At 43.4% G+C, this 57,671-nt stretch carries 54 protein-coding genes (2 of these 54 running past the window's edge); 27 read left to right on the top strand and 27 right to left on the bottom strand.

Going from position 1 to position 57,671, the window contains the following annotated elements; all coding sequences use genetic code 11:
* Positions 1–168, bottom strand: the 5' end (the start) of a protein-coding gene (locus tag HG263_RS07040) for an FAD-dependent L-amino acid oxidase (RefSeq protein ID WP_171625361.1). The gene continues 1,800 nt to the left of window position 1, outside the view; 168 of the gene's 1,968 nt are visible here — the first part of the coding sequence; it begins with the start codon at positions 166–168; the stop codon falls past the left edge of the window.
* A 900-nt stretch (positions 169–1,068) separates the two neighbouring features.
* Between HG263_RS07040 and HG263_RS07035 the strand changes: the two genes are divergently transcribed.
* The 19 genes from HG263_RS07035 to HG263_RS22290 all read left to right on the top strand — a co-directional run bounded on the left by HG263_RS07035 (position 1,069) and on the right by HG263_RS22290 (position 27,353).
* Positions 1,069–1,638: a Pvc16 family protein gene (locus tag HG263_RS07035; RefSeq protein ID WP_171625360.1), complete on the top strand. Its 570-nt coding sequence runs from the start codon at positions 1,069–1,071 to the stop codon at positions 1,636–1,638.
* Entirely contained in the window at positions 1,638–2,477 is an 840-nt protein-coding gene (locus HG263_RS07030; protein ID WP_171625359.1) for a hypothetical protein, read from the top strand. The genes HG263_RS07035 and HG263_RS07030 overlap by 1 nt, the downstream gene beginning before the upstream one ends.
* Before the next feature lie 235 nt (positions 2,478–2,712).
* Positions 2,713–4,290: a phage tail sheath family protein gene (locus HG263_RS07025; protein WP_171625358.1), complete on the top strand. Its 1,578-nt coding sequence runs from the start codon at positions 2,713–2,715 to the stop codon at positions 4,288–4,290.
* A gap of 60 nt (positions 4,291–4,350) precedes the next feature.
* Positions 4,351–4,815: a phage tail protein gene (locus HG263_RS07020; protein WP_070986053.1), complete on the top strand. Its 465-nt coding sequence runs from the start codon at positions 4,351–4,353 to the stop codon at positions 4,813–4,815.
* A complete protein-coding gene (locus HG263_RS07015) occupies positions 4,805–5,281 on the top strand; it encodes a phage tail protein (RefSeq protein ID WP_171625357.1) in 477 nt (158 codons plus the stop codon). The genes HG263_RS07020 and HG263_RS07015 overlap by 11 nt, the downstream gene beginning before the upstream one ends.
* 38 nt (positions 5,282–5,319) lie before the next feature.
* Positions 5,320–5,490: a DUF5908 family protein gene (locus tag HG263_RS07010; protein WP_171625356.1), complete on the top strand. Its 171-nt coding sequence runs from the start codon at positions 5,320–5,322 to the stop codon at positions 5,488–5,490.
* Between the two features lie 28 nt (positions 5,491–5,518).
* Positions 5,519–6,196 carry a CIS tube protein gene (locus tag HG263_RS07005; protein ID WP_216628383.1) on the top strand — a complete coding sequence of 226 codons (678 nt, stop codon included), beginning with the start codon at positions 5,519–5,521 and terminating at the stop codon, positions 6,194–6,196.
* Complete coding sequence (vgrG, locus tag HG263_RS07000) at positions 6,193–7,977, top strand: type VI secretion system tip protein VgrG (protein ID WP_171625355.1); 1,785 nt, start codon at positions 6,193–6,195, stop codon at positions 7,975–7,977. The genes HG263_RS07005 and vgrG overlap by 4 nt, the downstream gene beginning before the upstream one ends.
* A 12-nt stretch (positions 7,978–7,989) precedes the next feature.
* The gene (locus HG263_RS06995; RefSeq protein WP_171625354.1) at positions 7,990–8,289 is read left to right on the top strand and encodes a PAAR domain-containing protein; all 300 of its coding nucleotides are present in this window, start codon (positions 7,990–7,992) and stop codon (positions 8,287–8,289) included.
* A gap of 3 nt (positions 8,290–8,292) precedes the next feature.
* Positions 8,293–8,742: a GPW/gp25 family protein gene (locus HG263_RS06990; protein WP_171625353.1), complete on the top strand. Its 450-nt coding sequence runs from the start codon at positions 8,293–8,295 to the stop codon at positions 8,740–8,742.
* Positions 8,735–12,781: a baseplate J/gp47 family protein gene (locus tag HG263_RS22665; protein ID WP_171625352.1), complete on the top strand. Its 4,047-nt coding sequence runs from the start codon at positions 8,735–8,737 to the stop codon at positions 12,779–12,781. Before HG263_RS06990 ends, HG263_RS22665 begins: the two co-directional genes overlap by 8 nt.
* Positions 12,778–15,696, top strand: a complete 2,919-nt coding sequence (locus tag HG263_RS06980; RefSeq protein ID WP_171625351.1) for a baseplate wedge protein — start codon at positions 12,778–12,780, stop codon at positions 15,694–15,696. The genes HG263_RS22665 and HG263_RS06980 overlap by 4 nt, the downstream gene beginning before the upstream one ends.
* Complete coding sequence (locus tag HG263_RS06975) at positions 15,683–20,662, top strand: contractile injection system tape measure protein (protein ID WP_171625350.1); 4,980 nt, start codon at positions 15,683–15,685, stop codon at positions 20,660–20,662. Before HG263_RS06980 ends, HG263_RS06975 begins: the two co-directional genes overlap by 14 nt.
* A gap of 65 nt (positions 20,663–20,727) precedes the next feature.
* A complete protein-coding gene (locus HG263_RS06970) occupies positions 20,728–22,599 on the top strand; it encodes a hypothetical protein (RefSeq protein WP_171625349.1) in 1,872 nt (623 codons plus the stop codon).
* An 11-nt stretch (positions 22,600–22,610) separates the two neighbouring features.
* Positions 22,611–23,423 (top strand): hypothetical protein, encoded by an 813-nt coding sequence (locus HG263_RS06965; protein ID WP_171625348.1) that lies wholly within the window; start codon positions 22,611–22,613, stop codon positions 23,421–23,423.
* A 73-nt stretch (positions 23,424–23,496) separates the two neighbouring features.
* A complete protein-coding gene (locus tag HG263_RS06960) occupies positions 23,497–24,357 on the top strand; it encodes a hypothetical protein (protein WP_171625347.1) in 861 nt (286 codons plus the stop codon).
* Positions 24,358–24,367: 10 nt separating this feature from the next.
* Entirely contained in the window at positions 24,368–25,741 is a 1,374-nt protein-coding gene (locus HG263_RS06955) for an ATP-binding protein (RefSeq protein ID WP_171625346.1), read from the top strand.
* Complete coding sequence (locus HG263_RS06950) at positions 25,741–26,016, top strand: hypothetical protein (RefSeq protein WP_171625345.1); 276 nt, start codon at positions 25,741–25,743, stop codon at positions 26,014–26,016. The genes HG263_RS06955 and HG263_RS06950 overlap by 1 nt, the downstream gene beginning before the upstream one ends.
* A 26-nt stretch (positions 26,017–26,042) precedes the next feature.
* On the top strand, positions 26,043–27,353 hold the full coding sequence (locus HG263_RS22290) for an eCIS core domain-containing protein (protein ID WP_246239896.1): 1,311 nt from the start codon (positions 26,043–26,045) through the stop codon (positions 27,351–27,353).
* A gap of 323 nt (positions 27,354–27,676) precedes the next feature.
* Here the strand turns inward: HG263_RS22290 and HG263_RS06940 are convergent, their stop codons facing one another.
* From HG263_RS06940 to HG263_RS06845, 20 genes are all read right to left on the bottom strand, one after another.
* On the bottom strand, positions 27,677–28,369 hold the full coding sequence (locus tag HG263_RS06940; RefSeq protein ID WP_171625344.1) for a DUF4376 domain-containing protein: 693 nt from the start codon (positions 28,367–28,369) through the stop codon (positions 27,677–27,679).
* Positions 28,370–28,378: 9 nt separating this feature from the next.
* On the bottom strand, positions 28,379–31,093 hold the full coding sequence (locus tag HG263_RS06935) for a hypothetical protein (protein ID WP_171625343.1): 2,715 nt from the start codon (positions 31,091–31,093) through the stop codon (positions 28,379–28,381).
* A gap of 12 nt (positions 31,094–31,105) precedes the next feature.
* The gene (locus HG263_RS06930) at positions 31,106–32,473 is read right to left on the bottom strand and encodes a hypothetical protein (RefSeq protein WP_171625342.1); all 1,368 of its coding nucleotides are present in this window, start codon (positions 32,471–32,473) and stop codon (positions 31,106–31,108) included.
* A 2-nt stretch (positions 32,474–32,475) separates the two neighbouring features.
* Positions 32,476–36,705 (bottom strand): phage tail protein, encoded by a 4,230-nt coding sequence (locus HG263_RS06925; RefSeq protein ID WP_171625341.1) that lies wholly within the window; start codon positions 36,703–36,705, stop codon positions 32,476–32,478.
* Complete coding sequence (locus tag HG263_RS06920) at positions 36,698–37,099, bottom strand: DUF6950 family protein (RefSeq protein ID WP_171625340.1); 402 nt, start codon at positions 37,097–37,099, stop codon at positions 36,698–36,700. The genes HG263_RS06925 and HG263_RS06920 overlap by 8 nt, the downstream gene beginning before the upstream one ends.
* Positions 37,080–37,667 (bottom strand): hypothetical protein, encoded by a 588-nt coding sequence (locus HG263_RS06915; protein WP_171625339.1) that lies wholly within the window; start codon positions 37,665–37,667, stop codon positions 37,080–37,082. The genes HG263_RS06920 and HG263_RS06915 overlap by 20 nt, the downstream gene beginning before the upstream one ends.
* Positions 37,667–38,272, bottom strand: a complete 606-nt coding sequence (locus HG263_RS06910; RefSeq protein ID WP_171625338.1) for a hypothetical protein — start codon at positions 38,270–38,272, stop codon at positions 37,667–37,669. Before HG263_RS06910 ends, HG263_RS06915 begins: the two co-directional genes overlap by 1 nt.
* A 77-nt stretch (positions 38,273–38,349) precedes the next feature.
* Positions 38,350–39,318 (bottom strand): hypothetical protein, encoded by a 969-nt coding sequence (locus HG263_RS06905; protein ID WP_171625337.1) that lies wholly within the window; start codon positions 39,316–39,318, stop codon positions 38,350–38,352.
* Between the two features lie 16 nt (positions 39,319–39,334).
* The gene (locus tag HG263_RS06900; protein ID WP_171625336.1) at positions 39,335–42,274 is read right to left on the bottom strand and encodes a tape measure protein; all 2,940 of its coding nucleotides are present in this window, start codon (positions 42,272–42,274) and stop codon (positions 39,335–39,337) included.
* Complete coding sequence (locus HG263_RS06895) at positions 42,228–42,572, bottom strand: DUF1799 domain-containing protein (RefSeq protein ID WP_171625335.1); 345 nt, start codon at positions 42,570–42,572, stop codon at positions 42,228–42,230. Before HG263_RS06895 ends, HG263_RS06900 begins: the two co-directional genes overlap by 47 nt.
* A gap of 20 nt (positions 42,573–42,592) precedes the next feature.
* Positions 42,593–42,919 carry a hypothetical protein gene (locus HG263_RS06890; protein ID WP_171625334.1) on the bottom strand — a complete coding sequence of 109 codons (327 nt, stop codon included), beginning with the start codon at positions 42,917–42,919 and terminating at the stop codon, positions 42,593–42,595.
* Between the two features lie 9 nt (positions 42,920–42,928).
* A complete protein-coding gene (locus tag HG263_RS06885; RefSeq protein ID WP_246239895.1) occupies positions 42,929–43,096 on the bottom strand; it encodes a hypothetical protein in 168 nt (55 codons plus the stop codon).
* A 28-nt stretch (positions 43,097–43,124) separates the two neighbouring features.
* Positions 43,125–44,021: a hypothetical protein gene (locus HG263_RS06880; protein WP_216628382.1), complete on the bottom strand. Its 897-nt coding sequence runs from the start codon at positions 44,019–44,021 to the stop codon at positions 43,125–43,127.
* A gap of 2 nt (positions 44,022–44,023) precedes the next feature.
* Positions 44,024–44,179: a hypothetical protein gene (locus tag HG263_RS06875; protein WP_171625332.1), complete on the bottom strand. Its 156-nt coding sequence runs from the start codon at positions 44,177–44,179 to the stop codon at positions 44,024–44,026.
* Positions 44,176–44,613 carry a phage tail terminator protein gene (locus HG263_RS06870; RefSeq protein ID WP_171625331.1) on the bottom strand — a complete coding sequence of 146 codons (438 nt, stop codon included), beginning with the start codon at positions 44,611–44,613 and terminating at the stop codon, positions 44,176–44,178. The genes HG263_RS06875 and HG263_RS06870 overlap by 4 nt, the downstream gene beginning before the upstream one ends.
* A 14-nt stretch (positions 44,614–44,627) precedes the next feature.
* Complete coding sequence (locus HG263_RS06865) at positions 44,628–45,071, bottom strand: phage virion morphogenesis protein (protein WP_171625330.1); 444 nt, start codon at positions 45,069–45,071, stop codon at positions 44,628–44,630.
* On the bottom strand, positions 45,071–45,535 hold the full coding sequence (locus HG263_RS06860) for a phage protein Gp36 family protein (RefSeq protein WP_171625329.1): 465 nt from the start codon (positions 45,533–45,535) through the stop codon (positions 45,071–45,073). The genes HG263_RS06865 and HG263_RS06860 overlap by 1 nt, the downstream gene beginning before the upstream one ends.
* 63 nt (positions 45,536–45,598) lie before the next feature.
* Positions 45,599–46,537, bottom strand: a complete 939-nt coding sequence (locus HG263_RS06855; protein WP_171625328.1) for a capsid protein — start codon at positions 46,535–46,537, stop codon at positions 45,599–45,601.
* Positions 46,538–46,548: 11 nt separating this feature from the next.
* The gene (locus HG263_RS06850; protein ID WP_171625327.1) at positions 46,549–46,929 is read right to left on the bottom strand and encodes a hypothetical protein; all 381 of its coding nucleotides are present in this window, start codon (positions 46,927–46,929) and stop codon (positions 46,549–46,551) included.
* A complete protein-coding gene (locus tag HG263_RS06845; protein ID WP_171625326.1) occupies positions 46,929–48,077 on the bottom strand; it encodes a hypothetical protein in 1,149 nt (382 codons plus the stop codon). Before HG263_RS06845 ends, HG263_RS06850 begins: the two co-directional genes overlap by 1 nt.
* A gap of 151 nt (positions 48,078–48,228) precedes the next feature.
* On the opposite strand from HG263_RS06845, the gene HG263_RS22165 reads away from it, so the two are divergent.
* The 4 genes from HG263_RS22165 (at position 48,229) to HG263_RS06825 (ending at position 50,150) form a co-directional block, all read left to right on the top strand.
* On the top strand, positions 48,229–48,657 hold the full coding sequence (locus HG263_RS22165; RefSeq protein WP_216628381.1) for a hypothetical protein: 429 nt from the start codon (positions 48,229–48,231) through the stop codon (positions 48,655–48,657).
* Complete coding sequence (locus tag HG263_RS22160) at positions 48,650–49,120, top strand: hypothetical protein (protein WP_216628380.1); 471 nt, start codon at positions 48,650–48,652, stop codon at positions 49,118–49,120. The genes HG263_RS22165 and HG263_RS22160 overlap by 8 nt, the downstream gene beginning before the upstream one ends.
* Positions 49,121–49,311: 191 nt before the next feature.
* Complete coding sequence (locus HG263_RS06830) at positions 49,312–49,674, top strand: helix-turn-helix domain-containing protein (protein ID WP_171625325.1); 363 nt, start codon at positions 49,312–49,314, stop codon at positions 49,672–49,674.
* A 5-nt stretch (positions 49,675–49,679) separates the two neighbouring features.
* Positions 49,680–50,150: an ImmA/IrrE family metallo-endopeptidase gene (locus tag HG263_RS06825; protein ID WP_171625324.1), complete on the top strand. Its 471-nt coding sequence runs from the start codon at positions 49,680–49,682 to the stop codon at positions 50,148–50,150.
* Between the two features lie 722 nt (positions 50,151–50,872).
* Here HG263_RS06825 and HG263_RS06820 read toward each other — a convergent pair.
* Complete coding sequence (locus HG263_RS06820; RefSeq protein ID WP_171625323.1) at positions 50,873–51,124, bottom strand: hypothetical protein; 252 nt, start codon at positions 51,122–51,124, stop codon at positions 50,873–50,875.
* A gap of 102 nt (positions 51,125–51,226) precedes the next feature.
* On the opposite strand from HG263_RS06820, the gene HG263_RS06815 reads away from it, so the two are divergent.
* Entirely contained in the window at positions 51,227–51,646 is a 420-nt protein-coding gene (locus tag HG263_RS06815; protein ID WP_171625322.1) for a hypothetical protein, read from the top strand.
* Positions 51,647–51,657: 11 nt separating this feature from the next.
* On the opposite strand, the gene HG263_RS06810 is transcribed toward HG263_RS06815, so the two are convergent.
* The 5 genes from HG263_RS06810 to HG263_RS06790 form a co-directional block, all read right to left on the bottom strand.
* Complete coding sequence (locus tag HG263_RS06810; protein ID WP_171625321.1) at positions 51,658–51,822, bottom strand: hypothetical protein; 165 nt, start codon at positions 51,820–51,822, stop codon at positions 51,658–51,660.
* 36 nt (positions 51,823–51,858) lie between these two features.
* Positions 51,859–52,248: a hypothetical protein gene (locus HG263_RS06805; protein ID WP_171625320.1), complete on the bottom strand. Its 390-nt coding sequence runs from the start codon at positions 52,246–52,248 to the stop codon at positions 51,859–51,861.
* A gap of 34 nt (positions 52,249–52,282) precedes the next feature.
* Complete coding sequence (locus tag HG263_RS06800; RefSeq protein ID WP_171625319.1) at positions 52,283–54,829, bottom strand: sensor histidine kinase; 2,547 nt, start codon at positions 54,827–54,829, stop codon at positions 52,283–52,285.
* A 158-nt stretch (positions 54,830–54,987) separates the two neighbouring features.
* Positions 54,988–55,494: a hypothetical protein gene (locus HG263_RS06795; RefSeq protein WP_171625318.1), complete on the bottom strand. Its 507-nt coding sequence runs from the start codon at positions 55,492–55,494 to the stop codon at positions 54,988–54,990.
* A 19-nt stretch (positions 55,495–55,513) separates the two neighbouring features.
* The gene (locus tag HG263_RS06790) at positions 55,514–56,014 is read right to left on the bottom strand and encodes a helix-turn-helix domain-containing protein (protein ID WP_171625317.1); all 501 of its coding nucleotides are present in this window, start codon (positions 56,012–56,014) and stop codon (positions 55,514–55,516) included.
* Between the two features lie 149 nt (positions 56,015–56,163).
* On the opposite strand from HG263_RS06790, the gene HG263_RS06785 reads away from it, so the two are divergent.
* The 3 genes in view from HG263_RS06785 to HG263_RS06775 are tightly spaced (at most 57 nt apart) and all read left to right on the top strand, a layout consistent with a single transcriptional unit that may run on beyond the window.
* Entirely contained in the window at positions 56,164–56,484 is a 321-nt protein-coding gene (locus HG263_RS06785) for a helix-turn-helix domain-containing protein (protein WP_171625316.1), read from the top strand.
* Between the two features lie 36 nt (positions 56,485–56,520).
* Entirely contained in the window at positions 56,521–56,943 is a 423-nt protein-coding gene (locus HG263_RS06780) for a hypothetical protein (RefSeq protein ID WP_171625315.1), read from the top strand.
* A gap of 57 nt (positions 56,944–57,000) precedes the next feature.
* On the top strand, positions 57,001–57,671 hold the 5' portion of the coding sequence (locus tag HG263_RS06775; protein WP_171625314.1) for a hypothetical protein. The gene runs 235 nt beyond the window's last position; the window shows 671 of its 906 coding nt (coding positions 1–671); its start codon is at positions 57,001–57,003; its stop codon lies beyond the right edge, outside the window.

Raw genomic sequence — 57,671 nt, 5'->3', positions numbered from 1 at the left:
GCCCGTTCTATCAGAGCGCTCCAAAATGACGAAATTGTTTTCGTCTGTCTCATTTTGCAATCTCCATGCGCTATACAGGCCAGACATGCCCGCACCAACGATCGCAATATCGACTGAATCTGGGATAGTTTTATACTCTATTTCACTGCCAAGTTTACAATGTGTCATTGTTAGTTCCTTGATTTATTTTGTGTTAAATAGCTACGCAATGTAAAAATGGCTCGGCAAAATATAGCCCAACCAAATGCACTAATCGCGCAGTTACACAGTCCAATCTTTAGTTTTTAAGGGTTTAATATTAGGCAAGTACTGCAAACTTACTCCATTTAGTAATCATGCCGTTACGCCTTTCCCTGTAGACCTAAATAAATGTAGCAGACATGTAAATAAATGTATGTTACAGACGATTACAAATCTAATTTATTACCTTTTCGCTATAAAATAGTGTGTCAAGAATTGGGTAATATGAAAACGTCATCAGAGGGAGTTTAAACAACAGTTCATTGGATAAATTGTAGCGTTTCGAAGACAGCAGAACCTTTAAGGTCGCAGATAAATTGACGTAAAAAAATAAATTTGAGGCGAACGACTAGAGCCTGTAGAAACTTCACAAAGAAGATTACGTTTAAAAGATTAAGTCGCTCTGGTTTAAGTTTGCTGTAGCGCTAATATGTAAAGTTTAGGGGTAGCCGCAATGTCTATTTTGCGTCGCTAAAGCGAAAAATATAAACTGCACTGAAGCTATTTAATCTATTTCAAAATGCCAATAAAACTTGAATTACAGTGATATCTACAGCCGCTACGGTTTTTACAACAAAATTACACCTAGTTAAAATTTACTATTTTTTCAACCACTGCTCAATCACCATATATAAGTACCATTTTTATCATATCCAAAATTCTTACAGACCAATAATATCAATGCGTTACATAACACAAAGATTCATACTGTAATTCAGTGTAATTGCTATCCGTTCTAACTGGATTACACTAAGTTAACTTTTTGTGTGATTTTTGCTAACCCGCAAAGGAATAATTGTTTTTTGTAGATAACAGGACTAATACATAGTGATTGATACAGCATTACGCTTTGTAGAACAGCAACTTAATCAGACTTTGAGAACAAAATTTGCGCTTGATGGCGACATTGTCATCATGAACCATTTGGTTGAGTCAAATGGTACACCACCACTTGCGAATCAAAACAAACTTGTTATTACGCTGATCAATTTAGAACATGAAACTAATAAGCAGTTTTACGGTGGTCAACGAACGGTACAAACAACTCAAATTCAACAACTGCAGCCCACTACGCGTTTTAATTTGGACATATTACTGACCGCACACTTTGATTCATATAATGAAGCACTGAAATTTTTAAGTGCATCAGTGGCCTTCTTTCAAGCCTATCCGACATTGACTAAAAAAGACTTCCCTAATATGCCGTCGGACTTAGTTCAGCTGCAGTTTGAAATAGAAAACTCGCCTTATACGCAAACCCATAACTTATGGAGTGCATTGGGAGCGAAATATCAACCATCGATTATATACAAAATACGCCATGTGGCGGTGCAGTCACTGCAAGTAACCGGCAATGTTAGTGCAATAACCAGTGTTGATAGTGAGGCATCGGTTTAATGTTTACTTTGTTTAGCTTACTTCTTGAGCATGGCTACTTCGCTGATAAGCAGTGGCGTAATGCACAATTGCAGGCAACATCTACTACCCAATTTTGGTTAAATCAGTATCAAATGTCGTTGCACAAAGATGGTACGACTTGGCGCTTATACGCCCACCAAATCGCCCCAAAAACTGACTTTTTACGTTACTTAAAGCACAGTAAAAGCATCCAGACATTGGAGTTCTGGCTAGTACAACCTTTAAGTGAGTTTGTAACCTTTACTGACTTGCCGATGGATTGGAAAGGATGTCTGCAGTTCAATAGCGCTAATAGTGAACCAAAGTCCACAGCCAAAGGAGTGAACTTGTTGCCAATTAATACCTTGGTTCAAGCTCAAGAGAATGGGTTAGTGGAACATGCTATTGCAAAGGTTATTTTTAATATCAATGATTTGATGACTAATGAAGACTATCAAATTGCTTTGTCAGCGCGTGCAACACAGTGGGTATATCACCTCATACAACGTGGTCAGACCCGTTTGCATCACCCTCAATTAGTTGATAAGCAGAATGAAGTTTCGTTTTCAACGCCAAGTGTATACAAGACTCAAGAAGGCGAAACAGCCTGGTTAAGTGATAGTGGGGAGTTTAATTTACCCCTTCAGCAAGTACCGCAGCCCCGCTTTGAGCTCGTTGATACTCAACAATTAGATAGCACTGGGGCGCACAATATCAGCCGGACCGTGATTAGCGCGCTACCAGCCCCAAGATGCGATCAGCTTCATTTCGGTACACAAGAAGATCTCAAAGAGGTGTCATCAAGCTGTATACAGTCACATATGTATGTTTATTTCTAGGTTACTTAGCCATTGAGTAGCGCTAGCGTCAGACCCGAAATGTCTGATTTGGGTTGACCCACATAACCGGGTTTGCTTAGAAAATGGCATGTGAAATACCGTAAAACAACCAGTCGATACAGTGGCAAGCAACACTTTACTGTAACGACACAAAAGGGTTTTCACTTCACTTGATAGGTCATAGGTCGAAGGAAAACGAAATTTAGTCAAACAGGAACAAAAGGCAAACGATGTTATGGTAACTTCCAACATTAAAACACCCGGCGTGTACATTGATGAAGTCAATGCCTTCCCTAACTCAGTGGTCCCCGTAGCAACGGCGGTACCTGCGTTTATTGGTTATACACCAACGGCTGAGTATCAGGGCAAGTCTTACTTCAACAAAGCACAAAAAATTACCTCATTCGCTGAGTTTCAGTCTATTTACATGAACGGTAATCCGCCACCACCGGCAGATCCAGCCACGCAATATAGCCCTGAATACTATTTAGTAGAACAAAAAGAAAAGCCAACCACTGGCGATTATTTGATGATCTCCGGTAGCTATTATTCAATAGTTCCCGATCCAAGCAGTATTTATTATCTGTACAACAGTGTGCGTTTATTTTACCAAAATGGCGGCGGCGATGCGTATATCGTGTCTATAGGAACCTACGGCCCTTCGTCTGGTAAAGCGGGTACTGTTGGAGAGCAAATTGTTAACCCCAATGTTCAGCTCAGTGACCTAAAAAATGGGTTAGACCTACTGCAATACGAGCAGGAACCAACAATTTATATCTGCCCTGAAGCGACGTTGTTATCTGTTGCTGATAACGGGACTTTAATGCAAGAAATGTTGTTGCAAGCAGGTTCAATGCAAACAGCGGTGTGTATGTTCGATGTTATTGGTGGCAATACACCCGATCCAATTACCTATACCAACGATATAGAAACGTTCAGAAACAATACCGGTTCAAACAGTTTGAACTATGGCGTTGCTTACTACCCGTTCATTGGCACGACTATTATGCAATCGTCAGAGATTAACTACACCAACTTATTTGGTGGTGACGTTAAGCAGTTAGAGCCTTTGTTAAACCCAGCATCCGCGCCAAATCCAACGGCTTCAAAAATCATTTCTATGATTGAAGCCGATGATGGCTCAATGACCACTTCGCAGCTTAATGCTGCCTTGTTGAATGCTTCTCAAACTTATGCACAGATTGTTAATCACGTATTGACCGATGCTAACTTGTTACCACCAAGTGGCGGTATGGCGGGTGTTTATACCGTCAATGATAATGTGAAAGGTGTATGGGGCGCGCCAGCTAACACAAGTATTGTTGGTGCATCGACATTGCCAATTCGCTTGAATGATACGCAGCAGGCAGGTTTGAACGTAGATGCGGTGTCAGGTAAATCAATTAACGCTATTCGCTTTTTCAATGGTCAAGGTATTTTAGTATGGGGCGCACGTACGCTCGATGGTAACTCTCAGGATTGGCGTTATATATCAGTACGCCGCACCATGACCTTCTTAGAGCAATCCTGCAAATTGGCTGCTCGAGCGTATGTGTTTGCAGCAAATGATGTTAACACTTGGGGAGCTGTTAAAAGTGAAATCGGCAGCTTTTTGATGAGCATTTGGAAAGAAGGTGGTCTGCAAGGCTCAAAAGCGTCAGATGCGTTTCAGGTTGAGTGTGGTTTAGGCACCACCATGACTAGTGACGATATTCTAAACGGTTTTATGAAAGTGTCGGTAAAAGTCGCGATTACTCATCCAGCCGAATTTATTGTGATCTCATTCGAACAGGAAATGGCTAAGTCAGGCTAATAAGCAGCGCTGAGGTAGTTATGTTTAACCAAATTAGAGAAAAATATAAGGGGAAATACCATGGCAGATGACGGCAGCAAAGAAGGCAGCACGTGGCCAATGCCCAAGTTCCGTTTCGAGGTCGACCTTGGAACGGAACTGCAAAAAGTGGCTTTTCAGGAAGTCTCAGGAATGGACAAAGAAGTTCAAGTGATTGAATACCGTCACAGTAATAGCACGTTGTTCTCCACTATCAAAATGCCAGGTATTGCTAAGTACGGCAATATCACTATGAAACGCGGCATCTTTGTAAATGACAACAATTTCTGGAAGTGGATGGATGAAATTGAAATGAACACGATTAAGCGTCGCACGGTGTTGATCAAATTGCTTGATCAAGATGGTAAAACCACCATGCAATGGCAGCTTAATAATGCTTGGCCGACCAAAATCACTGGTACAGATTTGAAGTCGGATGGTAATGAAGTAGCCGTTGATACGTTAGAAATAGCGCATGAACAGTTGATTGTGACCAATGGCTCATAATCTACAAACCAGCTTTTACTTCAGCGTTTCAATCTCAGGGATGAGCAGCAGTGATGCTGCTTTTCAAGAAGTACTGGGATTGAGCAAGGAGTTGGGGAGCGAGGATGTGGTGTGTGGCGGTGAGAACCGTTTTAAATACCGTCTACCCACCATAACAACCTTTTCAAACCTAGTACTCAAACGAGGTGTGACCACTGATGAGTCTTCGTTAATCGCTTGGGTAAAAGATACGCTGGACGACGGCTTAGCGAACCCCATTCAAACCAAAGACATTAAAGTGCGGTTATTGGATGAACAGGGCAATGTCAGTATGCAATGGGATTTCATAGCAGCTTATCCGGTGAAGTGGTCAGCAAGCGATCTGAAGTCTCAAGATGGTGAGGTATTTATAGAGACACTCGAGTTTTCCTACCGATATTTTGAAGTTGAAGACAGTCGCTCACCACAGATGGACCTGTACGCATAGCTTGTACTAGGAAAAACAGTAGCTAGAGGAGTCACAGCATGGCCGTTGAAATCAGAGAGTTAGTAATTAAAACCGCGATTCAAAGCCACAAAGAAACATCGCGACATGAGCTTACAGAACAGCAGTTACAGCATTTAAAACAACAAATTGTACAAGAGTGTGTAAAGCAATTAGGCCTTAAACAGCGGCAAAAAATGTTAGAGCGTTAAGGCATTATTTAAGCACGGAGATCAAGGTGTGGGTAGTTTAAAAAAAATGCGCATAGTCGCTTATAGCGATGAAAAATTTACCTCTAAGGTAGATGAATATGTGGTGATGCTTAATCCAGAACAAATCAAGCTGGACCGTAGCATTAATTACAATGAAGAGCAGGCACCAGACTCTGGGAAGCTTTCTTCAAAATATCGCTCCACGCCCGGTGAAAAACTGAGTTTTGATTTGGTGATTGATTGCACAGGTGTGGTTGACTCCACCCGTACCAACATGCCAACCGAGCTAAACCAATTGCAAAAAGTGGTGTACACCTATAATGGAGATATACACCGCCCAAACTATGTCACCGTATACTGGGGACAAGGCCTGTCGTTTCAAGGCGTACTTACTGCGTTTGATACCAACTACACCTTTTTTAAGCCTGATGGTACCGCGCTACGTGCCAAGGTTTCATTGAACTTTACCTCTTATTTAGACCCATCTACCGCAGCACAAGAAGAAGACAAAAAGTCACCTGATCTAACCCATTGTATCGCGGTTGTCGACGGAGACAGCTTGCCACAAATCAGTCAGCAGGTTTATCAAGACCCTGACTTGTATGTGCAACTTGGTGCATTTAATCAGTTAAATAAACTAAGAGATATAAAAGCAGGGAGTGTTTTGAGTGCACCTCCATTACGTAGTCAAGGAGAGCAAGCATGAGCGATAGCAGTAATGGTGGTGTAGCCACCTTAGCAATTAAATCGCAAGGGTCAGCAATTCCAGATACGGTGCAAGTACACAGTGTCGTGATCAGACAAGATATCAATCGTGTTGCTTGTGCCACCATAGAAATACTCGATGGCAGTCCTTCGAAAGAAGGCTTTGCCGTCAGTAGTTCTAGCACCTTTGTGCCTGGCAATGAAGTCAGTATTGCCTTGGGGTATGACGGGACCAACAGCACTGTGTTTACAGGCATAGTGACAAAACAAACGCTACAGGTTAATCCAGGTGTTGGGCCTTTGCTACAGGTGGAGTGCCGAGACAAGGCAGTAAAAATGACGGTTGGGCGAAAAAGCTCAGCCTATCAGCAGAAAAAAGACAGTGACGTTATGAGCACTTTGATTGGCCAGTACAGCCTAAGTGCCGATGTGTCGAGTACATCCGTTGAGTTACCTGAATTGGTGCAATATTACACCTCCGATTGGGATTTTTTGCTCAGTCGAGCTGAAGTAAATAGTATGGTGGTTAGCACCATTAACGGCAAGGTGTCGGTGTTTTCGCCAACGGACGATACCAGTTCAGTCATGACGGTGACTTATGGTGACGACCTTTATCATATCAATGTCCAGCTCAATAGCGTAACCCAACTAAGTGAAGTTAAATCGAGTGCTTGGGACGCAAAATCACAAGCCGTTATTTCAGCAACTAGCAGCAACTCAGTGGCGGGGCCGGGTAACTTAAGTAGCAAAAAGCTGGCCGAAGTGGTGGGGTTGTCTGAATTTGAACTGCAAACCACAGCAGCGGTTGATAACGAAAACCTGACTCAATGGGCCAAAGGACAAATGCTCAAAAGTGAGTTATCAAAAATCACTGGTGATGCCCGCTTTCAAGGCAGCGCAAAGGCGCAAGTTGGCAAATATCTCACACTTGCGGGTATGGGAGACCGCTTTAATGGCGATCATTTTATTTCCAGTGTTGAACATGACTTTTCTGACGGTAACTGGTTTACCACAGTGGAGCTTGGATTGTCCCCGATTTGGTTTGTACAAGAGCATGATGTGATGGCACCTGAGGCCGCAGGCCTGTTACCAGGAATTGGTGGACTATATAACGGCACCGTTAAGAAAATTGACGAAGACCCAGATAATGCCTATCGAATTTTAGTCGAGTTACCCTTTTATAACGATGAAGGGAAAGGGGTGTGGGCCAGATTAACCAACTTTTACTCCAGTAGCGGCTGTGGCGCGTTCTTTTTACCAGAAATTGGCGATGAAGTGATTGTCGGCTTTCTAAATCAAGACCCTCGTTTTCCTATTATTATCGGCAGTGTCTACAGTGAGAATCGTAAGCCTTACAGCGAGCTAACCCCTGATTCGCAGAACAGCAAAAAAGCCATCGTTACCAAGAGTAATTTGCGGATCATTTTTGACGATAAAGAAAGCATTCTTACCATCACAACCGATGCTAACAATACCATAGTGTTGGATGATAAAAGCAAGCAAATCAAGATATCAGATCAAAATGAAAACAGCATATTGATGAGTGAATCAGGCATCGATATCAAAAGCCCCAAAAGCATCAATATTCAGGCTGATCAGTCGGTCAATATTAAAGGGGCAATGGGCGTTAATGTGCAGGCCGAATCAGGTGATGTAAAAGTATCTGGGCTGAATGTCAGTGCAGAAGCTGACGTGCAATTTAGCGCTAAGGGATCTGCTACGGCAGAGGTTCAAGGTGGTGCAGAGCTGACGCTCAAAGGCGCCATTGTGATGATTAATTAATAGGACGAACTTATGCCTCCAGCAGCTAGACTTACCGATTTTCATGAATGTCCAATGGTGACGCCAGCTGTTCCACCTATCCCACATGTGGGAGGGCCTGTTGTAGGGCCTGGGTGTCCAACCGTTTTGATTGGCAAATTACCCGCTGCAAGAGTAGGCGATATGCTGGTTTGTGTAGGGCCACCGGATAGCATTATTAAAGGTTCAGCAACCGTACTTATTGGCGGTATGCCAGCGGCGCGTATTGGTGACAACACCGCCCATGGCGGCTCCATTGTGGTGGGGGATTTTACTGTGATGATCGGGGGCTAATTTATGAGTAATAAACCTACATCGGCACAACAGAGCCAGTTTCTAGGGCGCGGTTGGCAGTTTCCGCCAACGTTTTCCAGCGTCTCTAACCAGGTTGCAATGAACGAAGGTGAAAAAAATATTAATCAGTCGATAGACTTGATACTAAAAACACGTCGTGGCGAGCGTAGTTTATTACCCTATTATGGGAGTCAACTGAGCAACTTTTTGTTTCGCTCTCAAGATGCCACGCTCAAGGAAGAAATTGCAAAGTCAGTACGTTATACACTGCTCAATGATGAACCCAGAATTTCGGTAGACGATGTGATAGTCAGCTACACGACCGGTAGCGAATCTCAAGTAGTGATAAGTGTGGTATACACAGTTAAGCGCACCAACACACGCCATAACCATGTATTTCCATTCTCGATCTTAGAAGGGACCAACTTGGCTGTGAGGGCGCAAGGTGCATAATCGGCTCGACTTTGTAACCATGCAGGCGCAGCTTAATGCTCGCTTAGATCCTAGCTCTATCGCGTTAGATGGACGTGATATTCGCGATCGCCTCGCATTTGTTGCATCTTTGTCTGAGTTAATAGTGTTTTACAATGAACAAAACCAGCCCGCGGGAGACTGGCGCGCAGTAGTGCTAAAAGACCCAGTGATATTATTAGCGGTGATCAGCAAAACCGCGTATCAACCTATGTACTTTAGGTTTAATCAAATAAGCAGCTCTTTAGAGAAGATCAAACATTGGCTAAGTCAGCAAAATGACAGTGATGAAGCGCAAACGCTCAACTTGCCGCCAAACTTAAATAATCACTGTATATCGCAGTTATTTTTGGTCATCGATCAGATCTTTGAGGCCATCAATAGTTGGGCGGAATATTTAGAACAAAGTACTATAGAATTTGACTTACGCAGCTATATTCTTCAGCAGATCACAGGCACGCTAGGCCAGCAGTTATGGCAACGCTTGGCACTACAAGACTATTTATCAAATAATCTAACTGGATGTGTCCCCAAGCCCAGTGCTGCACGCTTTGAAGACTTTAACCCAAATTGGTTCACCAATAAACGCATCAAAAATACCGCGAACGTACAAACTCCATTAGAGGCCTTATCGAAACTTGAGCAGATATATCAGCAAATTTATCGTTTCTTTGTACAGGTGATCCAAAGCGCAAAACCAGCCTTTTACGAGATGGTGGTAAAGCAAAATGACTTTCCTGATACCAGCCTAATCATCGTAGCAAATCAGTTGTTGGAATATTCACAGCAAGAGTTTAATCAGTACGCCCAAAAGCATCTAGATTTTTATTATAAGAGCTTATTAAAACAAACTCCCGCTCAAGCACAACCAGACTACACCTACTTGTGCTTAGTATTAGATAAATCAGTTGCAAGTTATGAATTAGCACAGGGAACCGCTTTTACCGCCGGTATATATCCAGATAAATCCCCAATATTATTTGCAACGACCGCACAAACAGAGCTAAACCAAACCTCAATTGTTGGTATGTATGGAGTGAGTTATTGCCCAACCGGTAATTCTGGCCATGACAGCCTGCAATACTTACAAACATTCGCTGATAGTACCCTAGTTCGAACTGATCAGACAGGGCGGGTGTTATCTAGTAACTGGTTTGCCAGTGGGCAAGGAGAGACTGTTCAGCAGGGGTTTGCGCTTGCCAGCGATATGCTGTTTTTAAACGCAGGACAGCGCTCAGTTACACTGACCTTTAGCTTTGCCAATGACATTGTGCTGGCTGATTATGAAAATGCGCGGGTTGCAGTATCAGGTGCCAAAGGGTGGTTGGACGTTTTACCTTTTAATCCTGCAAAGCTTGTTAATCCCGTTAGTTCAGCACGTTGGTCTTCACCTAACAGCAAACAGCTACAACTTATCTTAACTTTTAGCCCCAGTTTTGCAGCGATAACAACATTTACAAAGCCTCAACAAGATTACCCTTTGAGCATGCCTTACTTTAAGGTGATGTTGCCCACGAGCGTTGACTTGCAATCACAACCGCGCTTATTGAATATTACCATTAATGTTGCAGTACAAGACAGCGAACTGCTGGCCCCAAGTAATGACAACGGCCTTTTAACGAACAACAAAGTGATGTACATACTTGGTACCCGTCCACAAGTTGACAGTCACTTTTACCTTAGCTATCCAGAAGCGTTTGCCAAGCCAGTAACATCTCTCAAAGTACGTGTTGATTGGGATAATGTTCCCGATGATTTCAGTGTTTATTACAGCGCTTACAACGACTATATTCAGCATAATGGTACTGGGGTAGGGGGTGCTGTTGCTTATACAAACACCGTATTTACGGTTGCATGGAGCACACTGCAATCTGCTGGTTGGCAAGATGCTCAGGTGACACTCACTTTACCAGCAGATCTGATGCCACCTCAGACAAAAGCTAATGAGAATGGCCCTAGTGAAGCAGCCGATTTAACAAAACGTACCGAACCTACCTTGGGCCTAGACTTTGAAGATAAGCACTCATTGTCTGCGGTGAAATCTGACGAACTTTCAGCCACGGATAGTGCATCGACTGAATCTGCTGCCCAGAACGACGATGGAGAGCACGCTGATAGTGATAATAGTGCTGTACCTGTACAAATTAGCGATGGCCTATTTACGCAGGAACTTGGAGAATCAAGCAAAATTATCAATGCTAAATCGAGTGAGTTTGTCTTTACACTGCCAACAACATTGCAATGTGCAAATGTCAGCGCAACAGACACTGCTAGCAATAAAAACCCAAGCTTGAGAATGACACTCAAGGGGCCGACACAAGGCTTTGGGGATCAGCTTTATGGCTCTGTAGTAAACAATGTGAGTTTAAACAATGCAAAAACGCTCATAGGTTTGTCGGGGATATTTGCGATTATCACTAAGGTGTGTAACTCGGTGGCGCAACTATTTGGTTCTGACAAAGGTAAAATGAAGCCAATGCCCAACCCCCCTTTACAGTTACAAGCCAAGCGCGTAGCGATGACTTATGAGGCACAGCAAACCATTGACTTTGCATCACCCTCGGTGACATTACAGCAAGGTTTTGCACTGCAACATATTGGCCCTTGGCAAACCTATCAGTATTTTAGCCAGTTGGCTGGGCAAGCCGAGCCCAGTGTTGATGAACGAGCTTTGCAACTACAGCCACAAATGCCCGCTGTACCCACTTTACAATCTATACAGCAATCAGAATCGAATACCCAGCAAGGCTTGGCGTTATATCAGGGGGTGAGTCAACCTGCACTGAGTTTATACATACAACTTGCGCAAGTTGCGCCGCCATGCAGGCTCAGTATGTTCGTAGAGTTGGCACAAGACATAAGTGGCGATTTTCAGCCTAATCAGGTTGATATTTTTTACTGGAGCGTAACAGGCTGGAAGGCGGCGAATGTGTTGGAGGATGAAACCCGAGCGCTGACTCGCTCAGGCATTATTGAATTAGACTTGATGCAAGATGTAGCGTTAGATTCACCATTGTGGCCAAAGCCTCAAGGAAAAACCACAAATACCACTTGGTTGATGTTGACGCAACGAACTCCCAGAACAGTGCAGTGCGTGTATTGCAACACGCAAGCAGTTAAAGTACAGCGCTGTAAGCCAATTTCTTTACCACTTGGGACTGTACCGAGCGTTGCGGCGGAACAAATCACAGCCCCAGCATCCAAAATCGCTGCTATCAGCAAAGTTACACAACCATTTGCTTCCATAGTGGGAAGCGCAGCCGAAAATACCAGTCAGTTTGAGCAACGAGTTAGCCTGCGACTAAAGACAAAAAATCGAGCCTCCAGTGACTGGGACTACTGTATGCTTGCGCGCCAAGCATACAACGGGGTCTTTTATGCTAAGTTACTGATCAGCGATAAAGCGGGCACGGTAACGCTTGGCGTTGTTCAGCATTATACGTCGCCAAAGCAAGCCAATGCGTTCACTCCGGTCATGCCCAAAGCGTATCAATTACAAATTACTGATTTTTTGACGGCCAAAGTTTCAGCGATGACGCAAGTCAAGGTATGTAATTTAGCGCATGAGACAGTCGTTGTTACGGCTGAATTGGTGGTGAGTAAAGACGCCAATATTAATGATTTAAACTTAGCGCTAACGGCTGGGGTAAATATTTATTTAGCGCCTTGGATAGACGCCAAACAAGCACAATACTGTTTAAATAGCGGCTTGAGTAAAGCGGGTTTAGCTGCATTTATTGCCAGCTATAAAGAGGTAGAGGCGATTCAAAGGTTGGATGTATCACCCCAAGCTGTCGCGGTTAGTCCACCCAATTCTAAAGAGGTCAAGCCTGCGAGCACACTAACCTCATTGCAAACCGATACGATTAGCCCAAGTACAGACAACGCCATTTTTGTGCCCGCTAGCAAACACAACTTTTCGTTTATCAGGGCCATCAGCGAAGCAAACCCTAGTGATAAAAATAGCGCTGAACAAGCTGTGACACTACCTATGAATACGTTGTTGGAGGTGAGTGCATGAGTGACACCACAACCACCTCGCTAGATAGTTTAGTGCATCAAAACAGCATTAGTGCTGGGCCATTGCCCAAGGCACTACAATTTACTTTTTTAAAAAATACTGGCATTGATGCACTCAAATCTTTGGCCGGGTCTACATGGAGTAATTACAACGACAGCGACCCCGGCGTTACGATTTTAGAGCAAATTGTGTTCGCGCTTACTGAGCTTGGGTATGTGAATACTTTTGATATTGTCGATGTATTGACGCAACCTGACGGTAGCATTGATTATCAACAACAGTTCTACGCTATAGACGAAATTTTAACGACCGGCCCAATTACCACAGACGACTATCGTAAGCTCGTGGTCGATTGCATTAGTGACATAAATAATATGTATTTGCAGCCAGTAAGTTTGCAAGGGCAACTTACGGGGCTATATCAGGTATGGATCTACGCACCTCATTTACTGACGCTACAAAATATTGCACCGCAGACACAGCAAACGCTTTGTACTGCGGTTTATCAGTTGCTAAACAAACATCGTAACTTAGGTGAATACTTTTTAATGCCACAAATTCTGCGCAAAAATACAGTGACGCTCAGTGGTGAAGTATTACTCACACAGGATGCAGATCCCGAACAAGTGCATCTGAACATTATACAGGCGCTTAGTGACTATGTTAGCCCACAGGTGAAAAAAGCGGGCTATCAACAGGCGAGAGCACAGGGCGAATCGGCACAGCAAATATTTGAAGGGCCTAGATTGCAAAATGGCTGGATGCTAGGTGACAACCCTCTAGGTACCAAACGCAGTGTGATCCAAAAAGTTGAGTTAATCACCTTGATAAGCCAGGTAAGTGGTGTAGCTGCCGTTGAGTCGTTCAACTTGAATGCACATGCTGATGTTCAATCGGTTCACATAGCGGAGGATGAAATTGCACAGTTAGAAACTGGGGAAGATTTTACACTGATCCAACACCAAGCACCGCTTAATATGCAACCTTGGCAGCAGACCAACTTACTGTCGCAAATAGAAATGCACTGCCAAAATCAAAGTATTGCAGCTCAGGTAGATTTAACCCCAAAAACGCCAACGGGCCGTTATCGTGATATTGAAAGTTACTATTCAATTCAAAATACCTTTCCTAATGTCTATGGAGTAGGTATTAATTCGATTGAAATGAATTCTGTTGAAGTTAACTCGCCCGAGTCAGACGTTTCTGCGCACAGTATTGCACAGTCTCGGCAGCTAAAAGGCTATCTGATGTTGTTTGATCAGGTGTTGGCAAATCAGTTTTCACAATTGGCTAATTTAAGCAATTTGTTCACGTTTGGTTTTGATATTGTTCCAACCTCTCAACAGCAGTTTTATCAACAAAGCGCTACAGAGAGTACACCTGTACCGCCAGCGATTCCAAGTCAGAGCTTTATTCGTAGTTATTTTTATCAGCCCTTATATGACGTACCGGATGTGCAGGCTTTGTTAAAAGGTCAGCAGCAATATCAATTTTTCTACCCTGATGACCCCAGTGACACCACACAAAGAAATGCACTGGTGTGGCAGCGCTTCAAAGATGACCCATTTAATCAATACAATCATGGTCTCAGTGAAGTGATCGAAAACCAACTGGAGGCACAGCTGCGTCGGGATACGATGTTGAGTCACCTGCTTGCACGACAGGGGGAGCCTGCAGATTTATATGATGACATCATAGATGCGTCTCAGTGGTATGGCAGTCGGTTGCAAACCCGTATTATTATTAAATCAATTTGGTTGCAAAATTTACAGCAGTTAAGCTACCGCAGAGCACAGGCGTTACAATTTGCTTTGGCGCAAGTTTTACCAACGCCGGGGCGCTATCGATTGAGTTTTAATGATTACAAGCAATTGATCGCCAGCAAAAGTAATGATTTTGGCAAGATCATCAGCGGCGTGTATCAGCAAGGGTTTAGTAATAAAGGCCAACTGGCCAAGATGATAGCTTCCTTACTTGTGAAACAACTTGCAAAACACACCAAAGCCAAGGGCAATCAAAGCAAAATAGACACCAGTAAAGTCCTACAACAAAGCCGTACCTTGGCAAGAACAATACCACTGATAGATGGCAATCAACTGCTACTGGACAATTCTCAACAGCGGCTGATGCTGGATGGCCAATATGATACGCAGGCGTTAGATGCCTATGGAAAGCTCACTAAACAAGACTTTTCGAACTTTTCAGTATTTGAATTAAAACTAGATTTATTAATGGGCTTTGCCGTTCATCTGCGCACGCTAGCGGCGGCATTGGTAACATTGATCAACGACCCTGACTTTGTAACTTGGCTGGGCCAAACTCCAGTCGTTGCAAACGCTGATGAACCGTCACAGCCTGTGCAAGGGTCATTCAATATCGATGATATTGTAGCTGAACATGGCACTGATACGCTGAAGATAAGCATCAGCGATCAGCAGGTTATGATTTTACCTAACCCTGCAACTTCTTGGCAGGTTACTAACATACAGCAATATATTGACCAAATGGCTTGGCTGAGTGGCTACAAAAAAGGCGGCTTGCTCATCGAGCATACTTTATTACAAAGCGCTGCGGTGCAGCTCTCATCGCAAAATGCAGATGATGATGATTGGTATTATCTGGCATCCTCCTTGGTGCTGCCTGATTATGTCACCTTGGTTAATCAACCGAAATTTATTTACTTTATTCGCGCTATTCAACAGTTGCATTGGCCAAGCCACGTCACACTTAATTTGTTAACTGCCAATGTGACTCAATTGGGTGATTTGATCAGCAATTATTGTCGGTGGTTTAACCAACGGCGGCTAATTGAACGCCAGCCAAGCGAGGGGGCGCAAACGGCGCAGCAGGCATTATCGGATGGACTAAAAGATAAACTACAGTTACTCACACAGGTGTCCAATGATGCTATCTAAACACATGATAGGTCAGTGTCAGTGGCAGACCAGCTTTGACGACCAAAGCAATGTAACACAGTTACAAGATTCTCTAAGCCAGTGGAGTAATCAGATATTACCAGACGTTCTTAATAGTGTGTTTGAACGTTATTGCCCAAATGGTCAAACATGGCGAATTGAACGACTACATATCGACTTGGGGTCGTTAACACTCAGTGAACTGGATACTCAGTTACCAATAAAAGTAGCTGCAGCTGTCGAACAAGCGTTACTTAATTTGTTACAGCAGCATAGTCGTGACTCAAGCAGTAAAAGCAACAAGCTAACCATCGTTAGACAAGATGAATCTGAATTAGCACTATTGCGCTGGTTTTTACTCTATGGTGTAACACCATGGTGGGTGCTCGGCAATAATAGTCCCTTACATATTGTTGATTCACAAATGAGTCAACAGCCCAACGCGGTGGCATCCCTGATCCGTGATGTAGGTCATGCAGAAGCAGTTAGACGACGCATTGTTTGGCAATGGGGAGAAGCCAGAACTCGTAAAACCGTACAGATACTTGAGCCATGGAACGCACAATTTATTTGTAGTTATGCGGATAATATCTTACTAGCGCAGCGTCAACCACAAAGCCCTATTCCTCAAGATAGTCACCTGCAAACTCATTTATGGTATTGGATTTTAACGCATTTATTGGTGGACAGAGGGACTCTATTTAATACTTCCCAATTTGTGCGAGCAACGCTTTGGCAAACAGCACAACATTACCAAATCTCATTTTACGACTTGCTGGAGCAGCTCAGCTCTGTAGCTGAACACATGCAAGAAGCAGGGTTAGTCGCACCGCAATTTTTGCAGGTGTTGGTAGGTATACAACACAGTGAACAGCAACAACTAAAAGCGTCATCTAAGGTAGATGATGGCACTAACTTGTGGTCATTATTCTCAAAGTTGTTACACGCCAAGCAGGCAAGTGTCCAACATCAAAGCCAAACCTATTACTTAACTGAGTTGTTCGTCAGACTTGCACATGTTGAGCCCAGTAAAATGGCGCAAGTTCTTAAACAAGAAGGACAGGCAGAAGCTGTTCGGTTACATATTGTAAAGCAGTTTAATGAGCAGCAACTGATCCATATTGTGGAAGTGGTCGCGCCTCATGATAGCCAGTTTATTTTGGCTCATGTGTCACACACTCAAGCCTTGCTTAAGCAACAACATTTAGACCCAGCGCTTATTTGGCGTGTTTTGTTGGCTTATTTGTTTGTAAATCGGGGCAGTTACTTTAATCGTAGGCAGTTTGTACACAGCACTCTATCTGAGGTAAGTCAGCATTTTGGCGTTGAATACCATTTCATTTTGCTTATGTTACAACAAACCACCAGCATGCCAAGTAAAGCGGGGCAGCAATACGAACTATTCACTATTTTGGCTGACCTACAACAGCATCAGGCTAAACAAGCTCGGCACAATGATGCACTTTGGCTGCGACACTATCGGTCACTTATTGATGCGCAGACGCAACAACATTCAACACAACATTCTCCCTTGTTAGGGCAATTTGCCTCGCTGAGCTGGCAACAAGCCATTCGTACCATGATCATGGTACGTCCACTTAGCAGCCCTCGTTCACTGTTTACACTACTAAAGAGCAGCCATTTAGGTGTATCGCAACGTTACTCGCTCGCTCAAAAATTAGTGGCAGCGATGGCTGCTTCGAGCTTTGTAACGTTAAGTGACATTAAACATTTATTGAGTGCGCTGTCACCTGAACATGGGTCATCGTCGATACAACTGATAACAGTAATGCTTGATTGGCAAAAACATGGGTTGATGCCTTGGAGCGCACATACCAGCTCGTTAATACAGCTTCTAGAAAGTGTTGTATTTAGCTTGCTTCACAAGCCACAAGTACACAGTATTGAACAGTGGTTTATGCAAACCACCCGCGCTATAGCACAGCGTTTTACATTGTCTCACCGCGCACTATTACAACAAATGTGGTCAAACGCACAGCACGCTAACCAGTTGTCTTATCAGACACTAGATAATCATTTAACGCAGTGCCTGCAAAGCGCTTTGAGTAGCCATTTAACACAGCCGTTCGTGGTAGAGCCAGACAATGACATGGTGCCAACGCATGTGATCTATGCACCATTAAATTACTACCAAATCAAAGCACTCAAGGCGTTAGCAACACGCTTTAAATTACCTGTACACATGGTGCTAAAACTAAGCGCCGATTTTGTTTGTAAAGGGGACTTACAACTTAGCCTAACAGCAGCCACAGGCTTTTGGGAATATAAAAATTCTCAGTTTGTAGGCAAGCTTGCCTATTATCTAGCAACTCATTTTGCTCTGCCAGTTCTATCTTTACAGCGCTACCTAGCGATACAGTTGATAAGAACAACAGCACTGGCCCAAAGCATACGGCAACTACAACCCTTCAGTGCTAGTGGTATCTTTATAGGGGTTAAATCCATCGTAACTCCTTCGTTTGCAAAGTCCGATATACCTTTACATGAGTTGCAACATACTTTGTACAGGACAAAGCGAAACGCTCTTAAACGCAAAGTACGAGTACTTGCGGCTAAACAGACAGCCCCTGTCGGTGTGTTGACAATGAAGCGTCAACCTTCAACACCGTTAATCATTAAGTCGGTAGCTTTGTCGGTAAATTCAGCACACACGCTGAATGCACAGGCCTATGTCGCAACAGCCAGTGGTACAGTACAAAACTTGGTTGAACCGCAAGCGCGACAGGCTGTTAGAAAAACAGTTGGACATCTTCATAGCTTGCCTTCTCAGTCAATGTCCGAACTGTTGGCAAGCTTGTTAGACATGCGTGGCGCAAACCGCGCTTTTACTAATGGTTTAGGCCTAATAGAAAATCACAAAAGTCTACTTGATTGGCTATTAAACCCCTTTGATACAGCGACCAAGATGCGCTGGCTATATCGGTTATATGAAGTTTGTAAGCCAACTAAGCAAGCAGCTATCAAGCCCGCTATAGCGCTTGATCGTGACCAGCTGGTCGAAGTGGTGATTAAGCGATTACGTCAAGAAGAGGCTAAATTTGCGGTAATGATGGTGCAAAAAGTTGTTGCCATGGATACCACTGCAGGGCATTTTGAAACGTTATTTCAAAGCTCATTGATACGTAAGTGGCTAGCGCCTCAACTTCCAACGATGTGGCAAAACCTAAATGCTAGCGATAAATGGTGCCAGCAATTACAAACTTGGTTATGTAATGCGATTGAAGAGGCCGAAGGTCGTAGCGATTTGTCTAGGCTTGGTCAATTCAGCGGCCGAAAACACGATATACAACAGCTCAAAAAACTGTTTTGGCAATTGTTGGCTCAACATTTTGATACAACGCTTACTATTTCAGTGAGTTCTCTCAAAGCCGCAATGTTATCCACCGAGCACATTAGCCAACTGGTCGCCACACTAATATTGAAATGGAGCCAGCAACACGCAGTAAATTTAGCGCAAGGGGTTGCGGGGTTTGAACGCTATGCGATAGCTCATAAACAGCATTTTATTGAGTCTAACGCATCGTTAGAGCGTATTTTAAATATTCTTAAAGGTGTAACGCATCAGGGCAGTTTTCAAGATATTGCCGAGAATTTATCGGCTACAGATAAAGAGCAACTGGGTAAGCGCGTAGCACAGTCTACAGTTAACTCGCCTAGGCCACAGAGCAAAGCGCAAAATGAGCGCGTAATAACCGCCAATACGGCCATTGCCGACTCTAATGGGGCGCATTTTGAAAAGGCAAGGGCAAGCGAATGGATACAAGACCTTAGCGGGGTATACCTTAATCGCACAGACATTAGCGCCATTATGTCGCACTGGCTCACTCAGGGAAGTCGACCACATTTTATCGCCCAACAAAGTACCTTCAGTGGTGCACGACTCTTAGATGATATGCAATTACACAAGCCTAAGTTGTGGTGCGACATCGTGCTGCCGCTACTTGGAAGTGAAGTTATTGTGGCCCGAATTGCTAATCACATCTCCTTAACTGTGCTGCTTGATACGCTCAGTCGAGCAGATAAGTTACCTCAATCAAACAGTAATATGCTTAATGAAGTATTGCGTTTGCTCAATATATTTACTCGTTTTGGCCTTAAGCTTAGCGCGCCAGAGTGTGAACAATATATGTTGCTTTGTTTGCTCAATAGTTTAGCAAAAAATGACTTAGCAGAGCTGAGTGCTGAATCATTATTGCATTCTATATGTTGGCTATTGATACAGCGTCAGGTGTGTAGTGTTGAAGAGCTACTCAAGGTACTCAATCATGATGACCTACCTAACTTTACATATCTGATGAATGCGCTCAATGAATTACGAAACCAGCTAGCGCGCTACCAACATACTACAAAAAGGCCATTCGATAACCCTGCTTTGCAATATGAAACGCTCGAACGTGTGCTATGTGAAAAAGCCAGCAAAGAACCTGAGCAACCCACCGAGTTTCCTATGAGCGTACCAAACGCGGGGTTGGTATTGATCCAAAGTTTCATTTGTCCCTTATTTGAACGCCTAGGCCTAGTCAGTGATGACAAGTTTGTTAGTGAAGAAAAACAGCGGGCGGCCATTCACTACTTACAGTTTTTAGTAACAGGGCAAAGTACCACAGAGGAGCATCATTTGATTTTAAACAAGCTGCTGTGTGGTCATGGCGTTACACACCCTGTTGAGGCGGGTATTACGCTCTCACAAAGTGAAATAGATACCATACACAGCTTAATAGAAGCGGTGTGTAACTATTGGCCTGCAATAGGCAAAACATCGATAGATGGATTTAGAGGAAACTGGTTGGTGCGCAGTGGCACCTTAACCGAAGCACAAGATCATTGGGATTTGATAGTCGAAAAACGCGTGTATGACATTTTGATCAGCCGTTCACCGTTGTCGTATTCGATAGTCAAGTTGCCTTGGATGGAAAAACCGATTTACGTAACTTGGCCAACCTAGTTGGTGATGTATCCCAAGGATGTAATTCACATTGATTGAGACAATAGAAGGATAAGGTGAAAGGTATGAATTCATACAGTGAAAACCTGCAAAAAACAGTCAGTACAACACTGAATAGTTTATATGCAGATCAACAAAAAATAGCGTCAGAGCAACGCAGCGCTGAATATAACTTGTATTTTGCACAAGGTGCTCAAATTAGCTCAGGCGACAACTTAGCAAACACCAACATACAACTGGCAGCGGCACAAGGGTTAAACGATCAAGGAGTAACATGTGATAATACCGCAATCAATTTATTAGGTACGGCTACCACACTACAGTCAAATACCACCACCGCAATCAGTAATGTTGCGGCTGCGGCGGCCAACATAAAAGCAGCGTCAAACTCAATCTCTAAAGTTGCGGCTAATATCGGTAGCGCTTTGAATATTGCGTTAGCATCTTGCTACGATACCGACATTTATAAAAAAACCCAGCAAGCCAATGACTTTATTTCTGTCACGGCAAATGAAGCTGAGTATGCATCTCAGTTAGCCATGGAGGCTTCTAGCCAATGTTCAGAGCTAATGAGTGCTGATGTACTGTCGAATGTAACGGCGTCTAAAACTGCGCTTGAGCAGTTATTGACAGAGCTAAGCACCGATGTAACTAATTTGAGTAGCCAGTCAACTAAAGATTTCCAAACCTTCAATTCGGATAAAAAAGCTGAACGAAAAGCAGAGGGGGTGCTCAAAGATGCTGACTCACAGCTACTAGGTGTGAACGAATCAGTGTTTGCGGCAAACTCACAGTTAAACTTAAATGTAAACTGGCTCCTAGACCCTGTAAAAGCAAAGATTCAGGTCTTCAGCAGTGTCTATGAATCGCCTTTTGTGGTGAACGCCAAAGGCAGCAACGCTGAGATGCAAGTGGTTGAAAATCAGTATGTGTTTTTCGCCAAAGCCAGTAACCAATCAAGTATCACACTTGAACAGGTAGAAACGCTATTCTCAGAGTATTACACAAGCGCCAATAGCAATCACACAAATCGATTCTATTTAATGGCCTCTGAAGTGGCTCCGATTATTATACATGGCGCTGAGTTAGGCAACTCAGCACAATGTTCATACCTCCCTACAGATGCTGATGCTGTGCGCGATTCAGATGGTGATTTAGTAGTAGCAGGTCAAGATTATGTTGCCTTTATATATGTAGAACTAACGCTCGCATATCAACGTTTTATTGGCGTTTATGACAATATAATTAGCAGCGCATCGGCGTCTTTTACACCAACACTTGCACTACCAGTAATTAACAGTTCATCAGTAAGTGGTAAAGACATTCAGGTTACTCTAGAGGCGGCATCTTCAGAAGTAGAGACCAATGTAGATACTGAACTACATGTTATGTTGTTGCCCAAAGATAAACCTGACGAAAGAGGGTTGATGACGAGTTCGCCTTCATCTGTTTTACCGTTTTACTTTAATGTGTCTGTTGCTCAGCAAGTCTCTAGCGCTAACTATTTACCCGCTGAGGCAGACTTTAAAAATGCGAACTTGAATGTGAGTGTCAGCATTACTGATGATACAACCGACAATTTTGGTAGTCCTTTAATCAAGGATATTGAGTATTATATCGGGGTGTTATGTCTGCCGCATAGTGCACAAAATCTAACTCAGTATCTACCAACTTTATACATCACCAATTCGCCGGTTACCTTTGATGGAAATCATCTTAATGCTCCACAGATAAGCTTTTCTAATGTAACCCATGTCAATAATACCAAGCATACTCCACTGATCTGTTCTGCTGCTGTGCAACCTTCAGCCCTTGGCTTAAGCGCACAAGCAAAAGAAGAGCCAAGTACAGCAGAAGAAAAGACTGCTGAAAGTAGTGATACCAGCGCAACTGATAGTAAAGATGCTGCGAAAAAGTCTAACAAAGGCAATAAATAAGGAGATTCATTATGACAGCTATAACCCAAACTCCAGGCCCTAAATACCGCAATTCTAAAGGTGTTGCGCAGAATAAAAATGCTGATATTCAGGCTCTGACAACACAAGTAACAGACGCGCAGTACACGGTAAATGAACTAACCAATGTAGTAACTTCTTTAACCAGTAAGCAAGCGTATTTTGCCAATTTATTAACGATAGCAAGTAGTCGACAAGCATCTGCTTTGTTGCATTACAATCAAGCAAAAACCTTGCTATCGGATATTAAAGAAACGCAAAACTATGTCACAGTGGTGGCAAAACAAGTTGGCAGTGAACAAGACTCCGAATCCTTGAGCGGTAAGCTCAATGAAACGGCAAATTATATGGCCAGAGTCATCGATAAGTTGATTTTCTCCGCTGACATTATCGAGAAGTTGCAAGACTTTGTTGATCGTAGAAAGGCGGTTAATCAAGTCATCCCCGATGATTTGGTTACCTATCTAAACAACGCGGTGACCGAATCAAATAATGCCGTGTCTTTGACACTTACGGCGCTACAAAGTTGCTATGCGAGTATTACACCTGTTCAGGAAACAGAGGAGATCTCTACCTTACAGTCTGCTCAAATGGCGTCATTGTACACACAAACACAATCTCTAAAAGATTCATTGGCAACGTCTTATCAAGCATCAGAGACCAGTTATCAAAGTGCGCTCAGTGCTAGCAACATGGCCAATCAGCAATTGGAAGACGCACAAGCACAATTAGCAGAAGCAAAAGCAAACTTAGCATCACTCAATGCGGGTTTAGAAGCGGCTAAAGCGGCGGCGTTTGCAGCCTAGTAATAGCAACTTAGTTTGGGTCAGTTGTGCGCTGCACAACTGACCCACGCTTAAGTTTTGCAAGGAGTTTGCAATGATATACAGAGAGTTTTTTTTCGACAGCTATATCAATAGTAAGTGGATCCCAGTTTATCCGTTTGGTAATCAAGCGCAGCTGGGGGATGTATTTCAAATTCATCAAGGACGTATGTGCACATTGCTTAATGCGACTTTAGATCTTGAGTTAGGAAATCACATCCATGCTAATGAACCTTTTCCTTTGCGCATTGACGATTGGCGGCACACCCAAGGCTGCACAAAAGTTCAAGATAGCCTCATTGTTGAGCAGACAGTTGAAGAACAGTTAGTAAAACGACAACAAATGTATCGTTTTGAACGCCCCGGTAGTTATTTATTTTGGGCACAAGACGCACAAGCAACCTTTATGCGTAATTGGGCACAGGTCGCGCCAGAATTAATGGTCAAGCTGACGCAGAGTAAATATACGTTTCGTGAAGCCTACGTGGTCACAGCAATTGCCACCATACCTCGTTGGGGATTGGCAATAGCCCAAACCAATGAGGCTGAGCTGACATTAACCGGTGAACGTGAAAACAGTGCATGCTTATTTGAGCAGCAACTTTGTAATATTACCAATAGCAGCGGCTTGGGCTTTTTTGAACACAATAATTTGGAAGCGACTCGTTTCGAGCGACCACTGCATTTTTTTAGAGCAAAAAAACTTACATTAAGTGACCGAAAATTTGATGATTTTTTATATGACCTTGAGAAACGCGGTACTTATAAACCCCAACTTCCTATAGATAACTGGTTACATTCAACCATGTTAAGTCTTGCTGCGACTGAACAACTCAACATCAATACCTGCCAAGACTTTTTTCAATGGCAAGATGCAACACTCGATGATGTTGTGCGTTTAACTGACAATGGTTAGGGAGCAGCTTATGAGTTATTCAGCAGAACAAAATCTTTCAGTGTTATACCAAGAAATGGACTGGCTACAAAGTGTGGTAGCTCAGGTTATTTGCAACTACTTAAAGCAAGAGGGCCATGAAAACCATTGGTTTGAAATTACACCACCACTAGTAGAGCGTGAACAAAGCGCTTATAGCGATTTAGTACTTGAGTGGGAGCTAAATACTTTTGAACGCTTAGCACTGGCTTTGGCTATGGCTCCAGCAATTAAACCTGAAGTGCTGGATATATTATTTGGTGTAAACCAACTCATTGATCGTGGATTTAGCGAGTTTGGCGGAGTAACAGACAAAGCATTTGGTGGCTTTTTACCAACAGCTCAAACGCTGTATTTTTTAATTGCAGCTAATGACCCTTTATGGCGTGTTCAAGTTGATTTACTGCTATCCAATCGGCATAAATTTATGGCGGAGCAGGTCACAGAGCTTATGCCAGCAGATGCATCGTTACCACATTGCGCCGGTGTGTATAAAATCACTGAACACTGGCTTACTTACCTGTTAACTGGCACACATACAGCGCCTGAGCATAGTACGAGCTTTCCTGCCCATGCACTAGAAACACCCCATCGATGGCAAGACTTAGTATTAGATTATTCAGTAATGAAGCGTGTCGAAGAAATTCGCGCTTGGCTTGATTATGGCCACATTCTGATGTCTGATTGGCAACTAGATAAAAAAGTAAAACCTGGTTATCGAGCCGTGTTTTATGGGCCATCGGGTACGGGTAAAACGATGACAGCAGCACTATTGGCCAAAGAAACAGGGCGAGAAATATACCGCGTTGACCTGTCTATGATCGTTTCTAAATATATCGGTGAAACAGAAAAAAATCTGTCGCGTGTATTTGAAGTCGCCAGCTATAAAGATTGGATTTTGTTTTTTGATGAAGCTGACTCACTGTTTGGAAAACGAACGGCAACCAGCTCCTCCAATGACCGTCATGCAAACCAATTAACAGGGTATTTACTACAACGTATCGAAGACTTTCCTGGCACCGTTATTTTGGCTACTAATTTGCGCGCCAATATGGATGATGCCTTTACAAGGCGTTTTCAAAATATGGTGCAGTTTACTATTCCAGGCCCAAGTGAGCGGTTACAACTTTGGCAAAATGCATTCGCACATGTGTGTGAATTAAATGAAGATATTAATCTAGCGCGTATTGCACAAGACTTTGAGTTAGCAGGGGGGCAAATTATTAATATTTTACGCCAATGCGCCTTGCTGGCGATACGCCGAAATGAACGCGTTATCTATCTAGACGACTTACTTGAAAGTATTCGCCAAGAATTCCAAAAAGATAACAAAACTATCAATATTACAGGCATGGAATACTCGTGATGAAACACATTAATGCAAAAACTTCTTCAGAGCACTCAAAACAACGTGTAACACGCCCAAGTTCAAAACCATTGGTAGACAATCGCACCGTACAACAGCAAGCATTACAACTGGCGGGCGACAGATATTACTGGGTGAAGCCAGCAAATGGGAGCTGGCAATACGTGGGCGCGTTTAAAAATCACGCGCAAGCAAATAATTGGTGGGCTGCTAATAAAGGTAACTACCCTGGAGGTCGGTTTGGCCAAGGCAGCAGTAAAACGAAATACCGATAATTTGGTGCCAAGGTAAGGATAGCAACATGAGTAATAGCAAACAGCAGTATCAAAACAGCGGTAGTTCAAGCACACAACAAGCTGCGCAGCGCAAAGGGGCCAACGTATTAGTTGATAACCGTCCAGATTCAGTACAACGGCAAAAAAGCAATAACACAGGGTTACCTGATAACCTGAAGTCCGGCATGGAGTCGTTATCAGGCATGAGTTTGGATCACGTCAAAGTGCACTATAACTCCAGCAAACCGGCCGCGGTACAAGCTCATGCTTATGCACAAGGTAGTGATATTCATTTGGCGCCAGGGCAGTCCCATCACTTGCCTCACGAATTGGGCCATGTGGTACAGCAAGCACAGGGCAGGGTCAAGCCAACGACTTCTGTTAATGGCCTAAACGTAAACGACAACCCAGCGCTTGAACATGAAGCAACGGTAATGGGCAATAAAGCGTTGCAACGCGCATCTTTAAGCTCAACACCAAATTATGACCATTACGAATCGTCATCCACATTGCAAGCTCAACCACTGAACAAAAATCATAGTGCGCAGTTTAAACCCATTGATGGTATGGACGGTGTTAACTATTCAGTGATGAGCCAAGATAGTTATCAATTGTGGCAAAAGTCTAAACAGGGCACTGCTCAGCTACATGGCAAGTGCGTTGATGGAAACAAAGTCGTTGTAACTCAGTTTCAAGATACTGCCCAACAATTTAGCCTAGGCCCAAAAACAAAAGGCCTGTTGTTAATATCTGAAGGTGTGCTAACAGCTGTTGCAGGGGGGGTTGTAATAGCCGCGACTCATGGCACTTTAGCAATCCCCGGGATATTGTCGGTTTGTGTTGGGGTTTCAAAGTTTATACGCGGAGTGACCACGATATGTTTAGGTAACAAAAAACCAACAGACGGCGTTAAAGCTAAGTTGGCTTTTGCACTTATGGACGGATTAAGAACATTTGAAGCCGGCGCCTCAATAGCCAGTGCAATCATAGGGGGTGGTAATCCAGTAAAAATGACAATAAGCTTAGTATTTGGTTTGGCGAAGTCTATCCGAAGTATCTGTACTGCAATTGCTGATTTTATCAATAGCAGCCAAACAGGCGCACAAGACTATCCAAAGCTACTGGGTTTTGTGAAAAAAGTAGCGGCAATTGCTCATTGGGTCGAAGTAGGCGCAGGAACCTTATCAGGAGGAGCAAGCTTAGTAGGTGGGAATACGGTAGGCGGCTTAACGGGATTAGCAACCGCAGCTTCAAAAACTGTCAGAGCTAAGGACCAACACGATAAAGCATGGCCAAAACCAGAGCCAACGGCACCAACTGAAACAACAAGACTTTAGTTAACGATGTAATTGGTTTACCGATTACATCTTTTAGTCAGCGCATAAAACAGATCAATATATGAGCATATATTGTTACAGGTTTATTGCTTTACAATAGTTTATAGTTGCTCTATGTAAGCGTGTGCTTCGCGAGAGTTAACTAAACTTTGAGCTGTGCTTTTTTAATAAAACTTTAAATAATCATTTATGGTGATTACATTCGGCAAGCATTACTGAGCACTATAAAACAATAAGTTACTGTAATGCGGCGTTCGAAATTAGAAAAAAAGGCGTTTAAATTTAGACAACGCTAAATTATGTTAAAACGCCTTTTAAATCCATCATTCAACCCAAAGTTCCGATTGTTTCTGTGCAGCTAAAACACAAGCTTGTTTCAACTGCTCGCAAGTTACTTCAACAATATCGTTATTAGCTAAAACCCAAAGCTGAGTGTCCGTATCGGACATTAATAACACAGCTCTTGCCATTCTACTTTGACTTACTTCGTCACCATCAAAAACCATATCATCAACAGCAACTGTAATAGCTGCGACATTTGCAGCGCGTTGTGCTTTGAAGCGCTCACGTTTTACGGCTTCAATATGTTCCGCGTTGTGGGCGATGGTTTTGGGGTGATGATAGGCAATCAACGCTTCATCGTCATAAACAATGTGCGCGTCTTGTGCTTCGGTTGTGAGCTCTAAATCTATCTCAACGTTTTTGACTTCATAACATGCGCGGCGTTTTGCCATATCAATCACAGGCTCTTCTGGCAACTCGGGAACCGCGACAGGCTCGTCAGGGTTTGCAGCGTTGTGCGCTTGGGCCTGTTCAATCTGCGCTTGAATATCAGCCAATGATGCTTGCCACTGTGCATGGGCTTGCGTGTGTTCAGCTTCTTCTTGTGTAATTGCTTGCTCAAGCGTGGCTTGGATTTGCTCGGCTGGATGTCGAAGCATTTGTTTAGTGGCAACGTCAGCGTAAGTAACTGTAGATGTTTGCATTTCAGTTGCGTCGATTGTATGTTCAGTCATGAGTAGGCCTTAGTTGTTATATGCGATACCAATAGGAAATTGGGTGTGATGGCAAAATACTTTTACTGTGTTGCCGTTAAGGTCGGTTTTAACATTTTCACCATCTACAATTGGAATAGTTTGATCATCGCCCCAATCCGTACCATTGTGTTTTAGCACTGCGCCGTGGAATTGCAGGCAGAGTAAGCCATTTTTTTCTATAACTGTTGGTAGTGCTTTGAATGCCTCTGAATCATGTCTAGGCGCACCGATTCCTAGTTCGTTGTGAGTCGGTGAGTACTCATTTGAGATTACCTTACCGCTTTTATCTACAGCTGATTGTATAGCTTTTACATTACCATAGCGTTTTGAAGCTTGATCCGACTTGCCCACAGTAGAACACAATGAGCCCATCAACCGATTGCCTCGAGTTAATGAATAATCTGCGGAGAAATATACATCATCCAAAGAACCTGACACACTAGAGCTTGTTTCTGATTCAGTAAAACTTGAAAGAGACTCGTAGTGCATTAGCTGAACGCGGTTTGCTTCTATGTTGTTTGTAAAGTCATTTCTTACGCTATTAAATGTCGATGATGTCACAGCCCAAGAAGCACCGTTATCCAACGTCAATACGCCATGCTGAGCACCTGTTACTTTTCGATTTGCCGCAAAACTTTCTGTTAACCCTGTCGGTAGTTTTGGGATCCACTGTCCAACTACACCATCTGGGAAAGTCGCGGCAATCTGTTCTGGGTCTCCAATAATATCTACCCAAGGGAGTGAGTCGAACGTTGCAAACTCAAAAACATGAGCAATGTAACATCGCTCCTGTTGGTTTAAGTGGCTTGTGTAACTCCCCGAAAGCTTACCAAGTGCATTTGGTGAATGGTGTAACGCTAAATGACCTGTATGATTAGTTAACGCGCCATAGCCAACATATCCTGTCGAAGGCTGCCAAACCATGACTGACTCCCCAATTTGAAACCCCATAGATTCAAAATCAACTAGGTCTCCCTGACCATTACTATTAACTCGGAAGTAAACATTTGAATTATTGTTGAAGCTACTAAAATAAAACGCATCCAAAGATTTAAATTGTGTAAATAGTTGCTTGCCTCTTCCACGTAATGTGCCCGCCACAGCTTTACGCATGCTGTCTTCACGCAGTTGGTTTACATCTAGTTTATTAGCATTTAGGCGTAAATCTTCTACTTGGCCAGCATAGATAGCATCGTGGTATTTGTATTGGTCTGGGCGGCCAGATTCAGCATCTTCTGCACCTATATACCCTGAACGTGCTGTAGGTGTTGGCTCACTCCCTAGATTTTGTGCTTCAAAGCAACGTGATGTAGATGTAATTGAACCAGCAACTCCATTTGAGTGCCATTTAAGATTAAGACTGATTCCAACCACAGCCCACGCTCTACAACCCATAGGATTATAAACTGGGTGGAATGCACCTTGGTTTAAGCGTTGAACTAAGGCGATTGGGACTGCGTGGCACTTCCCATCATGGGCGGCACTTGGATGCGCATTGCCTCCGTTTACCACTACAGAAAATTGGCCTGTTGAACTCTCAGCCCACTTTGGTGAATCTGATGCAAACCAAGTTCCACTTGAGTTTGCAAATACCGGATAGTCAGCTCCCCAATCAACAACAAAATTCGCAATTCCTCGCGGGGCGATAAAATCAACATTACCAGTTTGACCTCGGCCATAGCCCAAATACCGCTCAAATGAACTCGCCCCTGATTGATCATTCAAATGCGCCCAATTATCTCCAAGCCCCTCAACGACCCGTACTCTATACCTAACTTGAATATACGCTTTGGCTTTTGGGTCAAAGTAAATATTATGCTCTGGCTCGCTTAAAAATACGGCTTTTTGCTCATCGGTGAGTGTTGACCATTTAACGCCATAACCTTTGGTATTTTCATCCCACTCACCAAAGGCTGAGTAGCCTTGTGCAACCAAGTTATTGAGCAGTGGTATATCTTGATAACCACTTGCGCCGTATTGCACGTTGCCCAGTGGGTAAACCACATCTTTGTCGGCAATTTTTTCATGCCATGACTCTAAAAACACCAAGTCTTTACGTGAGGTGATGACTTTATTGGTGTCAGTCTCTGATGCAAAAGCCACCTCTGCATTGCTATGTTTGGTTACAGTGCCTGTTGTTGAGTCATAGGTTTTGGTACCGTCGGGAGCAGGAGGTGCTAGCATCATAACGTAGTGAGGGTGTGCAGTTTGCGAAAGTTGAGTTATAACACCATCAATTACAGCGACCCCTTTTTTAGTGCTTGCAATGCCTTGACCGCCCACATCGGAACTAGCTACCCCAATTGAAATGGTGTTACTACGGTCAAGCCATGTCCAAAGACCTTCATTTACAGAATCACACAGTGAATTATGTATATGCTTACCCCACTCTACAAACCCTGAACCCGCATATTGCTGTTTACGCATTTGGCGCAGGGCATCAAACTGGGCTTTGCTCATTACCTCTGGGTGAGGGTTCACGCTTTGCGCTTGTTCAACTAGTGTTTTTAGCGTGGGCGTTGGGTGTTTGTTGCCGTTTTGGTCGGTCAACTCGACTGTACCCGCTTGGGTTTGCCAATCCATCATAGCTTTTGTATTGCTAGCTAGGGCGTCATGAGTGCCTTGATATTGTGTATTTAGCTGCTCATGCTTGTCTGTTACGTTTTGCAATGCAGTAACCGCATTATTGAGTTCTGTACTCATCATTGCCTCGTTTTAAATAGGGAATAGTTCGTTGATTTGGTTAGACGTCAGGGAGTTGTTTAGTAAGCCATTAAGCGCAGTATTAAGCTTGGCGTTTTGCTCGCTTAGCATACTGGCCCCCAAAGCGCTCAGTGCGGCATTGGCTTTACTGTGTAGCGCATCAAGTGATACGGCTTGTGCTGATATTTGCACTGCGGCATTGGCATCAATTACTGAGTCTTTAAGTTGAGCAAAATGCGATAAATCATGATTGATATCTACAGAGGCTTGCATCACTTTATCGTGTGTTATGAGCGCTTGATTGCTCGCACTCATGGCATTAAATGCATGACGCTGGGTGCTTTGCTCTGTCGATGCCGTTTGCCTTGCAAACGTGTTGGCTGTGCGTGCCACCGCGTTTTTAGCATCAACTGTGGCGCTTTCAATGCCAGCTTGCGCCTGCGTTGCCTGTGCTAGTGTTTGCTGTGCTTGGCTTGCTATTTGCTGCTGCGCATTTGCCATCGAATTGTTAAGCGTATCGCTGAGCGTAAGTAGGTCCCTCTTGAGCTGTTCAACCGCTGTTTTATCTGCGCTAACACTTTGTACATCGCTTTGTGTTTGTGCTTGCGCGGCTGCACAAATAGCCGCTGCTGCTTGACTGTGGGTTTTATCAAGCTCAACTAGTTGCGCGGTTTGCTTTATATCTGCTTTTAGCTCAAACACGACTTGTTGTGCATTGCTTACTTGCTGCGCCTGAGTTGCCACCGCGTTCGATTTCGCAATAACGTCACTATGTGCCGTTACCACTTCATCGTGCTTAGTTGTTACTTTATTGCTGGCGCTGATAACCAGCGGGTAAGCCTTATCAAAGTGAACAATGCGCGGCTCAACCGTTGCCAAACTTTGCTTGTTCGCCTCGATAGCTTGCGCCATGGTAGACAGGTCACTACTGGCATTCATGGCCACCTGTGCTAACTCAGCAATTTTTGTAGGTGTTGGAATCGCCGTTTGCTCACCTAAAAAATTGGTGATTGAGTAGCTGTCATCGGTGCTTGCAAACCAGCCTGTTAACTGGCTCTCGCGCAGATGCCATTTGGTTTGTAAATCAGCAATACCTTTTGCCAGTTTAGCCGTGGTTGTGGCAGTAAAATTTTGCACTAAACCGTAATCTAGGCCGTTTGCACTGAACGTGGGCAAAAACGGCTGGCCATCAAGCAATGCAACTTTTAACTGAGTATCGCTCTGCACTTCAACCACTTGTAACATCATGTCTTGCTGATTGGCTCTAACGTAGAGCAAATCGCCTACCTGCGCTTTGGCTACGCGCTCAAATAGCGTGTTTGTGCCAGTGATGATTGCGTTGTTTTGTTGTATTGAGATTGTGCCTATGGAATAAGCCATGATTAACCTCGTTTGTAGATTACTGCGACCATTTTCACTTGGTCGGGGGAGTCGAATGTGACGTTGTGCCGCACTTGTGCGATTGTATACCGCTCTTCGCTTTGCGTGGGTTGGCGCATGCCTTTGCCGTGCATTGAACTTGAGCAAATCAGGTCGCCTGTTTGCAAGTTGCCACCTTCGCCGCACACGTTCATAGCGCCTTCACCGCCAGCGTTGATGCTTGCCACATCGTACAGATACGCGAGCTGCTCCCATTCATCAAAGCCAACTAACCCAGCAGGTTGTGAGTCTGTGAGAGTACGGCGGCGGGTGTATACTCCACGAGCCGTTACATCCATCGGTGAACTTGAAAGCTTTGCTGTACAAATGGCGTTGGAGATATTGGCAATGTGCATTAACTCATCATCACAGAGGATATCGCCAGGCTCAGGGGTTAACTGTTTTGGCAATAATGTTTCATGCGCGGAGGTGTGTGGGCCTATTTCACCGGAACGTGCGTACAGTGCCCATATTCCAGCGTCTACTTGAATACCGTAATTATGATATTTGACGTAAATACCCGTCGAATTAGATATACCGTTGTTATACACAAACATGTTGCGGTGAAAACTCTCACCACTAGCTAGCAATCTAGTATTGATTACACCATTTTGTCGAAGAGCCAACATACCAGAGCTTGCGGTAATCGTGCTGCCATTGCCTGCATCCCAAGTGCATGAACGAAGCGTTGCGGAATTTATAGTCCCACTAGTCGCATAGATATTGCCTGAGAATGACCCGCTTGTAGCATTGATATGACCTGTGAATGAACCGCTACTAGCTTCAACTCGACCTTTGAACGTACCGTTTGTTGCGTAAACAGAACCAGAAAAAGAGCCGCTTGTTGCATTAACATGCCCCGTAAATGAGCCGCTTGTCGCGTTAATATGCCCCTTGAACGAATAACGCCCAGCACTAGAGTCAAAATACACAGCGCGATTATTGCTGTTATCCAACAATTCAAAAACGCCTGCTTTTACCTGCATTCGCCCGGGTGTTATATCTAAACCGGTGATCTGGTTATTTACGTCAACGCCAATTGATACACGGCCCTCTAACTGCCCAAGTTTATTTGCTTGGGCTGTCATATGGCTATAAACGCTGGCTGTGCCGCTAGCCGTTGTAACACTCACATTACGAACAAAATTTGCCAACGCGCCATCGTTATCAACTTTGGTAAAATACACCTCACTTAGCCCTGCAATGTCTTCACCGATTTGGGCCTTTAGAGTGTTTACTTTAGCGGCAATAGCCTGATTCGCGGCACTCTTTGTGTAATAGTTAGTAGTTATTTCAGCATGGTTACCCTGATACTCTGCACGCAGTTTCTTTGTTTCAGAAGCAATAACATCATCAGTGGTTGCTGCGGTATAAAAGGTGTTATTCAGATAAGCTAAGTTATTTGCCACTTTGCTTTGTAGTTCTGTTTTGGCTTGCGACACTGCACTTTCTGAGTCCGCTTTAGTTATATAATAAGTCGTTATCTCTGCGTGATTGTCCTCCACAGTAGAAGAAAGCTGCGTAATTTGCGCTGATATAGCTTGCTCTGCTGTAGCAAGCGTTTGGCTTACCTCAACAATTTGCGCTTTGCTATCCTCAACTTCAGATTTAACCGTGCTTATCTTTGTAGCTAACGCTTTTTCAGTATTAACTAAGGTCTGACTTACATCTGTTATTTGTGCTTTGTTTTCTTCAAGTTCAGATTTAACCGTGCTTATCTTAGTTGCCATCACCTCGTTTTCACTGGCTTGTACTGCAACAGCTTCATTTATCACGGCGTTGGTGATGTCCGTTTTTTCTTCTAAATGCAGCGTACTTTTTAAATCTGCATCAAACACATTCTCTGCATTTAATGCTTGTTCTAAAACCGATTCGGCAAGTTCGTCCATTTCACCTAAACGCTCGGTTATTTCCTTTAAATCACCTGGGCCTACGCCGATTGCGCTAAATGTTTGACGGGCCGATTCACCATCGTAGTACACCGTGGCAGTTACAGAACTGGTGCCATTTTCTTCTATGAGTAATTCAAACGGTAATTCTGTTTTGTTTAATCGGTCTTCGGTTTGTTCAATGAATATTTGTGCATCAACGGTGTCATCCAAAGTCACAGTAAACGCTTGGTAGGCAAGCAGGGTTTTGCTTACTTTGTCATACAGTACCGCTTTTACAGTGTGAGATAGATTCGCAGGCGTCCAGCCAATGCCTGTGCCTGTCCACGTCGGGCTTTGGGTTAGCTCAAATGATAGGGTAGACAGCCTAATGTGCTTTACCGCTTCTTCGGTGGTTACGCTACGTACCACCCAATCACTTTCGCCCACGTTGTTGACGGCTCTGCACTGATATTTGTATGTAGTGTTTGGAGTCAGGCCATTTTTGGTGTACACGTTAGATGTCACAATGGGGCTTTCTGCTGGCGCGTCGTCACTACCTAGCCATTGCCATTCGATTTTGGTGCCTAGGGTGTTATCAAACAATATTGCTGAAAGCGTTACGCTTACGTCACTTACATCAACGAGCACTTGCGGTGGTTGGGGTATGTCGATTTTAAAATCTATGGCGTGTGGGGCGCTGGCTTTACCGCGCACGTTGACGGCTTTCACTTGTGCAATAAATTCGCCCACTTGTAGCGTTGAGAGCAATGCCGTTTGAAAATTCACGAGCTGCCTGTCTATTCTGCGTTTTTGCTCACCCTCAATCACGTAAATATCAACGGTGTAATGCATTACTGCGTCAGGCGTGTCATGACTCCATGTAAGCATATAGTAGCCATCGCTGCGTACTGATGCGGTTAGAGTTTCGATTGGTTTAAGCTGTCCTGGTACATAGTTGGTGTTTGGTGTTAAGTCATTAACGCCAGGCACCAAACCATCTTCCCACAGCGCGGCGCTGTCTTCGATACACTCTAAAGTAACCGCGCCGTCAATTTTGAATTTACGGCCAACCACGCGGTACGTTTTATTGTTTATGTGATACTCGGGTATATTAACTTTGATTGTTCTACCGACCGCAGCACGTAGGCCAACGTGTCTAAGTGGCAGCTCTATTGCACCGAGCCTTGTTTGTTCAAGGGCTATGGCTGCAAGGCGCTGCGCGGTGGCGCTACTGCGCACGAATGGAAGGTTTATTGTTTGCTCTAGCTGTTGGCCATCTTTTTCTAAATACCCGTCGGCTATCACTGGCGGCGCGTCTGTGCGCTCATACTGCTGATTTGGGTCAACAAACTGAGCGCGCATTATATTGGCGCGTGAGCGTAAATCCGCATGCCATTTTATTTGCACATCGCCGCGAATATCGGCAGTAGTGACCGTGTATGTCGGGTTGCCATACCATGCGCCAACACGCACGTACCATTGGCCCATTTGCCTAAATACTTTGCCCGCAAAACTGCGCTCTAACTGCTGCAAAACTTCGAGGGGCTTGGATGTAAAACTAAATGTGCCATCTACGGTGTAGCGGGGTTCATGTTTAGTTTGGCCGCTGGCGGTGGTGTAGGGTACTTGCTCATCACATACGTTTGCGGCCGCTTTCCACCAATTGAGTGGTAAATGCTGATTTGGCACGTGGTTCGCACCGTAGAACCGCACGTAATGCAGCGTGCACAACACCGCATTTTGTGACCACTTCCAGGTACTTTTATCGTCTGGGTTTTGGCTCGCGTCGCGTGGGTCCCAAACACGAGCACCACGTATTAAAAACTCACAGTCGCTAATCCCATCGGGGAATACATCACGGTTATTCTCAAACTCTATGTATACATGGGCTTGCTCATTGCCCACGTGTTTGTCGGTCCAGCCTGCCATGCGCTTCACCGCTTTTGGGATAGCTTGAGTATGACGACCATCTGCTAATTCGTAGTCGTATGAGTCACTTGGATAGTTGCTTAGTGGTTTGTTGGCCAAATATACATCTTCAAGCGCGTCTATAGGTGCACCGTTGATTAAAATAATGAGCTGTATAAATTCTTTTTCGCCACGTTCTATGGTGGCTTGGTGCGCTATTACACCGCCAACGCGGTCGCGGCCGAATGTTATGCGGCGCGGTTTATCAATGCCTTTTTGTAACCCTTTAGCGAGCGTGGCTGTATCTTGCTCGGGCTGGTCAATATTAGGCGATAACTTGTCAAACACCGCGCCAACGGTGGCATCCCAAACACTTTCAACCGCATCACCAACGGCTTTAACTACCTTACCCATGAATATCACCCAACGAGTAAACGTAGCGGACTGCATCAAGCGATAGGGTTGTTACACCATAATCAGACACGGTATACACGCAACCAAGGCCAATAATGCCACCTACCAATTCTCGCTCATAGTTGCACAGCGCAATATCGCCCCGTGTAGCAAAACCTATAGAGTTGGGTTTTGCGTTTAAACGGCTTTCAAAGGTGCGTTTAAAGTCACGTTTAATGATGTTTAAACCCTGTTTAAACGTGGTATAAGTGCCACGCTCTGGGGCAGGGTCAAAGCCGTGCACATACTTCACCCAATCAGCTACAAACAAACAACAATCAAACACACCCAACTCAAAGGGAGTGTGCTCACAGCTTTGTAAATAGGCGTCTAGCTTAGCGATGACGGATTTCACTGTTACCTCCCACGCGCCTACCTGGTTGTGTATCGGGCAATACATGCTCAACCGTTGATGCATGCTCTGAGAAAAACTCATCTCCCGGGTAAAGTGCTTTTTGTGTTGAGTCGTTCCAACGTTGGTGCAAACGGGCCTGCTGCCATCGCTGTGACTCGCCCGTAACCGATAGAGTTATTTTTGACAGCGCACCGCGCTCTGTGTCGCACGTAGCAATAAAGCCGCTCTCGATTAACTGGTACTCGTCAACGCGGTAATGCTCATCAACACTCACGAGGTAAATATCTACCTGTGAGCCGATAGGGTCATTGGCGGCAACTTCGCCCAAAATGTCAGAGTTTGGGGTGGTTAGCGTCAGGCGAATGCTGCTAACGGTATTTGAGTCGTTGGCGGGTATCTCGCTTACTTGGCCAAGTGCACCTAAGCCATGCCAGGTACCACCTAAAAAACGGCGCTCGCCAACACCTGTGTGTAATAGCAAATCGCCATCAGGCAAATTTAAACGTACAAAGTAGCGCGCTCTGCCGTTGGCTATTTTATCAATAAGGGAGAGTTTAACCGCTTCCATTAAAACGCCTCTCGCCCTTTGATGCGCCAGCTCGTTACAATGCCATTTTTATACTGCGCATCGGCCAATCCTTGCTTGTTGTCAGCGAGTCGAAATACACCCGCTGGCTTATAAAAAATAACAGGGGTGTTATGCATAGGGATGCGACGCATGGGCGACTCAAAATGCAGCATTGTTGCGCCGTAACTTGCTGGCACAACATCCTCGGTCAGCACTTTTAATTCAGCTGCACCGCCAACACCAATTTGAATTTTAGAACCAGCGCGAGCATAAATTTGGCCCGCTGGCAGGTTAGTAACAGCCAATGTATTGCCGTCTTGATTCGAGCCACTCACATAGGCATTTGTGGTTAGCTCGGTTTGCTCGTAACGATAGTCATGCATTAGGAACGCACCGACTGAGCCGCGCAGTTTTGCTAAAAACGCGTCGAGCACCAACGCATCAGCTTCTGGCACGTTGTTCAGCTCAATTTCAAACTCCCAATACGCGCCCTCGTCGTCGAATACTTCTGTTGCATTATTAGCTTTATTAACGTGTAACTGGCTATTGGGGACCAGTCTGAATACACAAGATTTCGGCGGTTTAGGGAGTGGCAAATGCTCCATTATTTCTCATCGCTCGTGTTCAAATCGTTAGAGCGAGTGTAAAAAAAAATGGAGCTAAGGGGAGGGTGGAAAGTGGTTTACATAGTTTTTGTAGCACTTGTCTCCAAATTTTCAGTTAAGTTTTTTAGGTGCTTTTCTATATTTCCCTGGCTTCCTTTTAATAAGTGATTACTGCCTTCGTTTTTTATATCTATTGACTCTTTATAATAATTATACAAAAACATCAAAAGTTTATCTCCAAGGGCAAGTCGAATCGCTCTGTAACCTGATGACAAGTAATCCGAATTCTCGTTGTTCAATTTATCAAGTGATTGTAATTGTTCACAATTCTCTGCAAGACTTTCAAGTACGATAAAAAAATATCGGTTTCTTGAGGTGTGAAACATAGCCTCTTTTTTCATTTCATTACGAATAGCGTGATTTAAATCATTTAAGTGATTGATATTTTCATAGGAAAAACCTTTATTTTTACCTTGAGTGTTGACATCTTCTCTCTCGATGCACTCTCTCAAATTCGAGGGCGTCAGAGAGAGACTCTTTAAAATTCTTTGAACCTCTTCGTTTGGTGTATTTTTAAGTTTGTTTGCATGAGTCTTGAACTTGTTTTTTAGTCTATTTTTGACAATATGAAAACCATCTAAAGGTTCAAGCTGCTCACTTTCCAAACGTTGCTTCACCTTCTCGCAAATGTTTTCCAATCTATTCAATATTTCGTTACTTAGAGTCAAAGCTCTCATCATAGATAACTCCCTTTCGCTAGATCTCCATGTTGCGTAAAGCAGCACTATAGTGGCAACTAATAATATAGGGCTAAATGCATTATTAAAGAATGTTGCAACATTTACCCATGTATCAAAGTTAAGGTTTGATGAGTTAATACCAAAGCTTCTCAAATACCAAGCCGATAAAAGCATTGATGGCAACAACATACTTAAAGCCAAGTAAAACAAAACACGATCATGTTTAGCCTTTTCGCTAACGATTAGAAGCACTTTAAAAATGAATGTACTTATGATTATTAATACTAATATAAGCCCAAAACCCATAGCTATCCTTGTAAAATTAAGCCGCATTTCTAATTGACTTGATAATAACACCATTCTCTTGAATGTCTTTAATGATCAACGCTGTAATTTGCTTACCTATATCTTGCCCAACGCGATTAGAGCTGGCTTCATCCGCACCGCCTTGCACCATTATCTGGTTGGTAATGTTAAAGCTGATATTGCCAGTACCTTGACGTTCGCCTGCATTGTAATGGCGGGCCATGGCGCTGATCTCAATATTCTGTTTGGGAGATAGAACACGCTCGCCACGTTGCAGTAGGTAGGTGCTTTCGTTTGGTACGTAATCTAAACCACCGTGTGCAATACCCGCTGGTTGCTGGGCTTTAATCTGCCGAACTTGTGCCATACCCATAGCAACCGCAGCGGCTGCGGCCGCAGCACCAAGAGCAGGGCCGATAGGTTTAATCCAAGCAAGTGCAGAGTATGCACTAGTTGCTGATTCGTATGTTTTGATGAGTGCCTGACTGATAGCAAATGCTTTATACATCTTAAATGCTTTTTTGCTCTGCTCTCCCATGGCTTTAAGCCCAGCCGCACCGAGTCCAACTACAGCACTAGTTTTCTCCAACGCTGTTTTTTTCTCGAAATTGGCAAACTCAAGTAACTGGGCTTGCAGTGGGCCAGTGTGGCGGGTACGAATTTGCATTAGTCGCTCTTGGTGCGCGGCTTCGTCGGCTTCTCGTTGGCTTTGGTACCCTTGTGCAGCCAGCAATTCTTGCTGACGTTCTAAGTCTCTAATCTCATTATCTGTGTTGTATTTTATTTCACCGGCATCGTCATTCGCAGCTAAACCAATTTGTGAACGCCGCTTTGCATCGATACGCGCTTGTTGCCGAGCTTGCTCAACCTGCAACGTACTATTGTACGCTTCTAGCGCTTCACGGTTCGCAAAGCCTTTAACTTGTGCAATGCGGTTTTCAAGCGCTGCGCGTTGGTCGTTTTTACGTTTTCGCTCGGCTTGGTTTTGTATACGTGTTTTTTCGGCTTCTTTTTTCTCTTTAAGCTGCGTTAAATCATCTGAATATTTAGCCGCAAGCTGCTTTAAAATCGCGTTGTATTTATTGGTGTTAGCCGCATCATTATCACGGGCCGTTTCAACCATTTGTTTGCGTTTGTTGTAACTGTGTTTAAGCGCCGCTTCTTCACTGAGCAAACTGACTTGTAAGCGTTTGATGTTTTCGGGTAGTTCTGCCACTGCTTCCTTGCTTTGCTCTTTGAGCTTTTGCCACGGTAAGCTTTCGAGATTATTACCAATATTTGCAATATCCTGGGCGGTTTTCATTGTTTCAGCGCGTAGCTGAGATTGCGATTGAATGTAGCGTTCGACCTCAGCTATTTGCTGTTTGTAGTGAAACTTACTTTTGTCGGAGCTTGCTTGTTGCTCAAGTGTTTTGAACCTTTTAAGCTTTTCATATGCGTTTTCAATATTGGTGGTGTAGTTCGCTATTTTGTTTTTGGCGGTATTAAACTGCGAACGAGCGTTGGCATTGTTTACCGAGTCAAACGCGTCGCTTAAATCGTAGAGGTAGGTTTTAAGTTCTTTAGTGCTCGTACTGGCTTCATCGCTTTGCGATGCAAAATAGGCAATACCTAAAGCGGCCGTAACAGCAATGCCTGCGGGGCCACCCAATAGCGCCATACCACTTGCCAGTGTGCGCGTAACAACATTTGCCCTTGCTGCTGCCACTGAGTAATTGTTTGTAGCTGCTGTGAGTGTTGCTTGCGTTGCTACGGCGCGTTGGTTTGCAATCGCTAATTGCGCAATTGCACGGCTTCTTAGCTCTGTAGTACGAGCAACGTTCAGTTGATGTTGTGCAAATTGCTGCGCCTGTACCGCCGCTTTGTGTTGAATAACCGCACTGCGTTGTTCTTGTGCTGCTAGTGCTAAACTCGCTTGTAGTGCTCTGTTCTTAGCTAAAGCTTGGCTTGCAAACACAGTGGCGGATTGTGCAGCACTACCCACCAATTTTGAGCCAATCACAATGGCAAGCGCCGTGGCCGATGTGGTTAGCCCCTCAACCAAGCCCTTGTTTTCACGTAGCTCAACCATCGCGCTTTTAAGTACGCTTACAACGCTGGTAACAGCAAAGTTTACGGGCTTTTCATACTCACGTATTAAGCGCTGGTACTCGTTGCCCATTTCCGCAAAGCTTGCGTTAATTTTGCCCTCGGTAGCTTCGGCCGCGCCTGCATACTCGTTTAACGCTTTGATGAGGTAGCGCTTAAACATTTGGCTTGTGACTTTGCCGTCGTTCACCATTTGCCTAAAGCCACCCGCAGCTTGTCCTGAGGCTTTGTCGAGCTTTTGCATTAAGCCAGGCAACGGTTCGGTGACTTGGTTTAGCTCTTCAGCGCGCAGTACGCCTGCCGTCATGCCTTGGGTCATACCAAACAAGCTTTGTTTTAACTGTTCATTACCTGCACCTGTTTTTGCAGCAGCGTTAGCAAAGCCTTCTAAAATTTGCACACCTTGGCTTTGGGTTACAACACCCGCTTCTTGCAAGTTGAGTATTTTGGAGTATGAATCAGCGAGTGTGGTGTAACTTGTGTTTAGTCTATCGGCCGTTGCAAATAGATAGTTTTGTACCGCGTTATATTCGCGCGCTGAGCTGGTTAACCCTTTTAACCGCGTATCAAGTAACTGGGCGTTACCCGTGTCGCGCACAAACATGGCGGCGGTACCGATACCCACAACACCCGACATAGCACTGACCAAACCGCTGTAACCGCTTTGCAAAATGCCGAGTTGATGGCCAATAGATGTTTGCTGGCGCATGAGTGTTGCTTGGCTTGCGCCTAGGCGCTCGTTAGCAGCCACTTGTTTGCGTATGGCAACCGGCAATTGATTTAAATCTCGCACATTGCGTGCGGTACCCGATGTTACCGATTTACCGTCGTACTTCAAGCGTAACGCTAGATTCAAGTCTTTGCTCATCGCCTTGCCTTTGTATTGTTATTATTGAGCGCTCTAAAAACTGCAGTTTGTTAAAGTCGGAGGGCGTTAATTTAAGCTCTGCATAGCGCCAGGCTATTTCTGCTCTGGCGTAATCTAAACCTATTTCTACACCCTCTTTACAGTATTGCCACTGCGAGCTGGCGAGAGTGAGAGCATTCACTGCAGGCCAGTTCTGCGGCAATACATACAGTTCATTTTGTGTTTTGGGCTTAGTAATAGGCCCACAAAAGTGGGCCAAATCATCGTCTACGGTTTTGCTTGCTGCTAGGTCGCCCAAAAACCACCTAGCAACGTCGGCTAGTTTTTTTCCTGCACTCGGTATTGCGCGTTAATGCATTCAGCGGCCAAACGCCCAGCAATACCGCCATATTTCAGCAACTGCACTAGCACATCTTGTGAAAATGCTACCGTTTCCCCTTGATCAACAAAGTCTTCCCAACCAACTAGTAATTCTTTTACCAACGCTTTGTCTTCAGCGCGCTGTGTTACTGTTAGTTCGTCTATCTGCTCAGTCGTGAGCATTTTAATATGCGCAGTAAACTTAAAGTTCACACCGCCAAAATCAAAGTTAAGCGGGGCTTTAATTACCGCGTTTTCTAACTGCTCTAAAAGTTTTAAATTCATGCTTGTGCCTCAATGTTGTTCGTATGCGTTAGCAAGTCGGCTTGCTTCTTCTTGTGCTTGTTCCATAGTCTCAAACCTAAGAATCCCATTGCTGTCAAAGCAATATGTGGGTGATAGCTTGGGAAACGTTACCAGTACGGTATAAAACTCAATTTCACCCGTTTTTGTATTCATCATATTCACAGCTTGAAATTGCATAGTCAGATCACTCAAATACTAACGTTAGTTCGTCATAGCCAGCGCCGCTTGGCACTAGGCTCCCGTCCAGTTCATAACCCGTTTGCTCACTCTCTAAAGACGCATACTTAGGTACTGGCATTTGATAGCGGCCCAAAATTGAGACTTTATTTCCCGCGTCCGTACCATGCGTAAACTCAAAGTTCTGCACTTGGCCAACCTCATTAAATGGGTTGAAATTGGCAATTACGTCTGCGCTCAGTGTCATTTGTGCCTTTGACTCGTGACCCGTTATCATGATCTCTTCGTGATTAATTGCACGGTCAAAGATCACATTATTACCAACATCAATTGTTAGTTTATGGAGCGTACGCGCCACATTGTTTAGCGTAAACGCCGAGTTGCAAGCAACGCCCAACACCTCTGGGCGCTTCCAACGCTCCCAATCAACAGTAGGGGCAACAGCAGAGTGAATAGGGGGGCTGAACAAGCCTTTAAATTGCCAATTAATACGGGGGATGCCTTTCTCTAAGCTCAAGCTAAACGTACCCAGCATTTCACTTATCTCATGCGTATTGCTACCAAAACGCAGCAGGCACTTAGCTTTAGTTGGTTGGCCTTTGGTGTAGGTGACGCTCGATGCGGTAGACACCTGCACCATGCCACAGGCCAGCAATAACGGCGCGATAGCGGGGGAACTGCCTGCCGTACCGCACATTGCCAACGGGGTTTTAAAATTAAGTGATATATGTTGACCGTAATACACCTGCAAACTCGCGCCGCTGTGCGCTGTTTCAACTTCATCAGAATCAGTTTCGCTCTCGATACTAAACTCAATGTCTGAAGCATAAATTGCGTGCAACCCTGTGAGCGTGGTACCCAGCCCGTCGGCTAATAGAATTTTATCTTTAAAGCGCCAGGTCATGATCACTTACCCCCAGTCGTTAGCTTGTTGTTGTCATCGAGCGTAAACGCACCTGCAACCTGATGGCGGTTTGTTTGTTCAGCCAAAGCATTTCGCGCTTGCTCGGCTATTTGCCCGGGCGTTAGTTTTGGTTTTGGCTCTGCGGTGTCTTTTTTCATAATGCGGCCTTTGTGGTTACTGTAATGTAGCCAGTGACTTTGAACTGGCATTGATAAATCAGGTTGTTTGTGGCGTGGTTTAGCTCAACAATGCGACCACGGTGTAATTGAATGGGTTGCCAGGGCTTAAACGTCAACCCAGCAATTGCTGCCTTAACTTGGCCGCGCAGTTGTTTAACCTGGCCATCGCTTTGCTTGTTGCCACCAATACAGGGGATCACAATCATCACCGCAAAAATCTCAGTGATGGTGTATTCATCTTGGCCTGTGATTGATTCGGCTAGTGAGTAGTCTTCATCGAGCGGCAACACGTAAAGCTGGGGCGATTGAACAGGGCGTTTACGTGCTTCGTTAAAGTCTGCAGCCATGCCCACATTTGCAATACGCTCTCTTTTTAAAGCCGTTTCAATCTGGTTTAAATCAAAATTAAACATTGTTTAAACTCCCTTTAAACCAGCCAGTCGCTGACCATTTCAACAATGGTATTAGCTTGCTTTAGTTCGATACCGATAATGGGGCGAGATGGTAAAGTTACAGCGTGATTACGCCCAGTTTTGCCACCAAAGTGGTGGATAGCAGAGTATTCTTCGCCAAGTCCATGCTCTAACTCACCGTTATCAGCGTTGTGTGTAATTGAGCCCACCAAGTCGCGTGAGTCGGTGAGTGTTAGCCCTGGCTTTTCTGGGTTACGGCCTTTGCCCGTTCTTGCTGCTTCTGACTGCAGCCACTTGGTACCATCGGGAGCCATTTCATCTAAAAAGCGGGTGGTTACGTCCATGTCTAAAAACGCGCCAATGTCGTCTAGAATGTCATCAGGCGCAGCGCTCTTTTTATTAATGAGCTGCAACGATTCAAGCGCATTGCCCGATACCTCGATATAAACACCCGCCATTAGTAACCACTCCAATTAAACTGTGAGGCGGGTTTAGCGGTTTTAATGGCTCTAGAGCTAAATTTTGGCGTTGATACTTTTAACTGAATAACCCCTTTTTCGATTTTTTCTAGCTGTTTAATGGCGTTGTCGCGGCGTTTTAAAATGCCCTCGTCGGCGTCGTTGGTGCATAGTTCGTAGCGCATCAAGTCAGCGGCCAGTCCTGGCAATAAGCTCTGCTCAATGTCATCCATCGAAAGAGAAAACTTAGCCACATAGCCAAAAATCAATGCATCCACGTTCGTTTTTGCGGTGTAAAACCAATCATAAATTTGCTGCTGCAACTCGGTTATAGGGCTTTGTAAAAGTGCGGTGTTTAGGTCTGCTTCCGTCGCGTAGCTATCGCTATTAAAGCGGCCCTGCGCAAATTGCACTAGCAAATGCATGCCAATGGTATTGATTGTGTGAGATGTGCTAACAAACATAACAAGCCTCGTTTTGAAAATAGGGCGCAATGGCCAACGCCCTATGGTTTGGAGCATGGATAATTAAGCGGCAGGGGTGAGTACATCCGTGAGCAAAATGCCGCAGTCTTTAGCAATCAACTGCTCTTGTACAGATTCACCAACTAACACTTCAACACCGCCGCGTAAGCCCGCGGAAACATTGCGGTTACTAGATACACGTTCACCATATCGAGCAGTAAGCGCAAATGTCATGCGTCTGTTTTGAAAATTAGCCAAAGGGTCATGATATGTCAGTGAGATTGAATCTCTCCACGCACGCTCTAGCTGCATACCTTGACCTTTTTTCTTTGTATTTACTCGGGCTTCACCTATGTTGATGTGATCGAGTTCTAGTTTGTTTTTAAGCCACTCTAGAGGGAGCAGCCCATCATCTCCTAGTGTTCCGTTATACCCTTTAATTAAACGCGGGTGTGTTTGCAAAAAAGTAATTACATTACGAGACGTTGTTAGGCAGTTAGGTCGCATAAGTGAGTCATTCATGATTTCTAAAATGAATTTCAAAACGTTTAGGTCTGGGTCGTCAATGTACTTCAACTCACCAACACCTAACTTATGGTGCTTTCCATAGTTACTCGTTTTGTTATAAAAATTCGCAACGCGGACTTCTCTGTCTAGCAATACTAAATCAGTCACACTTTCCGCAGCATTTGTGAGTGGATTGTAATTTGCGGGCGCGTTCTTAATATCGTCATTTGGGACCACATCAGTCAAACCGTAGTCTGTAACTGACCCTGTTTTTTCATCCGATGTAAACTCAACTTGATTTGGCTCTGACTTTCGACCAATTTTTGTATCTGGAACCGTGAACCTTTCTTCGATTTTGTATTCAGTCCAACTATACTCCCGCTTTCCAATCGGTGCATAAGGTAAAGCACGATCTGCAATTAAATCTTTGTTCTTATATGCAATAGCAACTGCAGTTTGTTCCACGCTAGGGGTAAATGGCATACCGTTACTCATGGTTTAGCTCCTTACTTAACAATTAAAAATGGGGTGACATGAATATCACCAATGGTTCCAGCGTCCCCAGCTTCGAGTACTTTGCCGACAACATTAATCACTTCGTCTTCCGCAAAAGTAGCTGCATCAAACGGAACAACGCAGCCCTCAGAGTCAGGTACAGCCCACTCACCACCTACAAAATCACCACCAAATTCAACGGGGGCAATTTGGTCCATAACCACATCAACACGCAGGTGGTTGTCGGTTCCTTGTTCAGTTACTCCTAGCGCATTTGAGGCAACGCCAGTTGCTTGTGATGCCATGAAGTCACCCACATCTACCGCTACAACACGGTTGGGTTTAATCTCGCCAGTAGCTGCAAAATTACGAATTAATCCAGGAATCGCCATTACTTTGCCTCCTTCTGAACATGTTCAAGCGCCGCCGAGACACTAATCGTGACGCCTTTACTCGCTTGGCTCTGCTGAAAATCCAACGCTTTAGCCGCCAACGCTTCGGCTGAATCATCAATTTCAGTCTCGTCGGCATCGCTTTTACTAAAGTCTTTGGTCAAGCCTGTTTGCTCGGGCAGGGCCTGTAAAAATCCTTTAAACCACTCGGCGGGCTTTACAGTGGTATTTTGCTCACCATCGGCCGCCGCAAACTCAAATGTTTGCGCCTGTCCAGTCTCTAAATGCGCCATAAATTCCGCTACGCCCTCGGTGTTAGTCAGGCGCGGTGCCTTGCCACCGTTTACGGTTTGGTCAATAAACGTTTGGGCGTTGTACTTAGCCTGATTAAATTGCAGTTGAGCGTTTTTGGCTTTCTCTGCTTTTAGCTGTGCTTCGAGTGCTTCTTTCTCTTCTTTAGTCACGGTGTTTTCCTCGTCTTCATTGGTATGCGCAGAAAACTCCGCGCTAGGTTCTATAGGTGTTTGTTCGGTATGTTTTTCGTGTTGAGCCAGCGTAGCTTGCTCTTGCAGGTGTTCGGCTTCCCAATCGCTAAAAACATCATTAGCCTCTTCAGCACCAAATTTATCGGTAATTAACGTTTTTAGGTTGCGAACTAGGCGGACAAAACCTTGAGTATTGTCGATGGTCATTTGCTCTATGCGGTCACTCGCAGCAAACTCTAAAACAACCGCATCGCCGCTTTCGTCTTTGCTAAATAGCCATTGCATGCCATCAACAGCGGGGGGCTTACCACCTAAAAAGCCAATATGGCCAAGTTCAAAGCCATTGTCGGTTTTACGTAGTCGTACAGAGCGGTTTGGGTAGCGGGCGTTTTCTACAGCTTCAGCAAAATCAGCGTCTACTTTTTCAGCTTTAGCGTACAGCGTGTCGCCTTCAATTTTTAACTCTTCAGCCCAGCCCCAAGCGGGGTCATCATCTTTTGGATGGCCAATAACAAGCGGTGAAGTGAGTGGTTTAAAGTTCTCAACCACGCTCTTTAAATCATCCTGGCTAAATTCAGCCTCATTACCTTTAGAGTCGGTGTGTTTACCCGCTCTAAAAATCTCGAACCAGTTAAATTTTGTATTGGGTTTCTTTTGCGCCATTGCCTTAGCTCACGTTTAAAACATGTGGCTAGGTTAGCGATTTTGAAAAAGTAGGGGAGTTGGAAAGTGGTTTACATACTGTGCTCTGGCAGCATTTAAATAGACTAAACACCGAAAACAAAACGATCAACAACTAATTTGTAGGTGTTACATGAACCAAAAACGAATACTCGACCAACACAGCGCTGTTTTACATCTTATAGCCGCAAAACAATTGGGCCAAAGTGCGCAATGCATGGCGTTTAAACTGCTTAGTATACCGACAGAGAATACCAGCCATCCAAGTGACCCCGCAGATTTTAACCGTTGTTTACGACTGTTAAACGCAGTACCAGAACTGCGCGAACGTATTCCAAACATGGCAAGCGTAAGCGCATATTGGGCAGCCATTGCAGAACATTGGGATGACATTGAAGCGACATTCTTGGGTGAGGTTGGCTATGACTGGTCAAAAGGTACCAGCGCACCTCAAGCATACCAGTTAATGAAAACTGTGCTCAAAGACGTACAACCACGCAAAGACGACACCCCCGTATTTTCAATTCAGTTACCCAAAAAGAAGGCCAGAAAAAATGTTTAATTTATTCAAACTTTTTAAAAAGAAACCTAAGAAGCAATACAAACTCTCAGAGTTTAGTTTTCGCCGAGTTCACAAAGGCCGCACACAGGTTTATCACACAAACAGCAAAGAGTGGTTAACCTGGCATTTAATCGTTGATGACGTATTTGATGCGGCAGGCGAACACGTAACTGAAACCGATTTACACCATGCGCTCATAGATACTACAGGTAACGTCACGCAAGGCATTGTACACAAAGGCTTAGATCATATGCCAAACCATTATTTTGTAGGCTGCGACTTAGCTAAACCTGATGACACATCAAGAACTATAGAAACAACCGCCTCACATACGCCCAGCGCTAGCAGTTCTAGTTGGTCATCGGGCTATGACTCAGGTTCGAGTTCTAGTTCATCTAGTTTTAGTAGCTCGTCTTACGACTCTGGCTCAAGTTCATCCAGTTCTAGTAGCTCATGTGATTAACGTGCAATGCTAATTCAATTTGAAACATAAAGCGCGAACTTTCACCGCGCTTTTTACTGCCCAACACAACACCATACAATATCCATTTTAATTTTCAGAAAATAATTTAACCATTTTGGTTGAATTATTTCTCGGTTGTGCTAAATTTGACAGTGCCCGGTAACATTTATGGGCTCAATGGAGAATAAATTATGTCACTAACAGAGTTTGGTAAAACAGTTCGAAAGGCGCGTATCGACGTAGGTTTCACGTTGAAGACGATGGCCGAAGAACTTAAAACATCAGCATCGTTTTTGAGTGGCCTTGAAACAGGAAGTAAAAAAATATCAAAGGAATGGGTGAGTAAAATCGAAGATTTTTTTCATTCGCAAGGGAAAGAAGTAAAAAACTTATCTACGTTAGCTGATGTTGCTAATGAAAATGTACCCTTATCTGGCTTGTCCCAGCAACAGCAAATGCTTGTAGCTGGTTTTGCTAATTCTTCGTTTACTCCAGAGGAGCTTAAACGATTTGCTGAATTTTTAGAAAAGATTAACACGGAAAGCAAGGAGTAGAGTCTATGCCCGAAAGCTACCGACTGAGAGGCAACCGAGTTGCACCAATGCCTCTCAGTCGAATTAGAGCCATTGCAACAAATGCAGCAAGAGCGTTTGGATTTAATAAACGAAATAAGCGCAATCTTGACAAGGTGTTCGAGCTTTTATCAGAACTGGGGATTACCCTCAATGTTGTGGATGACAATGAATGGTTGTTCATTACTAAAGGTCATTATGACCCCAATAAAGCCACTATATCCGTACCTGAGTCTATTTACCTCAATGCGTGTGAAGGTGAGCGAGAAGCTTTAGCCATTATGCTGCATGAACTTGGGCATCTATTTTTAGGCCACAAAGCATTGCTACATCATGATGGAGTTTTAAATGCGCGTGAGGAAGAAGATGCGGAGTGGCAGGCAGACAGCTTTGCTGAAGCAATTTTAGAAATCATGGGGTATGAAGTTAAACAATTATCACTCGATTTCTATGGATGAAAACCCCATCCAAAGGATAGGGCTTTCTAAAGTTCCTTTACAAAACTTGTAAAGGGTAATTTCAACAAGAGGACTAACGCTTAATAGCGAGATAAAATTCCTTTAAGTCAAAATCACTTTGTTTGGCGACATTGATACTAGACTTTTAGCATAATTTTATCAAGTTATTTCGTGTTTACCCCCTCGTAACTTTGTGGAGGATTCAGTATGAAAACTGGATACTGTCCAAAGTGCAAACAATCTTGTGAGATTAGTTTTGTTAGCCATGTGGTTAAAAATGGCAAAACTATTTATCCCAAGAAAGGTAAGCGCTGCTTGGTCATTCCTAATTGTACTAATTGCAAATAGGTTAAACAGGCCAAAATAATTCCAAGTCGCAGTAATGCGACTTTTTTACCTTCCCTTTCTTACATATAACGCCCTAGCTCATAGTTTGTGAACCTGTAACTCTCACCGCGCTTTTTACCACCCAATCACAAATCAGCCCAACGCAATCACATGCAACCATGTTTAAACCGTGTTTAAACGGCGTTTAAATTTGTTTAAACCCTTCTTGGATAGACCTGACTACTGCAAATGAGCTTAAAGCGCTTAGAGCGCGTTTGAGGCGTTATTTAAAAAATAGGGGTAAGAAGGGGATGTGATGTTACCAAGTGTAGGTTTTAAGAGCGGTTAGAACTAACCACTCTTGCTATTCGAGTAAGTCACATATCCTCAGAGACTTAAAACATTTGTATTCTGGGCGCGGCTACTTCTTTTTGCTTTATTCGGCTTGTAGTTGGGTCGTTAACTTGTCCAGTTACATTAAGCTCTGCAACTGTATCTGGGTTTAATGTATAGATTACCTTTGTAACCTGATAGTACTGTTCCTGTAGCAAAATATATTCATCAACTCTTGGAACTACTGGTAGCTCTATTGACTGTGGTTCAGTTTCCTCAGGAGATTTTTCAACGTAGACTTTTAGATTATACATTAGCGCTTTCCTTAATTTTGAATTAAAGATTAACTATAGTTGTTTAACCATCTATTTGCGTAGTGTACAAACGTAACCTCACCAACAATACAACGGATCGATATGGAACTAGACATACACGCCTTTAACGCGCAGCTAAATGAATATCTAAAAGCGCGGTTTAAATATAAAAGTAACGTAAGCAGAGTTTGCGTGTTAGACGACAAAATACAAGCCTTTAAAACGAAGATAGACCTATATATAAGATACAAACCCAACTACAAACCATATTTAAAAAATACTCTTGTTCTTGCTCGTATTGGCTTTGTGCAGGCACGTAAAGGGCACGGTACTGACTTACTTAGGTATCTAACGTCGGTAGCAGAACAATTTGAGATCGAACATATCGCGGTAGCGCAAGTGAATAGCAACTCTAAATCGTTCTGTAAGGCTTTTGGGTTTGAAGAAGTAGCTAGTGATGTATGGAGTGTTTCGGTTAAAAAACTTAAAGCGAGAGTGCTAAACGAACAAGCACTCTGCTAAAACAGCGCACCTTAAAAAGGTTTTTTGGGCTTATAAATACTATTAGGTTCAATGGGTTTCCAAGGGCCATTTGGCACTAATGGCGGAACCTGACCACCTCCGCCTGATACACCACCTGCACCTATAACTTTTTTAACTTGTGCCGAGTTAAGTTCAACTAATTGTTTTGTTTTCATAAATTTTCCTTTTTTATAGTGCTTGGTGTAACTCTTTCACACCTTGCTTATATTAAGCTCAGTAACTTCATTACTATCAAAAGATATATAACACTGAGCATGATAAGAATCATCGCTTGCTATATAGTTAATTGCCGCAAATGTTTCTGTTGCCCTAACAACATTAATAAAGCTAATTAAAAGCTCACCATGATGCTGCTTAATAGCAAATTTACAAGCGGCGACACCAGAAAGTTCTTTCATTTCTTTTTTGGCTTTTTTAATCTCAACCTTCCGTGCTTCTTCATTTCTTTCCGCGGCTTTGAACTGTTCTTCGACTGAATCGACTCTGGCCTGATATTGCATTTCTACGAAAAACAAATAAGTTAGCCACGATAAAGTTGTTCCTGCAAACACAGCAAACAATACTTTTAAAAATGAGTTCATTAGCTATCCTCTCGTATCGAACTGAAAACCCAATTCAATCTACGACATTTCGATTGGTACTTGGGTTTATGAGCTTTGTTGCCGCTACTTTTAAGCCAAATGCCATACCCACATTAGTTCCTTTCCTGCAGCTAGAAATGACCAATTTAGTGTTATTTCTTCGAGCTACCTGCCGCATTAAGAAAAAACCTAGTCCAAAGCTAAAATTACGTTTGAACCAAGAACACCCAATACCATCATCGACAATATTAACCTGTAGAGTTCCCCTTACTTGTTCAACAAATACTTCTATTCTTGACGCCTTACCATGTTCAATAGAGTTTTTGACCGAATGATAAATAACAGCATAAGCATCCATCTGCACTTGCTCGGGAAGTGTTTTACCTTGTTCTGTTGAACACACAAAATCAAACTCACTTCTAGGAGCCTCGTATTTGAATGAAGCTTTTAACGCTTCCACTCCTTGTTGTAGAGTTCGCTTTCCTAACACCGCATTACCATGCGCCATCGGCACCAGCATATCAATAACTTCATCTATATATACCAAGCCATCTGCATGCAGGTTTACATCAGGACTAGAGCATTTAGCTTTCGCTTTAGTCATCATAGCTAATAGGTTATGTGTATTTGTGAAGCTATACATTCTGTGAAGTTTTTCATGTACATTAAAATTAGACTTGAGGTAACGCAATAGCATAAATAACCCAGCTAACAAGATTAGAACAACTACCATAATAAGCATGATGTAAAACCAATCAGCTTGATACCACTCTCCTTTAATGTACAAATCAAATTGGACTGGTTCTGACCACGTTCCACCGCCTTGACTTGCTCTTACTTCTAGTATGTATGTGTTCGGTTGAGTGACAAATAAATCAATAGTTCCCTGCCTGGCCTCTTGCCATTCTCCACCTAGCTTATATTGAAACTCTGTTTGGGCAACAAATGAATTTGCTGCTAGATAGATACGGTTATGGCTATTTGCATATAGCTCGTTCGGTAATTGACTTTGAAATTCCCCATCAACATCTACACCTACAATTCTTGGTATTAACATACTCTTTGTTAAGCTAAACAGAATAGAATCAACTCCGTACTGAGTGCCAAAAGTAACAGTTTGGTTTAAAACGTCTAAAGAATTAGGTGTTATATTTAACTTATCCGTCCCAGCAACCGCTTGCGTTGAACCATCAAAAATATAGAGGCCTGAGATAGTACCCAAAATAATTTTTTGGTTAAGTTCCGCAACACCAGATATACTTTGTGGTGTATTTAACCTACTTAAGGTTCTATTGTTAAACCTGTAAAGCCCTTGACCGAATGTAGCAACATAAACCCCAGAGTCGGCTTTCGTAAAGCCCGTTATGATTCTTAAGTTATCACCAAATGCTTCAATAGCACCGTTACTGGTCTTAGTATAAAAGCCCTGCCCAGTGCCAACATACAGCGTATTGTCTATAAGCTCTATGGCAACAACCTCATTTGATTGCATTACTGCATTAAGATCTTTAACAGGCTCAATGTTTGCACCATCATAAATATACAAACCATGATCATTGGTACCAACATAAAGTTTGCCACCAATTTCGTTAAGTACAATTATATAGCCATTGAATAAGCTCTCGAAACGGTTTGATGAAATGTCATATTTCGCAAGGCCTTTTGAAGAAGCAATAAACAAACTATCTCCTATCAACTCCAGATCTGTTATGACATAACCGTAATCGTCTGGGTTGCCTAAAAGTGTCGTGTTGCTACTATTTTTAATAAATACGCCTTTTTCAGTCCCTACGTACTCGGTAGCTTTATGTACCACTTTCATGTTGTAGGCCGAAGGAACTGGGGCAGGGGTATGTCTCTTTTCTTTTGTTACAATCTCTACACTGTTAGTAGAAACTAACCATAAGTTATTTGAGTTATCTTTGAAGATATGTTTAACGACTTTGCGAGAAGAGCTAATACTTTCATTTAATACGTCAAAGTCAAATAGGCTAATGCGTAGTACTTTGCCATCTTGAGCGATAAGTGCCGTGTTTCCATCTATAGCAATTGCGGAAGGGTAGGTACTCCATTCTTTTACATTAACTTTCCCATGTGGATCATAGTAGTACAAAGTACCATCACGCCAAACTAATAAGCCGTTATCACTAGAGTCTATTCTCGAATACTTTGATGGCTTACTATCTACAACAGTTCTACTCAACGCATCAATTCTGAATAAGCCTTCGCTGGTATCAATAAAATTACGACTAATTGAATTTACAACAACGTCATCATTCATTAAACGTGTAACAAGTGAACTATGATCACGCTTAATTGTTTTAAGTTGGGAACTATTTTGGCAATTTATCAACAACTCGGTTAGTTCAATCCTCCAGCATGTAGTTGGTGAAACAAATTGCAAATCCATGTTATCGAGCAGAACTCTATAAACTCCATCATCACCTAATGCAAGAAACAGAGTGTTATCACTTTTATCGTACTCAACATCTTTTACCCAGTTGTGAGGGAGGGCGAATAGCTTGTTCAGCTCAATATAGTGCGTACCATCAAACCTAAAACCGCCAGTTTGGGTCGCCATGTATATATTGGAATTGTTATCCTGCGTGATTCCATAGCTATAGCCTGTAGGCTCAGCCGCCAAAGCTTTAGCGCAAAGAAATAACAAAAATATTATAATAAGAGTCACACGTTCCATCTGACAACTGGGGGGCTACCCCCAGCCTCCATAGCTAAATACTAAAAATTTTCATGTACCCTAGCGCCACATAACTTCATGATAGGTGGTGCAGATTCTATTTCTTTGGTACGTTCTAAATCACTAATATTAACATATCCTGAATTAACCGATAACTTTTTATTAATATTTTTATTGCTAGTTGAGTAAGTACTGTCAGTTCCGAAGTTGTTTATTAATAACATAGTTGGTTTTCTGGGATCGTTAGGATTCGCTTTAGTATTCCAAGCATTTAATACCGCTTCAGCTGCTTTGTCCCCATAAAGTGACCTGTATGCTTTTGCTAAAAAGTTTGCGCCACTGTCAGTTGTGATAATTATGCCCGTGTCCTTGAATTTTGAACCACAGTCAAAATTGATATCAGCATTTAGATAGCTGCCATCTGGTAACAAAAGTGTCGCGTAGAGATTTTGAATTTGAGCCCTATCTTCCTTAGGTTCCAGAGCAAAAGTTGCATGGGTCATTAACCCTATAGATAAGGCTGTTAGTTTTATCATTTTTAAAGTCATGGTTTATTCCTGTTTTTGATCAAACCAGCTTCAATGTACTCCGTGCAACAGCTGCAACAATAGCTTTGTCCATGTCGTACTCTATAGCAGCATCGACGAGTATTGGTGCAAGTGATTTTCTTATTTCTAGCACTCTAGAAGCTGGCATATCTTTTTCCAACACCTGATCCATAACCTCATCAACAAATGTAGATACGGATATCAACTCAGCTCGAATCAATTCTTTATCCACGTTTACTTTTGAGTGTATTAATTCCGGTGTAGGCCCTAAATTATGTTTTTTATTGTCTGAAGGGTTAATGTCAAATAACCAATCGAGCGATATCCCTTTGGCTTTACATAAACCGATTAAGCCTTCCCAAGGGAGTGAGCCTCTCTTTCTTGCTTGATTAACAGCACTCAAAGATAACCCCATTTCCTTAGATAACGCTCTATCGCTTTTCACATTGAGCCTATTGCTCAAACGCTCAATAACAAGGTCAACATCGACACCTTCACTTAATAAGTTATCAGCTACCATAAAATTAATCAACTACATATATATATGGATGCATTGTTATATGAATGCAAAATAACTATTGACATATACATATAACTACATCTAGATTAAATAACAACATATGTGTACGAAACGACACATACCCAATAGACATATACAGGTGACTTTACATGAAACCAGACACTAAACCCACAAAATTAAGTTACACAGAAATTAAAGACCTCTTAAGGAAAAAAGATATTTACCTCTCAGAGATCGCTGAGGCTATCGGTGTTACTAGATCTCATGCATATCAAATAGCTAGTGGTAAAGCAAAGTCCAAAAGAGTTGCCAAGGCCATAGCGCAATGTATCGGACGGCCCCTTAATCAAGTATTCGGTGACTCATACTCTGAGGAAAGTAAAAAACAGAGAGAGAAGCGAGTACTACAAATTGCAAATTCATTAAAAACAGGTACGCCCATTCCACCTATTAGCGTCGCGCAGTCTTAATTCTTAGACAAGGTTAAATTATAAGGAACATCTACCATGCAAATTACCAAAGAAACGATATTTAACGCTGATTCAGCTCCGAATTGTGAGATTTATCATCAGTTTTTACACGCTGTAAATTCCGCAGCGAGAACTAGTGGTCTAACACGCCAAGGTATTGCTGATAGGATGAATAGGGCGCTAAAAGTTGATGAAACAATCATTACAGAAGCAAAGCTAAATAAATATTTATCGCCCGCAACTGAAATATATTTACCTGCTCATATGGTGCCAGCTTTGTTATGGGCATTAAGAAGCATTGAGCCAATCAATGTACTGCTCGAACCTTTGATGTACAGCGCATTTGATCAGCGAGCTCAGCTACTGCAAAAACATGCTGAAATGGAAATGCAGAAACAGCAAATCGAAAAGTCTCAGCAAGAAATTCTTAATTCAATAACCTTACCGAACGACCAATAATCAAGGCTTAACCATGACCATCAAAGACCAAGATCTATCTAAAATTTGGGGTTTGCTATGAGTAAAGAGCTAGTTGCCATGGTTGGTGATGAGTCGGCTGAAGAGGTCATGCACCAAATCAAAAAATATGCAGGCACGTTACATGTTGTTATGCCGGAATCTATAGACGGTTGTATGGATAGGGTCACTTTTTTGGCCAATCGTCAATTTAGTGATGCCGCGGAAATGGGGCTTGTTCTTATAAATGTTAAAGCCCAAGTTGGACACGGTCAATTTAATGAGCTGTTAAAAGAAAGGGGTATTCACAAGCGTACTGCACAACGCGCAATGGCTGTTTCTAAAATGCTCATGAAGTTACCAAAGAGCAAAAGCGACACGGTGTCGCTTTTGAACATGTCACAAAAGCAACTAACTGAACTCACAAAAGTATCTATTGAAACACTTAAAGAGTTAGACGATGAAGACTACGAAGTATTAGCGGAAACCGCGAGTAAGGACATCCGCAAACAAGTAGCCGAGCTTATCGAGAAAAAGACTGAGCTAGAAGACACCCTTGCTACAACCATCAACGAGCTTGAAAACGAGCGCTTACGCAAGGCACCTACAACGCGTTTTGACTTGCCGATTTTTATTAGCGAGATACGCAAAGACGCGGTTGTACATACCGAATTACTCAATGAAGCACTTCAACAAGCCCAAGCTGGGGTTAGGCAACTATGCGAGCTGCG

Source organism: Pseudoalteromonas caenipelagi (genome assembly GCF_013140855.1).
Lineage (GTDB): Bacteria > Pseudomonadota > Gammaproteobacteria > Enterobacterales > Alteromonadaceae > Pseudoalteromonas > Pseudoalteromonas caenipelagi.
This window is presented reverse-complemented; position numbering and strand designations above follow the sequence as displayed.

Bases quoted from the DNA above. Each gene is read 5' to 3' on its own strand.
- HG263_RS06810 (WP_171625321.1), bottom strand. From the start codon at position 51,822: ATGAAAACAAAACAATTAGTTGAACTTAACTCGGCACAAGTTAAAAAA.
- HG263_RS06825 (WP_171625324.1), top strand. From the start codon at position 49,680: ATGCCCGAAAGCTACCGACTGAGAGGCAACCGAGTTGCACCAATGCCT.
- HG263_RS06885 (WP_246239895.1), bottom strand. From the start codon at position 43,096: ATGATGAATACAAAAACGGGTGAAATTGAGTTTTATACCGTACTGGTA.
- HG263_RS07020 (WP_070986053.1), top strand. From the start codon at position 4,351: ATGGCAGATGACGGCAGCAAAGAAGGCAGCACGTGGCCAATGCCCAAG.
- HG263_RS06870 (WP_171625331.1), bottom strand. From the start codon at position 44,613: ATGTTTAATTTTGATTTAAACCAGATTGAAACGGCTTTAAAAAGAGAG.
- HG263_RS06970 (WP_171625349.1), top strand. From the start codon at position 20,728: ATGAATTCATACAGTGAAAACCTGCAAAAAACAGTCAGTACAACACTG.
- HG263_RS06905 (WP_171625337.1), bottom strand. From the start codon at position 39,318: ATGGGTTTTGGGCTTATATTAGTATTAATAATCATAAGTACATTCATT.
- HG263_RS06795 (WP_171625318.1), bottom strand. From the start codon at position 55,494: ATGACTTTAAAAATGATAAAACTAACAGCCTTATCTATAGGGTTAATG.
- HG263_RS22160 (WP_216628380.1), top strand. From the start codon at position 48,650: ATGTTTAATTTATTCAAACTTTTTAAAAAGAAACCTAAGAAGCAATAC.
- HG263_RS06820 (WP_171625323.1), bottom strand. From the start codon at position 51,124: ATGTATAATCTAAAAGTCTACGTTGAAAAATCTCCTGAGGAAACTGAA.
- HG263_RS06940 (WP_171625344.1), bottom strand. From the start codon at position 28,369: ATGACTGAACATACAATCGACGCAACTGAAATGCAAACATCTACAGTT.
- HG263_RS06930 (WP_171625342.1), bottom strand. From the start codon at position 32,473: ATGGCTTATTCCATAGGCACAATCTCAATACAACAAAACAACGCAATC.
- HG263_RS06955 (WP_171625346.1), top strand. From the start codon at position 24,368: ATGAGTTATTCAGCAGAACAAAATCTTTCAGTGTTATACCAAGAAATG.
- HG263_RS06910 (WP_171625338.1), bottom strand. From the start codon at position 38,272: ATGGAGCATTTGCCACTCCCTAAACCGCCGAAATCTTGTGTATTCAGA.
- HG263_RS06850 (WP_171625327.1), bottom strand. From the start codon at position 46,929: ATGGCGATTCCTGGATTAATTCGTAATTTTGCAGCTACTGGCGAGATT.
- HG263_RS06815 (WP_171625322.1), top strand. From the start codon at position 51,227: ATGGAACTAGACATACACGCCTTTAACGCGCAGCTAAATGAATATCTA.
- HG263_RS06925 (WP_171625341.1), bottom strand. From the start codon at position 36,705: ATGGGTAAGGTAGTTAAAGCCGTTGGTGATGCGGTTGAAAGTGTTTGG.
- HG263_RS07015 (WP_171625357.1), top strand. From the start codon at position 4,805: ATGGCTCATAATCTACAAACCAGCTTTTACTTCAGCGTTTCAATCTCA.
- HG263_RS07030 (WP_171625359.1), top strand. From the start codon at position 1,638: ATGTTTACTTTGTTTAGCTTACTTCTTGAGCATGGCTACTTCGCTGAT.
- HG263_RS06780 (WP_171625315.1), top strand. From the start codon at position 56,521: ATGCAAATTACCAAAGAAACGATATTTAACGCTGATTCAGCTCCGAAT.
- HG263_RS07010 (WP_171625356.1), top strand. From the start codon at position 5,320: ATGGCCGTTGAAATCAGAGAGTTAGTAATTAAAACCGCGATTCAAAGC.
- HG263_RS22290 (WP_246239896.1), top strand. From the start codon at position 26,043: ATGAGTAATAGCAAACAGCAGTATCAAAACAGCGGTAGTTCAAGCACA.
- HG263_RS06875 (WP_171625332.1), bottom strand. From the start codon at position 44,179: ATGAAAAAAGACACCGCAGAGCCAAAACCAAAACTAACGCCCGGGCAA.
- HG263_RS06995 (WP_171625354.1), top strand. From the start codon at position 7,990: ATGCCTCCAGCAGCTAGACTTACCGATTTTCATGAATGTCCAATGGTG.
- HG263_RS06915 (WP_171625339.1), bottom strand. From the start codon at position 37,667: ATGGAAGCGGTTAAACTCTCCCTTATTGATAAAATAGCCAACGGCAGA.
- HG263_RS06865 (WP_171625330.1), bottom strand. From the start codon at position 45,071: ATGGCGGGTGTTTATATCGAGGTATCGGGCAATGCGCTTGAATCGTTG.
- HG263_RS07025 (WP_171625358.1), top strand. From the start codon at position 2,713: ATGGTAACTTCCAACATTAAAACACCCGGCGTGTACATTGATGAAGTC.
- HG263_RS06800 (WP_171625319.1), bottom strand. From the start codon at position 54,829: ATGGCGACCCAAACTGGCGGTTTTAGGTTTGATGGTACGCACTATATT.
- HG263_RS06890 (WP_171625334.1), bottom strand. From the start codon at position 42,919: ATGAATTTAAAACTTTTAGAGCAGTTAGAAAACGCGGTAATTAAAGCC.
- HG263_RS06975 (WP_171625350.1), top strand. From the start codon at position 15,683: ATGATGCTATCTAAACACATGATAGGTCAGTGTCAGTGGCAGACCAGC.
- HG263_RS06880 (WP_216628382.1), bottom strand. From the start codon at position 44,021: ATGACCTGGCGCTTTAAAGATAAAATTCTATTAGCCGACGGGCTGGGT.
- HG263_RS06830 (WP_171625325.1), top strand. From the start codon at position 49,312: ATGTCACTAACAGAGTTTGGTAAAACAGTTCGAAAGGCGCGTATCGAC.
- HG263_RS06980 (WP_171625351.1), top strand. From the start codon at position 12,778: ATGAGTGACACCACAACCACCTCGCTAGATAGTTTAGTGCATCAAAAC.
- HG263_RS06790 (WP_171625317.1), bottom strand. From the start codon at position 56,014: ATGGTAGCTGATAACTTATTAAGTGAAGGTGTCGATGTTGACCTTGTT.
- HG263_RS06845 (WP_171625326.1), bottom strand. From the start codon at position 48,077: ATGGCGCAAAAGAAACCCAATACAAAATTTAACTGGTTCGAGATTTTT.
- HG263_RS06965 (WP_171625348.1), top strand. From the start codon at position 22,611: ATGACAGCTATAACCCAAACTCCAGGCCCTAAATACCGCAATTCTAAA.
- HG263_RS06950 (WP_171625345.1), top strand. From the start codon at position 25,741: ATGAAACACATTAATGCAAAAACTTCTTCAGAGCACTCAAAACAACGT.
- HG263_RS06860 (WP_171625329.1), bottom strand. From the start codon at position 45,535: ATGTTTGTTAGCACATCTCACACAATCAATACCATTGGCATGCATTTG.
- HG263_RS06900 (WP_171625336.1), bottom strand. From the start codon at position 42,274: ATGAGCAAAGACTTGAATCTAGCGTTACGCTTGAAGTACGACGGTAAA.
- HG263_RS06935 (WP_171625343.1), bottom strand. From the start codon at position 31,093: ATGAGTACAGAACTCAATAATGCGGTTACTGCATTGCAAAACGTAACA.
- HG263_RS22165 (WP_216628381.1), top strand. From the start codon at position 48,229: ATGAACCAAAAACGAATACTCGACCAACACAGCGCTGTTTTACATCTT.
- HG263_RS06855 (WP_171625328.1), bottom strand. From the start codon at position 46,537: ATGAGTAACGGTATGCCATTTACCCCTAGCGTGGAACAAACTGCAGTT.
- HG263_RS06805 (WP_171625320.1), bottom strand. From the start codon at position 52,248: ATGAACTCATTTTTAAAAGTATTGTTTGCTGTGTTTGCAGGAACAACT.
- HG263_RS06785 (WP_171625316.1), top strand. From the start codon at position 56,164: ATGAAACCAGACACTAAACCCACAAAATTAAGTTACACAGAAATTAAA.
- vgrG (WP_171625355.1), top strand. From the start codon at position 6,193: ATGAGCGATAGCAGTAATGGTGGTGTAGCCACCTTAGCAATTAAATCG.
- HG263_RS06990 (WP_171625353.1), top strand. From the start codon at position 8,293: ATGAGTAATAAACCTACATCGGCACAACAGAGCCAGTTTCTAGGGCGC.
- HG263_RS06960 (WP_171625347.1), top strand. From the start codon at position 23,497: ATGATATACAGAGAGTTTTTTTTCGACAGCTATATCAATAGTAAGTGG.